Source organism: Saccharopolyspora karakumensis (genome assembly GCF_004349225.1).
In the GTDB taxonomy this organism is placed as follows: Bacteria; Actinomycetota; Actinomycetes; order Mycobacteriales; family Pseudonocardiaceae; genus Saccharopolyspora; species Saccharopolyspora endophytica.
The window spans coordinates 56,163-111,148 of the sequence record NZ_SMLA01000010.1; the positions used below are offsets into that span (position 1 = coordinate 56,163).

Consider the following 54,986-nt stretch of genomic DNA (forward strand, 5'->3'; position numbering starts at 1 on the left):
GCCACGGTGCTTCGCACTTGTTCCCGGCTCGTCAGACCGACGCGCACGCCGCCGGCTTCGCTCTTGTGCGCCAAGTCGGTTGACACTGCTTTGACCACCACGGGGAAACCAAGACCGGCGGCGGCCTCCGGTGCTTCGTGGGAGGTGGTCAGCACGCCCTCGGGGACGGTGAGTCCGGCGGCTGCCAGCTCGCGCTTGCCGACGTGCTCGTCAAGCTGGTGGTGCTCGTAGGTGCCTGCTGTTGGGGCCTCCAACGGGGTCAGTGATTCCACTCGCCTTTGCGCCGCACCGATTTGCACGGCGGCGGCGATCGCCTCTAGGCAGTCGCCGATGCCCTGCATGGGCGCGATGCCTGAGTCGAGCAGTCGTTCGCCGAGGTGCTCCGGGATTCCTTCGGGCAACGAGCTGACGGCGCACGCCGTTCCGCCCACCGCGCGGTGCGCTGCCAGGAAGGCGTCCGCGGTGGTCGTCCACGGACCGTCGACGCAGCGGTCATCGCGGGGGAAGTCGACCAGGAGCAGGTGGCAGTCGAGGCCGGTGGCGAGGAGCTCGGTGAAGCACGCGGTCTGCGCTGCGAGATCGCCCCAGATGTAGGTGTGGTAGTCGAGCGGGTTGGCCACGGCGACCCGCTCGCCGAGCAGTTGCCGCAGCCGCGTCTCGGTGTGGGCCGGCAGCGGCGGCAGCTCGAGCCCGCGCCGCTCGGCCAGGTCCGCTACCAACGCCGCTTCGCCGCCGGAACAGCTGGCGGAGGTGATGCGGCTGCCGGGCAGCGCGCCGTGCGCGTGGAGGAATTTCAGGGTCTCCACGAAGGTGTCCACGTTGTGCACGCGGGCCATGCCCAGTCGCCGGAACAGCGCGTCGCAGAGCACGTCGGAACCCGAGAGGGAGCTGGTGTGGCTGAGACTGGTCCGAGCTCCGAGCTCGGAGGTGCCCGATTTCAGCACCACCACGGGGACTCCTGCGCGCAGCGCTCGGAGTCCGATCCGGGACAGGCCTGCCACGTCGTCGATGCCTTCCAAGTGCAGACCGATCGCGGTGATGCGCGGGTCGGCGAGCACCGCCTCGACGAGGTCGGCGACGCCGGTCACCGCGCCGTTGCCGAGGGTGATCAGCTGAGCGAGCGGTAGCGAGCGGCGTTGCATGGTGAGGTTCTGGCCGATGTTGCCGCTTTGGGTGAGCACCGCGACTCCGCGGTCAACTCGCTGGCCGCCGTGCTGGTCCGGCCACAGTGCAGCGCCGTCGAGGTAGTTGAGGATGCCGATGCAGTTGGGGCCGACCAGCGCCATGTCAGCCGCAGCGTCCACCAAGGACTGCTGGAGGGAGGCACCGCCGCTGCCGTGCTCGGCGAAACCGGCGGCGTGGCAGACCACTCCGCCGGTTCCACGTGCCGCGAGATCGGCGACCACGTCGACGGTTGCCTCTCTCGGCACCGCGACGAATGCGGCGTCCGGTGCGTCGGGGAGCTCGGCGGCACTGCGATAGCACGGCAGGCCCTCGAGAGCGCTCCGGGTCGGATGCACTGGCCAGATGGGTCCGGCGAAGCCGACTCGACGACACTGCCGGATCGCTTCGGCCGCGGTGTCGCCGCCGAACACGGCGATGTGCCGGGGCGTCAGCATACGGCGCAGGTTTTCCTGTCGTGATGGTGAAATGGGCTTGGTATCAGCGCTCATGACACACCCTCGGGGTCGTTCGGTGCTCGTGATGGAGGGGGTTTTGCGGGCAAGTAGGAACTGGAACGACGGCTCACGAGGTTCGACGGATCACGCACCCAGCGGGCGGAGCAGAGCGCGTGAGATGATGTGCCGCTGGATTTCGCTGGTGCCGTCCCAGATGCGCTCCACACGAGCATCGCGCCAGAACCGTTCGATGGGCAGCTCGGACATCAGGCCCATGCCGCCGAAGATCTGCAGCGCTCGATCGGTGATCCGGCCCAGCGCCTCGGAGGCGAACAGCTTGGCCATAGCGGCTTCCTGGTCGGTCATGTCGCCGCTGTCGAGCTTCGCGGCGGCACGTAGGGTGAGCAGCTCCGCGGCGTCCAGCTCGGTGGCCATGTCGGCCAACTGGAACCCGACCCCCTGGAACTTGCCGATGGGCTGGCCGAACTGCTGTCTTTCCGCCGCCCATCGGGTGGCCGTTTCCAGCACCCGGTGCCCGCGGCCGACGCTGGTGGCCGCGACGCTCAGTCGGCTGGCTCCCAACCACTGGTTCATCAGGTCGAATCCTGCGCCGTCTTCGCCGAGCCGCTGCCCGGCTGGAATTCGGCAGTCGTCGAAGACGAGTTCGCACTGGTGGTAGCCGCGGTGAGAGACGCACGCCGACCCGCGTTGAACGGTCAGCCCGGGGGAGTCGAGGTCCACCAGGAACGCCGTGATGAGGTTCTTCGGCCCGCGCGGGGTCTGCTCGGTACCTGTGGCGGCGAAAAGCACGACGAAGTCGGAGGTGTCGGCGTGGCTGATGAAGTGCTTGGTCCCGTTGAGCACGTAGTCGTCACCGTCGCGGACGGCGCGGGTGGTCATGGACCGCACGTCCGAGCCCGCGCCGGGTTCGGTCATGGCCAGGCAGTCGTGGCGCTCGCCGCGGATCGCGGGCATCAGGTAGCGGTCGCGCTGTTCGCCTTCGCAGGCTTGCAGGATGTTGCTCGGGCGGGCGACGAGCATCTGCAGCGCGTAGCTGGTGCGACCGAGTTCCCGCTCCACTAGCGTGATCGCGGTGGCGTCCAAGCCGCCACCACCGAGATCAGCGGGCATGTTGGCAGCGTAGAGGCCGGCTTCGACCGCCCTGCGCTGGATGCGCTCGGCGATGTCGGGCGGCACTTCGTCCAGGTGCTCGACGGTGTCTTCGTGCGGTTGAAGCTCGGTGGTCACGAACTTGCGCACGGTGTCGACGATCATCCGTTGTTCGTCGGTCAGGTCGAAATCCACGGTGTGCTCCTTGAAGACTGTTCTCACGGCCCGGGAGAAGGCGCGGACGCTTCGGCAGCGAGTGACTGCTTCGCCGAAGGACGGGCGCCCGCTAGCGTCGGATGCCCATGGGCTTCCCGACGAGGTCGGGGAAAGGCATAGCGGCGTGCGACCGGTGGATCGCGGCCAGCCGGTGTTGCAGGTGCGGTGGCAGTTCGATCGACCTGCCGCGATCGATGTCGACGTGCACCAGCAGTTGCTCGGCCGTGGCCAGCAGCGCGTCGGTCTCCCCGTGCCGCATCTCGTGGAAGACGTGCACTCGCTTGGCGTCGTGGTCGAGCAACCGCAGGCTCAACGCCAGCGGCTCGGCCTCAGCTGCCTCGCGGCGGTTGTGGATGTGCGTCTCCACCGTGTACAGCGAGTGCCCGCCTTCCCGGTACTGCTCGTCGATGCCGAGGTAGCGGAAGAACGCGTCCGAGTTGTCGCCGAAAACCAGCAGGTAGCAGGACTCGCTCATGTGGCCGTTGTAGTCGACCCATCGCGAGCTGACCGGTGTCTGGTGCAGGCGCAGCGGCGCCGGGATTTCTGCGGTGTCGTCCCACGTGCGATGTCCGCTGCCTTCGTATGGGGTGACCACTCGATCCATTTCATCTCACATCATGCAGTGGAAGTTCGTAATGTGCGACGCTACGAGCCGATATGAGGGCAGTCAAGGCTTGACGACTGAGGGGCCCGCTCGGGCAGCGCCGCGCGCGGCGACGCGGAGTCAATCCCCTAGGGTGGGGTCATGAGTGTGGAAGTGGCCCACGACCAGGACGAACACAAGTCCTCGGCTGGCCGCGTGCAGTCGGTCGACCGCGCGGTGGCGCTGCTCAACGCGGTGTCGGCGAGTTCCCCGGGCGGGAGCCCGGCAGCCGAGCTCGCTGCGGACTGCGGTCTCAACCGGGCGACCGCGTGGCGGCTGCTTGCCACCTTGGAGCACCACGGCTTGGTCGAGCGCGACCCGGTGACCAACCGCTATGCGATCGGTTTCGCGATCAGCCGGATGGCCGCCACGGCGGGCGTGGACGTCCTCGTGCGCCGCGCTCACGATGTTCTGGAGCGGCTCAGTCGGCAGACCGGCGAGACGGCCAACCTTGCCGTCGTGCAGCGGCTCGGCTTGACCTACGTCGACGAAGTGGTGCCGCCCGTGGTGCTCAGCGCTCGCTGGCTAGGTCGGCAGGTGCCGATCCACGCGACGTCGGCCGGTAAGGCGTTCCTGGCCTGGCTGCCGGAGGGCGACGTCGAAGCCATGCTCGCCTCTCCGCTGCCGGAGTACACCGCGACCACGCGAACCGACCAGCGCGCGCTGCGCGCGGAACTCGCCGAGATCCGGGAGCAGGGTTACAGCGTCAGCGTCGGCGAGCTGGAGTCCCAGGTGTACGGTGTCGCGGCGCCCGTGTTGGATTCCGGCCGCCGTCCATTCGCCATCGTCAGCATCTGGGGACCACGAGATCGCGTGCCGGAGTCCCGCTTCGCCGAACTCGGTGCCCTGGCTGGCGAAGCCGCTGCCGAGGTAGCCGCCGCGATGGCGTGAAACAAGCGGTTGGTTGCCGCAGGGTGAACCCGCACCTGGAGCGGCGAGGGCTCCGGTGCGGGCCTCGTGCGTGGTCCTGCTCGTCCTCGGCGATGCTCTTCATCGCCCTGGTCTCGTCCTCGGGTGCTGCTTCCAGCAGCATCGGCAGCACCCTATCGGATATACCCCCCACCCGTATCCGAGGAGTCCGGTCGCGGTGATGGCATGGCGGAGACCTCGGGGCGTGGCCTCGCCGAGGAGTGCGGCCGGCGGAGGGTCGGATCGCGGACGAAGTGTTGGGCAGGCCCGGGGCGAGCCCGGCCAACACTCGTCACGGGATCAGTCGGCGGCGGCCGCCATCGGCGGCAGGCCAGAGCGTTCGTGGGCGAGCGCCCGGCCGCGGGTTTCCGCCAGTGCGGCGGTGCAGACCAGCGAGACCAGTCCGAGCACCGAGAGCATCACGCCGATCCCGATCCCGCCGAAGGTCGCGGCGAGGCCGGGAGCGAGGAGGGGCGGCACGGCGCCGCCCAGGACGCCGGCGATGTTGTAGCCCAGACCGGCGCCGGTGTAGCGGTGGCGCGGCTCGAACAGTTCGGGGAGGAATGAACCGGCCGGCCCGTAGGAGATGCCGACGACGCAGAGGCTCACGGTGAGTCCGATGGCGAACGCGGCGGCGGCGCCGGTGTCGAGCAACGGGAACAGCGCCAGTCCCCAGAGGATGCCCACGGCGCACGAACCCATGATCACCTTTCGGCGGCCGAACCTGTCCGAGAGCACCCCGGCGAGCACGGTGGCGATGCCGAAGACCACCGCCGCGGCGATCCCGATGCTGAGGACGACCGTGCGCGGGAGTCCAGCGCCCTGCGGGTTGGTGCCGTAGCTGGTCAGATACGCGGTGCCCATGTAGAAGAACGCGAAGAGCATGGTCAGCGAACCGGCCGACAGCAGGACTTCGCGAGGTTGCGCCCTGAAGACCTCGAGGAACGGCAGCCGTGTCGGCTGTTCGGTGGGTGCTGCGGACTGCGCCGCCTTGAACGCCGGGGTTTCGTCGATGCTGAGGCGGACGTAGAAACCGATGCCGACGAGCACGATCGAGACCAGGAACGGGATGCGCCAGCCGTAGGACAGGAACGCCTCATCCGTGTGCCCCATGACCAGCCCTGTGATGAGGAACGTGGCGCTCGAGAGCGCGAACGCGATCGCCGGGCCGAGCTGGGGGAACACGCCGTAGAGCCCGCGTTTGGCCTTGGGCGCGTATTCGGCCGCCAAGAGCGTCGCGCCGGCCCATTCACCTCCGACGGCGAAGCCCTGCGCGAAGCGGAGGGCCACGAGGATGATCGGAGCTGCGACGCCGATGGTTTCCGCACTGGGGAGCAGTCCGATGAGGACGGTGGCGACGCCCATGAGCAGCAATGTGGAGATCAGCGTGCGTTTCCGCCCGAGCCGGTCGCCGTAGTGGCCGAACAGGACGGCTCCGACCGGACGCGCGAAGAAGGCGACGGCGAACGTCGCGAACGATGCCACGGTGCCTGCGGCCGGACCGAGCGCGGGGAAGAACACCTTGGGGAAGACGAGCGCGGCTGCCGTTCCGTAGATGAAGAAGTCGTAGAACTCGATGGTCGTTCCCGCGCAGCTCGCGATCGCGACCCGGCGCAACGACACCTCGCGCGCTCGTGGTTCTTCGATGGCCATGGGTGATCTCCTCGTTGAGAACGATGGCGATTCGGTGCAGGAAGTATGGCGACGTGCTGCAGGGGCCACTACCCGCGAAAGGGGGCATTTCGGGCTTCCGGAAGAGGCGGCGTGACGGGCTCGTCGTTGCAGGTCAGAGCGCATGCCAAAGGGGTCGATGAGGGAGTGGCTCATCGGGGTGGGCGAGGCAGGAACGTGGTCAGAGGACGCGGTGCGCGCGAGCCGCGCGGATCACCGACCTTCGCTTGTGGACGCCGAATTTCCGCATCACCGAGTGCCGATCTTCGATTCCGCCGCCGAATTCATGGGCACCGTCGTCGACCGCCTTGCGGGTAGCAGCTTCCCCATCCTGATCCATCTGGCCATGGTGGATCGTGGATCGTTGCCTGATCCGAAGACGCGGCGTTGGTCGTCGAAGTCGCAACCGGGTCAGTCGTTCGCCGTGGCCCGATACACGAGGAGTTCGGTGCCGCCGGCCGCATCGCCGTCGTCGGGTGCGGCCCACAGGCGCAACGTTCCGGCGTCGTGCTCCAGGTGGACCGGGTTCCGGGTGGCGACGTGACCGGCCGCGGACCGCTGCTGCATCGGGATCTCGTGGCGGATCCGGTTGTCCCGGAGGTCGACGAGCGCCAGACCGCCGAGTTCGAACGCGCCGCCGTCTGCGGTGGGGAGTTCAGCGATGCCGCCGCAGATCATCGCCTGGCTCGCGGCGTAGTCGCAGTCCTGGTAGTCGATGAAGTGGCTTGCGTTGTCCTGCTGGGAGAGCTCGCGCCCCGCGGGCGTCCACCGGTAGAGCGTGCGCGACCCCCAACTCACTCCGTGCACGGTGCCGGTGACGCGGTCTCGAACCGTTCCGCCGACGTGGTCGGAGACCCTGAACGCCTCCTCGGCGCGCAGCGTTTCGGGGTTCAGGCGGTAGACGATCGAGCTGCTGTTGGGACGGTACTCGGCGACGGGCACCCACAGCGATTCGCCGTCGAAGTCGATCCCACCCGGGTGATACACGGTGCCCTCGCCGAGCACGACGTCGCGGATCAGGTTGCCCTGCCTGTCGAGCACGAGGACATGTCCCACACCCCGGCCTGGCGAGCGGTCGTACCCGTCGACGGGCTCCGGGTACTTCTGCGGCTTCTCGATGATTTCCACAGTGGACAGGAACAGGCGGTCGCCGACGGAGGCCAGTCCCTGCGGGTGGTGGGACGGGAAGCGCAGCGGAATCCGCTGCTCCAACTGCCAGTCGGTCGAGCGGCTCGTCTGCTGGAAGCCGTCCACGACGGCGTCATCGCGCGTTGTGGAATTAGGGGTCGCTGCGATTCCCAGCGCGTAAGGAGCGATCACCGCTCCGAGGAAGGCCGTCGCGAGGCCACCGACGACTGCGGTTCTCATCCATGTCCTCCGGCTCTTCGGGACCGGGAGACCTCGCGCGACGCGGTCGCGACACGCACTTCGCGATCAACCGGATGGGGGCTTCGCAGCAATTCGATGCAAAACCGGGGCGGAACTCCACGGCTCGCACGTGAACAGTTGCGGAACCTGTCCGGTACGAGGAGCGTCCGCCGCTTTCCCACGTGCGAGCCACGCAGGAATGAGGTCCCCGGCAAGCACCGGTGGACGATCACGCGGACGGCACAGCCGAGTGGGTCGGCTCGGCGACCTCGCCTCGTGCGTCCGCGTGATCGAACCCGCGTTGTCTCAGGCTGTGGCCGGCTCCTCGGCGGCTGGGGTGGACTCGGGGTCGTGCTTGCGCACTGCGACCAGGGCGAGTGCGCAGAGCGCGACGACTGCGGCGGCGCCGACGTAGAGCTGGGTCGCCGAGGCGCCTGCGTCCTTGAGCAGCCCTGCGATGGTCGGGGAGAGGATGGCGCCGATCCGGCCCATGCCGAGCGCCCAGCCCATGCCGACGCTGCGGAGGTGGGACGGGTACAGCGGTGGCCCGACGGTGTAGGCACCGGCGATGCAGCCGTTGATCAGCGCGCCGACGATGACGCCGATCCCGAAGCCCAGCCAGAGGATCGAGGTGCTCAGGATGAACACGACCATCATCGCGGCCGACAGCAGCGAGAACCCGATCAGCACGACCCGCGGCGGGCGGAGCCGTGCGGCCAGGCCGTAGAGCACGGAACCGACTGTGCCGCCGATCGAGATCGCCATTCCGGCGCTGACCGCGGCGCTCTTCGACAGCCCCTCCTCGGCGAGAAGGGTGGGGGTCCAGCTGTTGACGAAGTAGAAGCCGAACATGATGGTGATGAAGATGATCCAGAGCAGGATCGTGGGGGCGAGCAGCTGCTTCAGCCAGCCCGAACCGGCCTGCCCGGCGTTCTTCCGGGCGGAGCTCGCCTGGTCGAGTTCGGGCGAGCTGATGGAGTCCATCCCCATGCGCGCCAGGGTCCGGTTGATGCGCTCCAGGGCGGCGCGGGGACGGCGCTGCTCGAGGAACGCGATGGACTCGGGCAGCAGCACGGCGATGACGATCAGGGCGAGCAGGGTTCCGAAACCGCCTGCGTAGAAGACGATCCGCCAGTCACCGCCCACCGTGCTCTTGGCGACGAGGCTCGCGAGGGTCGCGCCGATGCCGTACCCGGCGGTGTAGATGCCGATGGCCAGCCCGCGGTTCTTCGCGTTCGAGAACTCGCTGGCGATCACGTTGGTGCTGGCCAGGATGCCGCCCACGCCGATGCCGGTCACGAGCCGGAACAGGCCCATCACCAGCACCGAGGGGGCCATCGCGGCGCCGAACATGCCGATCGTGCCCAAGGCGAGGCTGATCAGGATCAGCGGGCGACGCCCGATCAGGTCGGCGAAGGGGGCGAGCAGCATCGAACCCAGCGCCATGCCGATCAGGCCGACCGAGACCAGCAGCCCGAACTGGGAACCGTTGAGCCCGAACTCCTCGGTGACCGAGGGGCCGGTGAACGCGACCGCCATGACGTCGAAGCCGTCGAGGCAGTTCATGAAGGTGCAGAGCGCGACGATCAGCCATTGGTAGCCGGACATGGGCGCCGCGCCGATGCGTGCCGTGAGGGTCATGGATGTGTCCAGTGGTGAGGGATCCGTTGGCCCGGATCAGCTGAGGTGGAGGGTGAGGGAGGCGCGGTCGCCGGTGTTGCCGGCCACCGCGCGGGAGACGCAGAGGCACAGGTTGGTGCAGCGCTGCTTCTGCTCCTCGCTGAGGAAGACGTCGCGGTGGTCGATGGTGCCCTCGACGTCGACGATCTTGGCGAGGCAGAGTCCGCACTCGCCCTTGCGGCAGTCCGAGAGCGTGTCGATCCCGGCCGCGTTCAGCGCGTCCAGGAGCGAGGTGTCGGGTGCGACGGCGACCTCCCGGTCGAGCTGGGGGAGGCGGACCAGGAACTCCTCGGACTCGAATCGGCCGCTGGAGCCGAAGGTTTCGAACCGCAGGTTGGTCTGCGGGAGGGCGTGCTCGGTCCAGCTCGACCTGATCGCGTCCATCAGGCCGATCGGGCCGCACATGTAGAGCTCGGTGGTGTCCGCGTTCGGTGCTGCGGCGATCTCGCCGACAAGGTCGGGAACCGACAACGGCGTTGCTTCGTCGTCGACGTGCACCCGGAGCCGGTCGCCGTGCTCGGTGCTGAGCTCGTCGAGGTAGGCCATGACGCGACGGCTGCGGCCGACGAGCACGAGCTCGTAGTCGGCGCCGCGTCGGCGCAGAGCCGAGGTCATCGCGACCAGCGCGGTGACGCCGATGCCGCCGGCGACCAGGACGTAACGACCGGCGCCGACCGCGAGCGGGAAGCTCTGCACCGGCCCGGTGACGGTGAGCTCGTCACCGACGGCCAGCACGTGCATGGCCTGGGAACCACCTCGGGAGCTGGGGGAGAGCTGCACGCTGAGCGTGAGCCGACGGCCCCCGTCCTCGGACCGCACGACGGAGTAGGAGCGGATCTGCTGCCGGGGCAGGGCGACGTCGACGTGCGTGCCGGGCGCCGCGTGCTCGGGGTGTTCGACCTCCAGCACGATCCGGCGGACTCCGTCGGCGACGAGATCGGCTTCGACGACCTGCGCCCGCTGCCAGCGGGACTGGGAGTGGGCCGCCATCAGGCACCCCTGCCCGCAGCAGGAGCCGCCGAGGGCCGCCCTTCGGCCGCCAGCATCCGCTCCAGGATCTGGCGGACCCACATCCCGCCCGCGTCGATGTTGAGGCTGTAGAACTCGTGCTCCGGGTTGGCGTCGATCGCGCGTTGCTGGGCCCGCAGCATGTCCTCGTCCTCGCCGAAGACGCCGTGCACGCCCTGGCGCAGCTGGGTGGTGATCGTCTGGCTGTCGAGGCGGTAGTTGCGCATGAACGCCCAGAAGTAGTGGCAGCTGCGGTCGGTCTCGGGGGTGATCGTGTTCATGACGTACCCGTTCACGCCGTGGCTGCGGTCGCCCTCGGGCGCGCCGGTGCCGGCCTTGGCGACACCGACGTCGATGCAGATCGTGGCCGGGGCCTGGAACCTGATGATCTGCCAGCGGTCGACCTTGCCCTCGAAGCCGGGGAACTTGTCGCGCATGTTCTTCAGCCAGAACGGCGGGGCGTCGATGTCGCGCATCCAGCGGGTGACGGTGACCGTGTCGCCTTCGTGGGTCACGTCGAACTCGGACTCGGAGAGCTCCTCCTGGCCGATGCTCGAGGAGTGCACGAACTCCTCGTGGGTGAGGTCCATCAGGTTGTCGAGGACCAGCTGGTAGTTGCAGTCGGCGTGGATGGTCTCGCCGTCACCTGCCCAGGCCGGGTCGTCCACCTGGTGCATGTCGGGCACGGTGGCCGGATCGGCGAGGTCGGGGTCGCCGACCCACACCCAGACGTAGCGGTAGCGCTCGACGACGGGGTAGGAGGGCACGACCGCGCTCGGGTTGATCGTCTCCTGCGCGGGCATGGCGGTGCAGCGACCGGTCGAGTTGTAGCGCAGGCCGTGGTAGGGGCACTGCAGCTCGTTGCCGAGGATCTTGCCCTGCGACAGCGGTGCGAGCCGGTGCCAGCAGGCGTCGGCGAGCGCGACGGCGCGTCCTTCGGCGTTGCGCCACAGAGCGAGCGGAACACCGGCGACGGTGCGCGCCAGCGGCTGCTTCCCGGTGACCTCGTGGTCCCAGGCCGCCACGTACCAGGCGTTGCGGGGGTGGTTGAAGATCTTCGCCGCGGCCGTGGTCGGTGCTGCGGGTTCCACCGGTGCGGGGGTTGTGAGCGTCATTGGCCAACTCCCTATGAAGAGAGGTATCTGTTGCGTGAGCCACAAGCTATCTATGGATATAGTGAGTTGGCAAGGGTGGATAGCGTGGCTGATCAGGAGGGGAGGCAGTCTTGTCGCTGCGATATGCGCTGATCGCGCTGCTGACGGGTCGTCCGATGACCGGCTACGACATCTCGAAGAGCTTCAGCCGCTCGGTCGCGCACGTCTGGCACGCCCCGGACTCGCAGATCTACCCGGCGCTCAACCGGATGGAGCGCGACGGGCTGCTCTCCTCGGTCGAGATTCCCTGGGGCAAGAAGGGGACCAAGAAGGAGTACCACGTCACCGACGCGGGCCTCGCCGAGTTCCGGGAGTGGATGGAATCGCCCCTGGTGCCGCAGTGGCAGCGCGACCCCGCCTACCTGAAGGCCGCGTACTTCGACTTCGCCGACCCGGCGGCGGTGCGCGAGCAGCTGCGGCAGCAGCAGGCGTACTGGGAAGAGCACCTGGCCACGCTCGAGGACACCCGAGCGACCCTCGCCGACCGCAGCCATCCCACCCTGGCGGCGCGGATCGCCGAGCTGGAAGAGCGCGAGGCCGAGCTGACCGTCCGCTACAAGATCTACGCCTACGACGGACTGATCGCGCGCGCCCGAACCGAACTGGCGTGGATCCAGGACGGCTTCGCGCTCCTCGACGAGCTGCACGACACCTGAAGACCCCGCGGTCGTGAGCCGGTGCCCTCCGCGCACGTGGAGGAGTCCGGATGAACGCTCGTGGGAGCAGCGGCCCAGGAGTGCGGCGATGCCGCTCTGAATCGGCGCTTGCACCGCGTTCTGCCGCGGCTCCGGTCCACTGTGGCTGGTCGAGGACATCGCCGAGGGCCTTTGTGGCGCCGCGTCGATGACCTCGACCCTGCCCATGCCCAGACCAGGTAACGACGAGCACCTGATCTGCTGGGCCGCCCGCTCAGTCGCGGGTCTCGAGGAGGAATTGCCCGTTCGAGAGCTGGTACGTGCAGCGGTAGTCCGAGTAACCGTGGTTCAGGTAGATCTCGCCGCCGCCCTGGCACTGGCGCTTCGTGTCGTAGAAACCGGCGTACTCCCATTCGCTCATCGCCGTGGAGCTGCTGGATGAAGGCGCTGCGCCAGCGGGTGCGGCCAGGGCAACGCCCGTCAAGCCGAGAATCGAAACCGCACTCGCCGCGCCGACGGCCGCTGCCCGGAACATGTTTCGCATTGTCGTGATCCCCTCAGCGTGTCTTCCGATGCCGGGCCAGGAGGCCCGGCATGACCAAGCTAAGGGCACGGCCACGACCGGCGAATCAGCAGATCGCATATATCGCTCCATTCCTTCGTAGCGAGCACGCGATACTTTGGTTGCATCGACCCATCCTTCAGCAGCATTGCCGGATCCAGGTGTTGCGGATCGGTTCGCAGCGAGGATGAGTGCGCCGGATCGTGCGTTTCGCTGTGTGGATCAGCGGTGAGCGTGATTGCGGCTCAGCCGTTCATGGCTTGGGCCATGCGCCGGGACATCTCCTCTTCGGACACGTCCTCGACGTGCGTGGCGATGCTCCAGGAGTGCCCGAAGGGGTCTTCGAACTCGCCGCTCCGATCGCCGTAGAACCTGTTCTCCACCGAGTTGAGCACCGTCGCCCCGGACTGGACGGCCTCGTGGAACACCTGGTCGACGTCCTCGACGTACACGTAGAGCATCGTCGGTGTCCCGCCGATGGATTTCGGGCTGCGGGCGCCCATGTCAGGTGCTTCATCGGCGAGCATGATCACCGCGTCGCCGACGGCGATCTCGGCGTGCGCGATCTTGCCGCTCTGCATCGGCATCCGCATGCGCTCGGTGGCGCCGAGCACCCGGCAGTAGAAATCGATCGCGGCATTGGCGTCGTCGACGAACAGGTAAGGCGTGACCCGCGGGAAATCCTGCGGGATCGGTTGAACATTCGTCATGGTTCCCCCTCGTCTGAGCGGCGTGGCCCCGCGCTGGGCGCTTCGGGGGCGCCGAGTGCGAGGCTACGCCGCTCGTGCGGGGTTTGCTTTTCGACCGCGGTGCGGGCGATCGTCGGTTGAGCACCGGCGGAAATCCTGGTGCGCCTGCACTTCTCGATCTACTTCGGCGTGGACCGCGTGACGCCGGATCGCCCGGGTGCACAGTCGCGGGTGCGCAGAACGTCCGCTGTGGAGGGGTGTTCAGGTGCAGATCGCTCCGGTTGCCGCGGAGCCGACCAGCTTCGAGTACTTCCCCAGCACACCCGTGCGGTGCTCCCGAGCGGGCGGGGTCCAGGCGTTCCGCCGCTCGTCGAGCTCGTCCTGCGGGACGTCGAGGTCGAGGGTCTTGGTGGTCATGTTGAGCACGATCGGGTCGCCGTCCTGCACCAAAGCGATGGTGCCGCCGTCGGTCGCTTCCGGTGCGACGTGCCCGATGCACAAGCCCGTGGTCGCTCCGGAGAAGCGGCCGTCGGTGACCAGCAGCACTTCCTTGCCCAGCCCGGCTCCCTTGATCATCCCGGTCACGGCGAGCATCTCGCGCATCCCGGGGCCACCGCGCGGGCCCTCGTAGCGGATCACCACGACGTCGCCGGCGACGACGGTGCCGTCGCTGACGGCGTCGAGGGCGCCCTGCTCGCCGTCGAACACCCTGGCGCGCCCGCGGAATTCGGTGGTGTCGAAGCCCGCGGACTTGACCACGGCACCGTCCGGGGCCAGCGAGCCGCGCAGGATGGTGATGCCGCCCGTCGGGTGGATGGGGTCGCTCATCGCGTGGATCACCGTTCCGTCGAGGTCAGGCGGGTCGATCTCGGCGAGGTTCTCCGCGACGGTGCGGCCCGTGCAGGTGAGGGCGTCGCCGTGCAGGAGGTCGGCGTCGAGCAGGGCCTTCATGACCACGGGCACCCCGCCGACCTGGTCGACGGTGCTCATCACGTGAGCACCGAAGGGCTTGACGTCGGCCAGGTGCGGGACGCGCTCGCCGATGCGGTTGAAGTCGTCGAGCGTCAGCGGCACCTCCGCCTCGGCGGCGATGGCGAGCAGGTGCAGCACGGCATTGGTCGAGCCGCCGAACGCCAGGACGACGGCGATCGCGTTCTCGAACGCCTCCCGGGTCAGGATCTGCCGGGCGGTGATCCCCTTCTCCAGCATCCGGATCACCGCTTCGCCCGAGGCCCGCGCGATGCCGTCGCGCCGCCGGTCGACGGCGGGTGGGCTGGCCGAGCCCGGCAGGGCCATGCCCAACGCCTCGGCCGCGCTGGCCATCGTGTTCGCCGTGTACATGCCGGCGCACACGCCCTCGCCCGGGCAGATGGCGCGCTCGATCTCGGTGAGCTGCTCGCGGGTGATCAGCCCGCGGGCGCAGGCCCCGACGGCCTCGAACGCATCGGCGATGTTGACCTCGCGGCCGTCGACGTGCCCGGGCAGGATCGTCCCGGCATAAACGAAGGCTCCGGCCAGGTCGAGCCGGGCCGCGGCCATCAGCATGCCGGGCAAGGACTTGTCGCAGCCGGCCAGCAGGACGGTGCCGTCGAGCCTTTCGGCCTCGACGACCGTCTCCACCGAGTCGGCGATGATCTCGCGGCTGACCAGCGAGTAGTGCATGCCGACGTGGCCCATGGAGATGCCGTCGGAGACCGAGATCGTGCCGAACTCCATGGGATAGCCGCCCGCGTGGTGCACGCCCTCCTTCGCCGCCTGCGCCAAGCGCTGCAGGGACAGGTTGCAGGGGGTGATCTCGTTCCAGCTCGACGCGATGCCGATCTGCGGCTTGACCAGGTCGTCATCGCGCATCCCGACGGCGCGGAGCATGCCGCGCGCGGCCGTGCGCTCGATGCCCTGGGTGACCTGGCGGGAGCGGAGCTCGAGATCGGACATGATGCCTCCTCGGCAAACGGGACGACGAGGTCCACGATGGCAGCCCCCACGCGCGCGAGCACGCCTCCCACGCTGAGCACGCGCCGGAACGCCGTCCGGGTTCCTGGAACACGTCCCGGACCGCATGTCGAGCACCGGCCCCGCGCCAGCGGAAACGCCGGCGCGGGAACACCGGAGTCAGGGGCTCGCCGTCCCGACCTCACGTCTCGATCAGGAGAACTGGATGCCGCCGTCGATCATCACCGATTGCCCGGTCATGTAGTCCGAGTCGTTGGAGGCGAGGTAGGACACGAACGAGGCGACGTCTTCGGGCACGGAGACGCGGCCGAGGTGGATCAATTCCGAGTACTTGTCGATGGCCGCGCCCTTGCGGAGACCCTCGTGCTCGGCGAGCTTCTCGTCGATGTGGTCCCACATGGCGGTGCCGACGATGCCGGGGCAGTAGGCGTTGACGGTGATGCCGTACTGCGCCCACTCCATCGCGGCGGCCTGGGTGAGTCCGCGCACCGCCCACTTCGAGGCGGAGTAGTGCGCCAGCAGCGGGAACGGCCGGTAGCCGACGATCGAGGCGGCGCCGATGATCTTGCCGCCGCCGCCCTGCTTGATCATCTGCTTGGCTGCGGCGTTGTAGCAGAGGTAGACGCCGCGCAGGTTGATCGACATGAGCTCGTCGAACTCCTCCGGTGTGACCTCCAGGAGCGGTTTGACCTGGGCGATGCCGGCGTTGGCGATCATCACGTCGAGTCGCCCGAGGTCGGTGGCCACGGTGTCGACCATGTGCTGCACGGCGTCCGGGTCGGCGACGTCGGCGACCGCGACGGCCGAGCGCCTGCCCAGTCCGGTGATCTCGTCGGCGACGGCTTTGAGCTGGTCGCTGTTGGCGTCGATGTCGTTGACGGCGACGTCGTGGCCGTCGGCGGCGAGCCGCAGCGCGATCCCCTTGCCGATGCCCCGGGCGGCGCCGGTGACGAGCACGACGCGGGAGTTGTTGTGAGCAGCCATGGAGTTCTCCACTTCCTGGTGGCGGTTCTCATGCGCGAGCACCGGTGTGGGGCGGTGTCAGGGCGTGAGACTTGCCGGGGCCGATGCGCCGGCTCACGAGATCGTGACCCGACGTGTGGTCCCGTTCACATCACCAGCGAGCCTAGGAACGGCGCTGCACACGGGGCAGGCCTCGGCTGTCTCAGTTTGAGACAGCCAGACCTGAAGCGGATTTCGCTTCTCCGCTTCGGGCCTGGGCGTGCTGCTGCGGGGTTGAGGGGCGGATCCGGTCCGCGACCTTCGTCTCGCCTCGCGCTGTTGGCCGGGCTCAGTCCATTCCGGATTCGCGCAGCGTGATGTTGAGCCGCCCGGAGCTCATGCCCATCTCTGGATCGGCCGTCCCGGGCAGGGTTCTCGGCACGCCGTGGAAGGCCATGCGGGACGGTCCGCCGAAGCAGAACAGGTCGCCGGAGCGCAGTTCGACGTCGGTGTAGGGCTGCTTGCGGTTCTCGGTGTTGCCGAAGCGGAACACGCACTCATCGCCCAGGCTCAGCGAGATCACCGGGGCGCGGCTGAGCTCGTCGCGGTCCTGGTGCATGCCCATGCGAGCCCCGGCGTCGTAGAAGTTGACCAGCGCGATGTCCGGGTCGTAGGGGCCCGTGCCGGGGCAGGTCTCGGCGACCGCCTGCCTGCCGAGTTCGGCGAGCCAGCCGGGCAGCGGCTTCACCGGTGCACCGTCGCCGTCGTCGACGGTCTTCGAGTAGCGGTAGGGGTACCAGTGCCAGCCCAGGCACACCGTCTGCACCGACATCCGCGCGCCGTTGGGCAACCGTGCGGCCCGCAGTCCGGCGGGTGGTCGTGCCCATTCCCGGCAGGCGCTCACCAATCGCCGCTGCCACTGCGGCGACAGCCACCCGGGGACGTGCACCGCCCCGGGAGCGATTTCAGTGCGCGGACGCGGGAAGAGCTCCATCACCTGCGATTTTACTTTCGGTCTCGCACGTCGGAGCGGCGCGGGTCGCCTCTGCGGGCAAGGGCGGTGGCTCGCCTGCTGCCCGCTCCCGGGAGGTGGGTTTCGAGGCGGGGAAGGTCTGCTTCGGCCTCCCGCACCTGCGCACAGCGCTAGGATTCCGCCCGGATCTCCGGCAGGTCTTCACAGGTGGGCGGCCGGGACGAGTACGCTTGCGCGCGTATTGGCGGGGTCGGATGCGTTGACCTGGACATCCGTTTCCGTGCCCCAGCTCAGAGGGGGGCGGAAACCAATGGCCGTGGACCGGGGCAGTCTCGCGGACGGTCTTTTCGCCATCGTCGAGGACAGCTCCGACCTCGATGTGCTGCCGGAACGGTTGTGCCGTGCGTGTCTGGCCGCGTTGCCGGTTGACGGAGTTGGGTTGTCGCTGATGGGCGGGAATTACGTCGGGGAGCGTGCTCTGCTGGGTGCGAGCGACTCGACCGGGGCCCGCCTCGAAGAGCTGCAGTTCAACCTCGGCGAGGGTCCGTGCGCGTCCGCGTTCGCCGATGGACAACCGGTGCTGGTCCCCGACCTCGGTGATGGCGACGCCAAGGGGCGGTGGCCGATGTTCATCCACGAGGCGGAGACGACTCGGGCGCGGGCCCTGTTCGCCTTCCCGCTGCAGATCGGCGCGATCAGCATCGGCGCGATGGACTGCTATCGGACTCGGCCCGGCCCGTTGCACGAGGTGACCGAGGCGCTCGTCGTCGCCGAGGCGGTGACGCTGGCGCTGTTGCACGCGCAGGCGCACGGGGGCGGGCGCGGATTGGCCGACATGGCTGTCGGGCACCATGCGGCCGTGCACCAGGCCACTGGCATGGTTTCGGTGCAACTGGACATCAGCATCGAGGAGGCGTTCGTGCGGCTGCGTGCGTACGCCTATCGGCACGATCGGTCGCTGGACGAAGTCGGCGCAGATGTCGTCGCGCGCAGGCTGCGCTTCACCGACGTGCCGCAGTAGTTTCACCGACGTGCCGCAGTAAGAGCCGTGCTCACCACGTTCGCATCGCATCAAGGAGAGTGGCCATGAATACCCGCCCCCCGCGGCGCGAGCGGGCGCTGACCGAGGCGCTCGTGGAGATGGCAGACACGTTGGTGGCCGATTACGACGTCGTCGACCTCAGCCACAGGCTGGCTTCGCACTGCGTGGACCTGCTGCCGGTGGCTGCGGCAGGCCTGCTGCTCATCGACGAGCACGGCGATCTCCGCATGCTGGCCTCGTCCAACGAGCAGGCCCGGCTGTTGGAGCTGTTCCAGCTCGAAACCGATCAACGTGGGCCGTGCCTGGAGGCGTTCCACACGGGCCACCCCGTCCTGGTCGATGATCTGGAGAGCAACGGTCGGCGTTGGCCCGCGTTCGCCTTCGAGGCGCGGCGACAGGGAATCCGGGCGGTCCACGTGCTGCCGTTGCGGCTGAGGGCCGAGACCGTCGGGGCGCTGAGCCTGTTCAGCAACGACGTCACATCGCTGTCCGAGGACGACCGGAGGCTGGGGCAGGCGCTGGCCGATGTGGCCACCATCGGGATCCTGCAGCAGCGCGCGCTGGAACGCAGCGAAACCGTGATAGAGCAGCTTCAGGGTGCTCTCAACAGCCGGGTGACGATCGAGCAGGCCAAGGGCGTGCTGGCGGAGCGAGGTGGCATCGATGTCGATACCGCGTTCGCCCTGCTGCGCGACTACGCTCGCGAGCACCGGATGAGGCTCAGCGATCTCGCGCGCAGCGTGGGGGTGGACCGGGTTGTGGCGGCCGATGTCCTGCGACGCAGGTCTGGCTGAACGGACAACCGGCCCCTGGTGCGGCCGGCAAGCCGGAATGATCGACAGCGCTCACCGCTGCGCGCGCGGTGAGGCGCGGAACTCTCGCGGTGACATCCCCGCAGCGCGCCGAAAAGCGGTGCTGAACGCTCTCTCGGACTGGTTCCCGATGGCCTCCGCGATGGTCGTGAGGGAGTCCTCCGTGCGCAGCGCGGCGCGTACCAGCCGCCCAGCCGTGAGAAGCGCTCATCCAACGCTGCGGACGCCCATTCCTGATCGTGCGCTCTTCCTGCCAGCGCTGAGCGTCGAGTTCCCCTCAGGGGTCGTGGGGCCGGGACCGGGCATCGACGAGGGTGACCGTGGCGAGGCCGGCCAGCTGCCGTCGCCCGGATCACCGGACGACGGCAGCAGCGCGGCTTCAGGAAGCCAGCGAAGCCGAGAGGGAGATCGTCGTGCCCGCCAGCGCCTGGCTCACCGGGCAGTTGGCCTTGGCGTCCTCGGCGGCTTTGGCGAAGGCGCTCTCGTCGACCCCGGGCACCTCGCCCCGCACCGTCAGCTGGATGCCGGTGATGCCGTCGCCGGGCTTGAAGGTGACCTCCGCGTGCGTTTCGAGCTTGGTGGGCGGAGTGCCGGCCTGGCTGAGCCCGTTCGAGAGCGCCATCGAGAAGCAGCTGGAATGCGCGGCGGCGATCAGCTCCTCGGGGCTGGTCTTGCCGTTGGGGTCCTCCGCGCGGGACGGCCAGGACACCGGGTACTGCCCGACGCCGGATGAGTCCAGAGTTACCTCGCCGGTGCCCTCCAGCAGAGTGCCCTGCCAGACGGTGTGCGCGGTGCGTGTTGTGGCCATGCCGGTTCCTTCCTCGTCGAACGGTGAGGCGCTCCGTTCGGTGAGCGCCACCTGGCATCCGATCACACCTGACGCCCGCACGCCTCCAACGCGGGGGAGCGGTGGGTGCGGTCGAACGGGTGCGTGAACGCGGCGGGCCGCTGCTCGCAACCGGTTCCGGCACGGTGGTGGGTTCGTCGAATGCGGGCCGGCGCCCCACGGCCCACCATGGGTGGGCACCCGCCCGCGCCAGTGGTGCGCTCGATCTCGACGTGGTGAGCCCGGAGCGGTTGTCGATGAAGGAGATGCCATGCCACAGCAGGAAATGCTCGGACGTCGATTGGCGCGACGACTCGCCTGGCTGGACCCGGTCGAGGACAAGATCCAACCGATGGTGCGCGGCGCGCTTCGGAAGGCCATGCCGCTGCGGAACCTCCTCGATGGGACCTGGCTGGGCGCTCCGCTGCACCCCGCGTTGACCGACATCCCGGTGGGAGCGATGACGACGGCGCTCATCCTCGACTCCGCGGAGTCGCTGTCGGGATCGCAACGGTGCGGCGTGGCAGCGGACGGCGCGCTGGCGGTGGGGGTGCTGGCGACCCTGCCCGCGGCGCTGACCGGCACTTCCGACTGGCGAGACCTCATGGGTGAGTCCAGGCGGGTCGCCAGTGCGCACGCCTTGCTCAACGTGGGCGGCCTCGTGCTGAACATCACCTCCATCGTGGGGCGCGCGCGGGGCAGTCGCCGATGCGCCAAGGCGAGTTCCGGAGCGGCGTTCGCGCTGTCCTCGATCGCGGCCCACATCGGAGGCGAGTTGAGCTACGGCATGGGGGTCCGGGTCAACCAGGATTCGGCGCACGCCGGGCCTGCGGAGTTCACCGAGGTCCTCGCGGAGGCAGATCTCGCATCCGACGAGCTGAGGCGAGTGGAGGTCGCCGGCGAGTCCGTGCTGCTCGCGCGCTCGCGCACGGGTGCACCGATGGCGATCGCGGCGGTGTGCAGTCACGCCGGTGGCCCGCTCGAGGAGGGCGAGCGGGACGGTGATCGGGTGATGTGCCCGTGGCACGGCTCCTGCTTCGAGATGGAGACCGGCGACGTCGTCGACGGACCCGCCGTCTTCGCGCAGCCGCGGTACGAGACCCGCGTGCAAGCCGGGCGGATCTCGATCCGACGCGTAGAGCCCTGAGCACGTCAGCTCGCGAGCGCCTGCGGGGTGAGCGTTTTGATCATCGAGTCCAGCCACTGGCGTTGGCGCACCACCTCGGTTCGCGTGACCGCGGCGGTGTTGACGAGAGCGGCGTCCTCGATCGCCTGCGCGCGTTGACCCACCATCTCCCAGTACAGGTTGACCTCGGTGGCGTGCACGTACGCGCGACGCAGGTCGGCGACGAGCTTCACGCTCTCCGGGAGCCCACGATCCGACACGTCGGCAGCGAGTCGTGCGAGGTGGACCTGTGCTCTGGCCGTCAGCCCGGGGCCGCGGGCCAGGCGCAGCCCGTGCCGCCGGGCATCGGAGCTCAGGTCGTGGAGGTGCCGGCGCGACCACGGTGCGAGGTCCTTCGCCACGTGGTGGACCTCGGCCTCCGCTCGGTGCCGCTCGGCGAGCTGTTCGAGGGAGAGCGCGAACGCGGCCTCGGTTCGGTGCAGTCGTCGCATCGTGCGTGTGAGCGTCATGGGGACTCCCGGCCGATCTCCTCGTCGACCGCCGTGCTCGCGACCGGGGTGCGGGTGGCCCTGGTGGTTTCGGCATCGGTCCGGCGGACCAGCGCGATCCCGGTCTTGAACAGCGGTTGCTTCGAGACGGGGTCCCAGTCGGTCGGTGTCAGTTCGTTCGCCGACCGGGGGTCCTGACTGTCCCAGTTGCCGTAGTGGAAGGGCAGGAACACCACGCCGTCCCGAATCCCGCCGATCCGCGCCGTGGCGAGCACTCTGCCCCGGGGCGAGGTGATCTCGACCCCGTCGTCCTCGGAGATCCCGAGATCGGCGGCATCGGCCTCGGAGACCTGCACCCACACCTCGGGTGCGGCGTTCTGGAGCTGCGGTGCGCGAGCTGTCTTGGTCCGCGTGTGGAAGTGGACGAGGGTCCTGCCGGTGATCAACCACCACGGGTGCTCGCGACTCGGGAACTCGTGGGGCGGGAGGTAGGCCGCTGCTTTGATGAGCGCCTTCCCGTGGGGGTTCATGGCCTCGTACTGCTCCGGTTCGTTCGGGGCGCCGGTGAGCAGGTCCTTGCCGTAGCTCTCGCAGGTGTCCGGGTGGGCCCAGAACTTCCCGTCGGTGTAGAGCCGTTCGGTGCCGGTGGGGCTTTCGGCGGTGCACGGCCACTGGATCCCCCCGGACTCCCGCAGCAGCGCGTAGCTCATGCCGCTGTAGTCGCACGGGCGGCCGGCGCTGGCGCGCTTCCACGCTTCGAAGGCGGATTCGGCGTCGTTCCACGCGGGCAGTGGTTGATCGCTGAGGTCGCGGAAGTCCATGCGCCTGGCGAAGTCCAGGAAGATGTCGAGATCGGGCCTCGCGTCACCGGGTGGGTCGACCGCTTTCTCCGACAGGTGGACGGTGCGGTCGGCGTTGGTGAAGGTCCCGAGCTTCTCACCCCACGCGGCGGCGGGGAGCACGACGTCAGCGTGCTCGGTCGTCTCGGTGGGGAAGATGTCCTGCACGACGAGGAAGAGGTCCTGCTGGGACAGGATCGATCGGATTCGTGCGAGGTCGGGGAGGGACGCCGCGGGGTTCGTGGCGCTGACCCACAACATGCGCAGACTGCCTTGCTCGGCGTAGCGCATGATCTGCATGAGATGGGTCGGGGGTGCGTAGTGGGGGATGTGAGTCGGCGACACGTTCCACTGCGACGCCAGTTCTTCGATGTGCTCCTCGTTGGCCCAGTTGCGGAAACCGGTGAGATCGCCGTCGGCGCCGCATTCCCTGGTGTTCTCCGCCGTGGGCTGACCGTTCATCTGCAGGACTCCGGCCCCGGGCTCGCCGATCATGCCCCGCACGAGGTGGATGTTGTTCACCTGCACCGACGCGGCCGTGGCTTGGTGCGATTGGTAGAAGCCCTGCAGCACCGTCGAGACCAGCCGGCGGGAGCCGCCGATCAGTCGAGCCGCCTCCTCGATCTCCTCCCGGGGCACGTCGCAGATCTCTCCGGCCCAGGCCGGGGTGCAATCGCGCACCTGCTCCACGAGCTCGGAATAGCCCACCGTTCGCTCGCTGATCCACTGCTCGTCGACCCACCCGTTCTGGATGATCTCGTGCAGCAGGGAGTTGACCAGGGCGACGTTGGTCCCGGGTAGCGGTGCGAGGTGCACCGTCGCCGCTTCGGCGACGGGCGTTCGCCGGGGATCGACGCAGACGAGGGCGGGCGGGTCGGTGCCGGCGAGTCGGTCGAGGATCCGCGTCCAGAGCACCGGCTGCGTCTCGGCGACGTTGTGGCCGTACAACGCGATCACGTCCGCGTGATCGATGTCGGTGTAGGAGCCGGGCTGGCCGTCGCTGCCGAATGATTCCTTCAACGCCGTGGCGGCGGTGGACGTGCACAGCCGGGTGTTGCCGTCGAGGTGGTGCGTGCCGATCGCGCCGCGCGCGATCGTGGCCAGCGTGTAGTACTCCTCCAGGAACAACTGGCCGCTGGTGTAGAAGCCGAGCGCGCTGGGTCCGTGACGATCGAGCAGCTGCATGGCGTGCTCGACGATCCGGCCCATGGCCTCGTCCCAGGTCGTTTCGACGAGCTCCCCGCCTTCGCGGACCAGCGGCCGGGTGAGCCGGTCGGGGTGGTGGTTGGCCTGCCATCCGAAGAGATCCTTCGGGTCCAGCCTCCCGCGGTTGATGCGATCGTGCTCGCGCCCGCGCACGCCCACCATGCGTCCTCGGCGCACGGCGATGTCGAGGCCGTCACCGTTGGAGTGCAGGACCGATGCTGTCGGTACCCAGTCGTCGACGTCGTCCTCCGCCACGCCCGCCGCGAGGTGGGTGTCCACTCTGGACGGCCAAGCGCCGCCCGCGGCGTAGGGGGTTCGAGAGCCCCAGGGTTGCGATACACCATCTCGTGCGGCCATGCGGGTGCTCCTCGTGTGCGTGACCAGCTGCGCCCTCGGTGCCGCCGCGGGCGGGCGCTTCGCGATGCGATCGGCCGACGCGGTGGTCGGCCGATCGCGGTCCGCCCCACCGCCCGACACCGGGCCTCGGGTTTCCGAACCGGGTTGAGCATTCAGTCCGGGGAGACGACCTTGAAGAAGGTGCTGTCCCCGCCGTCGGACTTCTCGAGCTGGTAGAGCAGTTGCAGCCCCTCGGCGTCGAACTTCCGGAACCACGCGTCCCAACTGATGTGCTCCAACGAATCCTCGCCCGCACCACCCGGAAAGTCGAACCGGAGCACGCCTGCGGCGTCCTTGCCGTCGTGGGTTCCCCGCACTGTGGCCGGCACGCCGTCGTGCTCTTCGACCCACCGGCGGATCTCGTCGTGGTCCGAGGTCGTACGGGTTTCGGCGCCCATGGGAAATCCCTCCAGAAACGCGTCGATCGGCTCTCGACGAGAGGTACCCGTCCGCCGCGCCGTGGAAACGCTCCACGCCCGAAAGTCCGAGCCTCCGAGCTGAGACCGGCATCAAGCGGTCTTGCGCGTGGGAACGTCGAGCGTCATGCCCGGGACCACGCACCCCACGCCCGGAATTCCGCGGCGGGCGACTTCGACCTGGAACTCCGAGAGCGGCGAGGTGAACAACCCGTAATCATCGTGGTGGACCGGGAGCGCCTGCAGCGGGCGCAGCAGCTCCACGAGATCGGCGCCTTCCCGGCCGTCCATGCTGATCAAGTGGCCGAGGATCCGCGTTCCTCCGAGGTGCACGACGGCGAGGTCGATGTCCGGGCACCGACGCCGGATCTCGGCGAGGTCGTCGTGCAGGACCGTGTCCCCGCTCAGGTACAACCGGAGGCGGTGCCCGGCTCGCTCGTAGTCCAGCAACGTCCCCATGACCGGTGGCGCGACGGCTCCCACCAGCCCGCGCGCGTGCCGGGCCGGCAGCGAGGTGACCGTGAGGCGGGCACCGTCCTTGGTCGTCGACCGCTCGCTCCACCGCGGCATCGGCACCGACTCGGCAAAACCGCGCTTGCGCAGCCGTCCCGCTGCGTGGGGCGTGGTGAACAGGGGCAACGCACGGTCGAGCTCCCGCGCCGCAACGCGGTCGAAGTGGTCTCCGTGCAGGTGCGAGAGCACCACGGCGTCCAAATCGGGAAGTTCCCCGATCGTCATCGCCGGATCGGTGCGGCGCCGCGTGACGATCCCGTGCCCGATGTGGATCCACTGACCTCGCCGCACGAAGTTCGGGTCGGTGAGGAGCGTGAACGGCCCGAGCCGGAGCAGCGTGGTCGCCGTGCCCACGAACGTGACCGCGCATTCGCCAGGCATCCGAGCCCCCTCACCCCACCTGCGAGGGCATGCGGTCCTCGTCGGGGCCTTCGGGCGCGTCCGGGAGCTCCGGGGCGTCCGGTTGCTCCGGGTCGGGTGCCCGCGGTTCGTCCGGGCTCTCCGGCTTGTTCGGGAACTCGGGCTTGCTCGGTGCCGTCGGCTTGTCCGGGCTGGCGGGCTTTTCCGGTTGCTCAGGTTCTCCCGGGTCTCCCCGCCAACGGCCGAGCAGCGGCGTGCTGGACATGGTTCCTCCACCCTGGACTCTGGTCCTCACCGGTTACCCGCGCGCACGGGCCGGTCAATCCCGCTCGCGCGTGGTGAGTTCCCCGGCCGAGGTCGACCCCTCGACCCCGGTCCGCCGCGCGAACCTCCGCAGCACGCGCAAGCTCACGACCTGGCGCGGCGGGCAGGCCCACCGAGCATCAGCGCCTCGGTCCCGATCTGGACGTGCGAAGGTCGGATCGCCCCGTGGGGGCAGGTGTGGCCATCCTTGCACGAGCCGTGACGGGAGGCGTGGTGGACGAGCTCTGGAAGCTGAAGAACATGCGGACGCGGTCGGTCTCCCCGGAGAACCCGACCGGGGCGAAGGGCGGGGGAGCGCAGGCGGTCGAGGGCACCGGTGCCTCGGCGGCCCGCGAACTGGGCGCCGGGTGGAAGGTCTCGCCCTCGATCGAGCTGGCCGCGGGACGAACCGACACGCTGGCCGACGTCGCCGGTCCCGGCGTGATCCAGCACATCTGGCTGACCACCGACGTGGCCGGCGTGCGGCAGCTGGTGCTGCGGATGTACTGGGACGGCGAAGGAGACCCGTCCGTCGAGGTGCCGCTCGGCGACTTCTTCTGCAACGGGTGGGCGGAACTCGCGCTGGTCGACTCCGAGGTCGTGGTCGTCGCCGCCGCGGGAGGGTTCAACAGCTACTGGCCGATGCCGTTCCGCAGGCGCGCCACGATCACGCTGGAGAACACGACGAGCCGCAGCGTTCCCGTCTACTACCAGGTGACCTACCAGGAGACGGACCTGCCGGAGCAGGTCGGCTTCTTCCACGCGAGCTGGCGACGCAGCAACCCGCTCGGCGATCCCGCGGTGCACACGATCCTCGATGATGTCGGCGGCACCGGCCAGTACGTGGGGACGTACCTGGCCATCCGACCGGGTGCCCCGGGCTGGTGGGGCGAGGGCGAGGTCAAGTTCTTCCTCGACGGTGATCGGGAGCACCCGACGATCTGCGGGACCGGCACGGAGGACTACTTCGGCGGAGCCTGGAACTTCGACGTGGGCGGTCGCTACGGGACCTTCTCGACCGCGCAGCTGGGGTTGCACCAAGTGCTGCCGCCGAAGGAGGTCTACCGGCCGCACCAGCGGTTCGGCATGTACCGCTGGCACCTGCGCGACCCGATCTGCTTCGAGCGCGATCTGCGGGTCACCGTCCAGGCGCTCGGGTGGAAGGCGGGCCGGCGGTACCTGCCGCTGGTGGACGCCGACATCGCCACGACGGCGTTCTGGTACCAGACCGAACCGCACACCCCGTTCCCGCCGCTGCCCGCCCGGCAGCACGAGGGGCCCAGCCCTCGACGGCTCACCGCTCGGATCCGGGAACTCCTGGGCCGCCGCGCATAGGCGTCCCGCCGCGGCGAGGAAGCGTGGGCCGCTCTCCGCCGACCGGGGCGAACGCGCGGTGGTCTCGGAGCGCGTGTCCGAATCGGATCGTCCTGGCGTGAATAGTGTTCCACGGCACGGGGAACCCGGAGGGCATGTGCACGTGGCGGGTGCGCCGACATGCCGAGGGAACCTGGCAGGTCCTGACGCCGGGCGGTACTCAGGCGTGCGCGCGAAGCACCAGCCAGACCGCGGCGATCAGCAGCGCTCGAGCGCTCATGGAGTACGAAGGCGCGCACCGCCTGCGGGTCGAGGGGAGTGCCGGCGTCCACGAGGCCGATCGCGGTTCGCCCACCGGCGACGGGAGCGCTCCGGGTTTGGTCTCCACTTGATGCGCTCGCGATCCCTTCCGGCTCCGGTCGCGTGGCCGACGCGCTCGGTGCGGGTGTCGCGTGTTGACGCGACGCGATCACGTCGCGGGTGTGCCGACGTGCGCGGTGTGGGTGGCGATCGCACGAGCGGACCGGGTGCAAGGAGCCGTGTCGCTCAGGACGGCGCCGACCGCGAGGTGGCCGTTCTCGGCGACCAGGACGTCGAACCAGATCGAGGCCAGCACCGGGTTCGCGCCGGGGCGACTGCGGTCGGCAAACCAGACGCCGGCCACGAGAGCGTCCCAGAAGTCCTCAGCCATGGTGTCACCGTCCTGCCCCGGCGCTGTGGGTGTGCAGTGATATCGGCACATCGCCGCACGAGCTTGAGACCGGGACGCGCGGTACCCGGGAGGTGACCGCTTCGGGGACGTGCGGCGAGAACCTGCAACCCGCGCACGGTGCTGCGGGACGAACCACCCCGCAGCACCGGCAGCGCAGCATTCCACTTCTCACACGGTTCGCCGGTCCTGGACCTGACCGGACAGGCCGTGGATGATCACCGCTCCCCCTCCGTTGTGGCGGAGCTGCGAGCACGCCTCATCGATCGCGTCGCATTGCCGCGGCACGTTGAACTCAGCACCGTCACCGGTGACCTTCCAGCCACCTCCGCGCTGATCCGGAATCACGTGACGTTCACCCGTTTCGCGTTGACCTGCAGGCACGACTTTCGCTCCCCGACATCGCGTCAGCTTCCACCGCCGTGTTTCCCGGTCGTGGCGCGTCACAAACCCACCGCCGCGGAACCGGCGGCGGTGCCGGTGAGCTGCTGCTGTTTCGAGACGGCGCGTTCGGGGTAACAACCGTGCTGCGCAAGACCGACGGCCTGGGAGGAAACGTGTTCGTACGCGACCTGGACGACGTCACCGGCACCGAGGACGATGTCGAAACACCGAACTGGCGCAGCAAGCGCCTCCTGCTCGCCAAGCACGGCGCGGGTTTCTCGGTGCACGAGACGACCCTCCAGGCCAACACCGTCAACGACTTCTGGTACGCCCACCACGTGGAGGCCGTGTTCATCACCCACGGGGAGGGTGAGCTCACCGACCAGGAGACAGGGAAGACGTACCTGCTCCGGCCCGGGAGCGTTTACCTGCTCGACGGCCACGAGCACCACCAACTGCGACCGACGACGGAGATGCGGGCGGTGTGCGTGTTCAACCCGCCGCTCACGGGCAGGGAGGTCCACGACGAGGACGGCGTGTACCCGCTGATCACCGACCGCTGAGCGCGGCCCGTCAGCCGACGGCTTCCGCCGCGATGCGCAGATCGTTCCGGAAGTCGAGGTACGCGGCCTCGCGGTCCGAGGCGCGCAGGACGGAGGAGGGGTGCACCGTCGCGAGGACGGAGTCCGGACCGCGCTCGCCGAGCTCGAAGCTCTCGGGGAAGTCGAGCAGGACTCCGCGCTGCTGGGTGACGCGGAAGGACTCACCCAACAGCGCTTTGGCAGCGGTCGCGCCCAGGCAGACGACGAGCTCGGGTCGCACCAGACGCAGTTCGGCGGTCAACCAGGGCGTGCACGCGCGCACCTCGGCCGCGCTCGGCTTCTTGTGGATGCGCCGCTTGCCCCTCTCGGCGGGCACGAACTTGAAGTGCTTCACCACGTTGGTCAAGTACACCTCGTCGCGGCGCAGACCGGCTTCCCGGAAGGCCCGGTCGAGCGTGCGGCCGGCCGGGCCGACGAAGGGGTGGCCCTCCACGTCCTCGGAATCACCTGGCTGCTCACCGACGAGCAGGACGCGAGCCCGGGGCGAGCCCTCTCCGAACACGGCTTGCGTGGCGTTCTCGTGGAGGGCGCACCCACGGCAGGTCTGCACCGCGCCGGCCATCGCGGACAGTCCCCCTGTCGCGGGCACGAACGCCTCGGCGCCGACTTCTCCTCGTGGCATGGCCCCTCCCGTTCGTCCCGGTTCTCCCTCGCGCGGTCGGTCCCATTCGGGTACCCGACAGCGGCGGCGCACGAACAGCACGTCACGGCGGCGTGAGCGGGGACCGCCGTCGAGGCGTGGGGCCGGCCCCGTGGAGCGTGGTACGAATGGCGATGCCGACGTGCTCGCGCGCAGTCGGTTCACCCGAGTCCTTCCACCGAGAGGAACGAGATGAGCGAGCAGACGCCGGAGCCCGACATCGAGCAGCTGACGATCTGGCGCAACGTGCTGGACGCCCTGGGGCAGCTCGACGCGGCTTGGGGGAACGTTGCGGCTTCCTCGGAGGACAGCGAGGGCGGCGCGGGTTCGCTTCCGCGGTTTCCCGACGGGCTGGTGCTGGCCCTCACCAACGCGGGCATGAAGGGCTCCCAGGCGCTGGCCGGTATCGCCGATGCGCTCAACGAGCGCTCGGGACAGGACTTCTCGGAGGTCACCGAGGCCCAGGCGGACGTGGCCGCCCGCTGGAACGCGGTCCAAGCCCGAGTCAGCGGGGACCCCGAATCGGCCCAGGGCTGAACCGGCCGCCGCGAAGCGCCGTTCAGACGTCCGGCCCGTCCTGGTCCCTGCGCTGATCGCGGGCGGTCTTGCGCGCCTCGGCGTCGGTGGTGGCGCTGGGACTCGAACCTGGCAGTGCCCGGCGAGCTGACTCACGTGCGAACAGCACCGCGACGATACCGACCGCACCGGCCACCACGAGCACGAACGCCGGGGCGATCCTGCTTCCGGTCGCTCCGATCAGGGCCTCGGAGATCAGCGGCGCTGTGCCGCCGAACAGGGCCACCGACAGGTTGTAGCCGATCGAGACACCGCCGTAGCGAACCGATGTGCGGAACAGAGCCGGAATGGTCGACGGCAGCGTGCTGCTGAAGCAGACCAGGACCAGGCCCAGCACCAGGACGCCCAGGAGCACGGCCCACCAGGTGCCGGTGCTCATCAGCAGGAAGGCCGGTACGGCGAGCACGATGAGCGCGCCGCTGCCGAACCCGATGACGGGGAGCCGACCCACCCGGTCGGAATGCCTGCCGAGCGCCACGACCAAGCCGATCACCAGGATCATCACGGTCATGATCAGCACCAGCGACTGCGGGTGGCTGAAACCGAGCACGACCGTCAGGTAGGTGGGCATGTAGGCGGTGAGCGTGTAGTTGGTGACGTTGAAGACCAGCACCAGCCCGACGCAGACCAGCAGCGGCCGCCAGCACGTCACGAAGATCTCGCGGTAGCTGTTGCGCCGGCCGGTCCTGCGGTCGTCTTCAGCGCGGGAGCCCTCCTGCTCGAAGGCGGGCGTTTCCTCCAGTCGGAACCGCAGGTAGAGACCGATGAGCCCGAGCGGCCCACCGAGCAGGAAGGGGATGCGCCAGCCCCAGCTCACCATGTCGGCTTGGGAGAGGCTGATCGTCAGGACGGTCACGACCGCCGCGCCCAGCGAGTACCCGGTCAGAGTTCCGAACTCCAGCCAGCTCGCCATGAAGCCGCGCCGCCTGTCCGGGGCGTACTCGGACACGAAGGTGGTCGCGCCGCCGTACTCGCCGCCGGTGGAGAACCCCTGGACGAGGCGGGCGACGAGCAGCAGGACGGGTGCGCCGATCCCGATGCTGGCGTAGCTGGGGATCAGGCCGATGGCGAAGGTTCCGACCGCCATGGTGATCATGGTGATGGCGAGCACCTTGCGGCGGCCGATGCGGTCTCCGAGCGGCCCGAAGAAGAATCCGCCCAGCGGTCGTACCAGGAAGGCGACGGCGAAGGTGGCGAAAGTGGACAGCAGTTGTGCGGTCGGGCTGTTCGAGGGGAAGAAGACCTGGCTGATCACGACGGTGAGGTAGCTGAAGACGCCGAAGTCGAACCATTCCATCGTGTTGCCGATGGCCGCGGCCGCGACCGCCTTGCGGACTTTCGACTCCTCGACCATCGTGACGTCTTCGGGCGTCGGCCGGGTCGGTTTTCGTCCGCGAGAACGCCGCCCGCGGCCCGATGCTGTGCCAGCCATGCCGCACCTCTCAGCTGTCGGCGGTCGATCCGCAGGCGAGCGTGAGAACGGTTGGGGAAATGCCTTCGTTTCGTCGTTCCTCGGGTTTCCCGCCGCGGTCTCCTCTCAATCGATGGCTGCGCGGGTGAACCGATGAGCGCCGGTTCCGGCTGCAGGAGTTCCGGCGCCGGGGTCAGTGCCCCGAGCGCGGACCGAGCAGGTCGTAGGTCGCGGCGGTGACGACGCCGAAGACGAAGTGCGGGATCAGATCGCTCGCCCACGAGGAGGCGGGCCACGACCGCGGCTGGGTGACGCCCAACGCGGTCATCGGCACCACGCTGATCGCGTTGGCGGCTGCGGCGGTGGCCAGCGCGAGCAGCGGTCCGGGGGCGTGAGGCAGCCGGTGGCGCAGGAGCGCGTGCAGCAGCCCGGCACCGAGGCCGCTGCCGATCCCCAGCAGCGCGCCGACCCCGGTGCGGCGGTTCTCGCCTGCGCTCTCCGCGGCTTCGGAGCCGAGGCTGGTGTTCGCGATGCGCTCAGCGCTGCGCACGGTCTCCTCCGGAGTGCTGCTGGCAGGTCGTCCCCGCAGCACCATGTCGAGGTAGGTGGCGGTGTTGAGCGCGGTCGTTCCCGCCGCTCCCGCGGCCAGTCCGCGCAGCAGGTGTGTCATGGCTCCTCCACAACGTCTCGGGCGGTACCCGATCTTCGACGGCGACCGGGGTTCACACGAGCAGGGCGATGGCGAGGTAGGTGAACAAGCCCGCGACGAGGAGCGCCACGACGGCCAGCAGAGTCATCCACGCCCATTTCGTCGCGTGCGCACCGGCCCGTTGCTCGTGGGACAGGGCGCTGGTCGCCTGGGCCGACTCCGGCGGTGTCTCGCCGGGCGGGACGGACCCGCCGGGCAGCAGCCCGGGAGTGCGGCGCGGCTCCGGGTCGGGCTCGGACGGCTGTGACGACATGCCTGACGGGTAACCGGGGTGTCCGCAGGTGAAACGGGGCTCCTCCGCCGAACGCGGCGAGGACGTCGGTTCACCTCACCGGAACACGCTTTCGAGGAGCTGCGCGGGACCTTCCCGGGCACCACCCGGATGCGGCGCGGGCGGGTCAGCTCCGGCTTCGTTCCGGCTCGCAGGGAGGTTCGGGGCTTGGCGGTGTGTGCGCGGACGTCGAAGTCCGGATCGATCCCCGGTCGCGAGACCAGTCGGCCAGGCGGGCTCGCAGGGGACGGCCATCGGGGTCGATCATCAGCCGGCCCAGGGGGACCGCCCACAACCGCGTCACCGCGGACTTCGCGCGACGGGGGTGCCTGCGCAACTGCCCGCGAGGCCGAGGCGCCGTCCGCCCGGATTCGTGCCACGCGTCGAGTTCGGCGGCGGCGTTGCGCAACAGCTCGACGCCGTCCCGCGGATCGGCCAGTCCCGAGTCGTCCCCGCGATCCCGTCCCAGGTGCTCTCGCCACAGCCGGAGGCGCAAGTCGCGCGCGAAGCCGGTCGTCGGTTGCCGTTCGTCGAGCACCGCTGCGGTCAGTTCGGAATCGTAGGTCCAGGACCGGCGGTTGAGGTTTGCCGAGCCCACGGCTGCCCAGCTGTCGTCCATGACGCACACCTTCGAGTGCAGGTAGGTCGGGAGACCCCTGTCGTTCTCCAGCTCGAAGACGTCGACGCGATCGCCGCCGGCGGCGTACAGCAGGCTCAGCGCCTTGTCCTGCGCGGCGTCGCAGGTGGCGACCTCCACGGCTCCGCCCTTCTCGGGGTGAGCGGGCACCACGGCCACCAAGCGGAGCTCGGGTTCGCGGCGCAGCGCCTCGGCGAAGACTTCGGCCACCACGGGTGACCAGAGGAACTGGTCCTCGACGTAGGCGAGTTGCCGGGCGCGCTGGAGGGCTTTGGCGTAGCCCCTCGCGACGCTGCGCTCCCCGCGCCTGGCGAACAGGTACGGAGGGTGCTTGGTCGGGTAGGTGCGCAGCAGCTGCACCGAGTGCGAGCCGCCGCGAGGTGGCGGGGGCAGCTGTGCGGGGAGTTCCGCGGCCTCGGGTTCGCCGCGACCGAAGCGGCGTCGGAGCCGGGAGAGCGGACCGCGCAGGCGGATCGCGGCGTCCTGCCAGCGTTCGCGGAAGCAGTGCTCCACGTCGGCCACGGCGGGACCGCGCACCTGCAGGTGCGCGTCGTGCCAGGCCGGCCGCCGGCCGTAGCGCTTCCGGTCGATGGAGAGCTGAACATCGCCGTCCCCGTGATGTTCGTGCCGATCCAGTCGGCTCGGGCACGGGTCGATCCCGCCCAGGAAGGCGACGTCGGTCTCGGGACGTCCCGGGCGGCGGATCACCAGGAACTTCTGGTGGTGACAGCCCGCTGGACGAACTCGCTGGTCCAGCACCGCGCTGCCGCCCATATCCCGCAACGAGGAGGCGAATGCCCGGTTCGCGGAGACGAGTTCGTGGTCGAGGTCCAGGTACGGCCACCACAGCAGCGCGTGGACCGAGGCCCCGTCTCGCAGCACCCGGGCGAACTGCTCCCTCATCGACGTTCCGGTCCCGTCGAGCTGCTTGTCCTGATCGACGATCCACGCCGAGAGGTAGACCTGGTCACCGGCGTGGACGTCGTCCAGCTCGGCGACGAGCCGGGGGAAGTGCTCCGCGCCGTCGATCAAGGGTTGCGCGACGTTGCCCTCGGACCACGCGGTGCTTCCCGGGTCGCGACCGTCGAGCCTCGACCACGGGTTGCCGCGCTCGGCGTGCGTCAAGAACCACTCGGCCGGGGCGGTCCTGGTCGTTCCGGTCATGTCCCTGCCAGAAGCGGTCGGTGTGCCGCGGGTGCTGCCTACTGCTTCCGCAGACACCAGCGGGTGGGCTGTGAGGCGCTGTTGGTCGTTCAGAACCAGTGCGATCGGCCACCGATCGCGTGGCCGGTGCTGCCGGCGATGGCGAACACGGCGCCCAGGACGACGGCGACGACGCCGAGGATCCAGATGATCTGGACTCCGGTGAGGTAGCCGACGATGAGGAGCACGATTCCGAGCGTGATCATGGCTGGTCGTCCTTTCGGTCGGTTGCCCGTCGCCCAGTCCTACCCGCCGCGATCAAGTTCTACGCATGGCGGAGCGCGGACGAGTCCCTCGCGCCTGCTCGCGCAACCCCAGATCAGGCCTGGTCGGTCAGGTCGCGCAGGAACAGGCCGGAGGCGGGTTTGGGCGCGAACCACGTCGATTTCGGTGGCATCACGAGGCCCGCGTCGGAGACCGCCATGATCTGCTCGACGCTGGGCGGGTGGGCTGCGAACAGCACCGCCCCGTCGGCGGCGTACCGGCAGTGCTCGGGCGGGCCGTTGCCGCAGGACGTCGGCGTGATCCCGAGCGCGGGCAGCAGCTCCTCGTCGAGCGCGACGATGTCCAGCGAGGCTCGCACGTGCGCGTCCGGGTCGTGCGGCCGCAGCTTCAGCCGGTGGTGCTCGTCGGCGTAGCGCACCACCGCGACGCCTGGCTCCGCGATCGCCGCCGAGGGTTCCTCCCACCTCTCCATCACCGCCAGGGAACCCAGCTTCTCGAGCACCGCGGCAGCGGATTCGCGGGACACCGGCAGGCATCGGTGGTAGCCGAAGACGCGCATCTCGTCGGCGGGGAACAGCGCGGCGAGCGTGAACGCGGCCGGGTGGTCCGGGCTGCGGTGGTGGCGCGCGGCGGAGCGCTGGGCCGCGGCCAGCCGGTGGTGCCCGTCGGCGATGTAGAGCGCATCGATCGCGCGCAGGTCCAGCTCGGTGGCCCGGGCGACATCCGGGTCCTGCCGGAACCACGCGGTGTGCCGCGTCCCGTCTCCGGCGGTGAGGTCCACGTCGGGCTCGGTCGCGGTGATCCTCTCGGTCATCGACCGCACGGCTCGGTCGGGGGAGTGGGCGAGCGTCACCGGCGTCCGCTCGATTCCGGACTCCTCGGTGAACTCCTCCAGCAGGCGTTCGCGGTCGGGCTGCGTGGCCTCGTGCGGCCGGATCCGGCCGGCCCGGTAGTGCTCGACCGAGACCTCCACGACGACACCGGTCTGCTGGTGGTCCCCGTTCGCGATGCGGTACACGACCACGGCCGGGCCGGGCAGGCGCGGGCACCGACCGGAGACGAGCGCTTCGCGGGTCCGCTCGGCCCCGGTCGGGTTCTCGCCGCAACGGGGGTCCACGCGGAGGCCGTGCGGCAGCCGCGCGATGACACCTGCGCCGGTGGTCTCGGTGCGCGGGGTGCTCATGTGCGGTCGCTCGCGGGCAGGGACGGGGCGAACTCACGGGACGGCTGCGGGTTCACGCAGTGCAAGACGGTTCCCGCGGCGTACTCCTCGATCACGCGCACGGTCTCGGCGGCCACCGCCTCCTGGGCTTGCTCGGTCGACGCTCCGATGTGGTGGGTGCCGCAGACGTGGGGGTGCGCGGCGAGCCGGGATGCGAAGGCGCCCGTGCCGGTGGTGGGTTCGTCGGCGAAGACGTCGATGCCGGCCCGCACTCCCTTGGCCTCCATCGCCTCGATCAGCGCGTCCTCGTCGATCAGGTCGCCGCGCGCGGTGTTGAGGATGATCGTGCCGGGCCGCACCTGCGCCAGCAGGTCCCGGTCGACGAGCCGCCTGGTGGTGTCGGTCGCGGGCACGTGCAGCGACAGCACGTCGCATGTGCGCGCGAGCGCGGGGAGGTCGTCGACGAAGGTGATCCCGATGTCCTGGGCGCGCTCCAGGGTCTGCCGGTCGCGGCCGGGCTTGGCCACGGCGTGCACGCGCGTGCCGAACGCGGCGGCTCGTTCGGCGAACGCGAGGCCGACCTGACCGAGCCCGACGACGCCGACGTCGCGACCGAAGATCCCGCGCGCCTGCGAGTGGCGCTTCTTGTCCCACCTGCCCGCGCGCAGATCGGCCACGTTGTCGGCGATGTTGCGGTCGATGGCCAGCAGCAGCGCGCAGGCCAGCTCCGCGACCGCGATGGCGTTGCGCCCGGGCACGTTGCACACGCGGATCCCGAGGCGGGAAGCGGCGTCGGTGTCGATCGTGTTGGTTCCCGAGCCGGCTCGGATCACCAGCCGCAGCGCGTCGGCGGAGTCCAGGGCCTGAGCCGTGACGCGGGTGCTGCGCACGACCAGCGAGTCGTACCCGGAGAGCTCCGCGGGCAGCTGCTCCGCGGTCGTGTCGGGTGCGTAGTCGCAGTCGTGCGCTGCGGCGAGCCGGTTCCGGTGTTCCTCGGGGAAGGCGTCGGCGATCAGGATCCTCATCGGGCCCTCCAGACGATCAGCGCACCCCGCGGCGCGGTGGAGACGCGGACATCCGTGTTGCTCATAGCGCACCTCGGTGCTGATGACGCAATGGTGCGGCCGGCTTTCCGGACGCGTCAACACCCCGTTCGGGGCACTGTTCGAATAGACCTGCGGCATCAGTGATGACTGAAAGCGAGTCTGGTGCCGCCACCCGGCCCGTGGGCCGCCGCCGGCGAACGTTTGTCGACCGGGCAGGAGGGGGAACTCCCGTGAGCGATCGGCGGGACGAGGGGAGTGGTCGCGGTGTCGTGGGCGTTCGAACGCGCTGTGGTGACCGGTGGCGCAGGATTCCTGGGAGCGCCGGTGTGCGCGGAGCTCCTCCGCCGCGGCGCGGTGGTGCACTGCCTGGACAACTTCAGCAGCAGCGGCGTCGAGAACGTTCGGGAGCTGCAGTCGGACCCCCGGTTCGAACTGGTCGAACACGACATCTCCCGCGAACCCTGGTCCGCGGAGGACGTCGATCTCGTCCTGCACCTGGCCTCTCCCGCATCACCGGTGGACTACCTGCGGATGCCGGTGGAGACCTTGCAGGCGGGCAGCCACGGCACCGCGCACGCGCTGGATTTGGCCGAGCGCACCGGCGCGCGGTTCCTGCTGGCCTCCACCAGCGAGGTCTACGGCGACCCGCTGCAGCACCCGCAGCGCGAGGACTACTGGGGCAACGTCAACCCGGTCGGCCCGCGCGCGGTCTACGACGAGGCCAAGCGCTACGCCGAGGCGTTGACGTCCTGCTACCGCGCGCACCGGCAGGTCGACACCCGCATCGTGCGGCTGTTCAACAGCTACGGACCCGGGATGCGGCCGACCGATGGGCGTTTGGTCTCCACCTTCGTCTCGCAAGCGCTGGCGGGCGACCCCATCACCGTCAACGGTGATGGGAGCCAGACGCGGTCACTGTGCTATGTGGACGACACGGTGCGCGGGCTCCTGGCCGCGGCGGCAGGTGACCACATCGAACCGGTCAACATCGGCCGCCCGGACGAGATGACGGTGCTGGAGATCGCCGAGCTCGTGCGGTCGCTGACCGGGACTTCCTCGCCGATCAGCCATTCGGCTGCCGTCGCCGACGAACCGAGCCGCCGATGCCCGGACATCAGCATCGCGACGCAGCGGCTCGGCTGGCGGCCCCAGGTCGACGTCGTCGAGGGGCTGCGCCGCACGATCGACTGGTTCGCCGCCCGTCCCGCTGCCGCGTGATCACCGAAGCCCCGGCGAATTCCTCTTGCGCACCAGGAGGAAGTCCTCCAGCTGTGTTTACGAGTCGCTGCACAGGGTAGCGGTATAGGCAGGACGGACCAGGGCCTGCGCTCGGGTGGACACCGCTCACGACGGGAGGACGACCGTGCGAATCCTCGGGATCAACGCCGTTTTCCACGACCCGGCCGCCGCACTGGTGGTCGACGGCCGCACCGTGGCCGCGGCAGAGGAGGAGCGCTTCTCCCGCCGCAAGCACGGCAAGACGCCCGTCCCGTTCTCGGCGTGGGAACAGCCCGAGCAGGCCGCGGCGTGGTGCTTGCGCCAGGGTGGGGTCGAGGCGTCCGATTTGGACGCGGTGGCCTTCTCATACGACCCGGCGCTGGTGGACGAGACCGTGGAGGGCCTGGATCCCGGGTGGGAGTGGTTGCGCACGACCTTCGCCGAACGGGCGCCGCACTTCCTGGCCACCGCGCTGCCCGGGCTCGATCCCGATGCGGTGGTGTTCGTGCCGCACCACGTGGCGCACGCCGCTTCCGCCGCGCTCGCCGCACCCTTCGGCGACTGCGCCGTGCTCACCGCCGACGGCCGCGGTGAGAGCACCTCAGGACTTGCCGGACGGTGCACCGGCGGCCGGCTGACCACGTTGACCGAGCAGCGACTGCCGCACTCGCTCGGCCTGATGTACGAGGAGCTGACCGAGCACCTGGGCTTCCGCCGCTCCAGCGACGAGTACAAGGTGATGGCGCTGGCCTCCTACGCCGAACCCGTGTTCCTGCCGGATCTCAGGGACTTGGTCCGCAGCACCGGGGGCGGGCACTACGAGATCGAGCCCATCGATTGGCAGCGCTGGGCTCCCCGTCGCAGCGCTCAAGAACGGTTGGGGGACAAGCACGCTCAGCTCGCCGCGAGCGTGCAGGCCCGGGTGGAGGAAGTGCTGCTCGATCTCGCGCGGTGGCTGCACGAGGCGACCGGGGAACGTCGGTTGGCGATGGCCGGGGGAGTGGCGTTGAACTGCGTGGCCAACACCCGGATCGCTCGCGAAGGACCGTTCGACGAGGTGTGGGTGCAACCCGCGGCGGGTGACTCGGGCACCGCGCTCGGCGCCGCGTTGCAGGTCGCGGCGCAGCACGACGAGCCCATCAGGCCGATGCCCGGCGCCGACCTCGGGCGCGGGTGGAGCGACGAGGAGATCGAGAACGCCCTCCGCACCGCGAAACTCGCCTACGAACGCCCGAGCGACGTCGCCGAGGTCGCCGCCGAAGCGCTGGCGCGCGACGCGTCGGTGGGTTGGTTCCAGGGGCGCAGCGAGTTCGGCCCGCGTGCGCTCGGACACCGATCCCTGCTCGCCCATCCCGGCAACGCCGACAACGTCGAGCGCCTCAACGACATCAAGGGCCGCGAGCAGTTCCGCCCGGTCGCACCGATGGTCTTGGCAGAACGCGCCGGCGAGCTGTTCACCCGGGGGCCGGAGAGCAGCCCGCACATGCTGTTCGTGCACGACGTGACGCCGGAGTGGCAGGACCGCATACCCGCCGCCGTGCACATCGACGGCACCGCGCGGCCGCAGACCGTCGACCGGGCCGCCGAACCGCTGGTGGCCAGGCTGCTCGACTCCTTCGCGGCTCGCACCGGCGTGCCGGCGCTGATCAACACCAGCTTCAACACCGCGGGACGCCCCATGGTCGACAGCCCGGTCGACGCCTTGGAGTGCTTCGGAGCGTCGCCGATCGACCTGCTCGTGATCGGGCCGTTCGTGGTCCACCGCGGGAGTGAGCGCTCATGACCTCCCGCGGCGACTACGCGGTGGTCATCCCGACGATGGGCCGGGACAGCCTCGCCGGAACCCTGGCCGCCCTCGACACCGGGCGCGGCCCCGGACCCCGCGAGGTCGTGCTGGTCGACGACCGGCCCGACCCGCGCGAGCCGCTTCCGCTGCCGCGCAGCGAGCTGCCGATTCGCGTCGTGCGTTCCGGCGGACGCGGTCCTGCAGCAGCGCGCAACATCGGTTGGCGCGAAGCGGACGCCGAGTGGGTCGTGTTCCTGGACGACGACGTCGTGCCCGCCGCGGACTGGCGCGAGCAGATCGAGGACGACCTCGACGTCGGTCCGGACGTGGGGGCCTGCCAGGCCGACATCGTCGTCCCGCTGCCGACCGAGCGGCGGCCCACCGATGGCGAACGCGACACCGCCGCGCTCGCCGACGCGCTGTGGATCACCGCCGACATGGCCTACCGGCGCGAGGTGCTGTCGGCCTGCGGGGGCTTCGACGAGGAGTTCCGGCGCGCCTTCCGGGAGGATGCCGACCTGGCGCTGCGGGTGCAGGCCGCGGGGTGGCGGTTGGTCAACGGCGCGCGTGTGACCAGCCACCCCGCGCGCCCCGCGGGCTTCTTCGCCAGCGTGCGCGCGCAACGGGGCAACGCCGACAACGCCATCATGCGCCGCAAGTACGGAAAGCGGTGGCGCATGCGGATCGGTGAAGGCCGGGGCAGGATCCGCCGTCACCTGGCGATCACGGTGGCCGGCGGGATCGCGCTCGTGGCGTCGGCGCTCGGCGCGCGCCGAGCCGCCGCCTGCGGTGCTGCCGTGTGGCTCGGTTTGACCGCTGAGTTCGCAGCCCGCCGGATCGCTCCGGGAGCGGGCACGCCGGACGAGGTGGCTCGAATGCTGCTCACCAGCGTCTTGATCCCGCCCGCAGCGTGCCTGCACCGACTGCGCGGCGAGGTGGAAGTGCGCGCGGGCGCGAGGGAAATGCCTGCTGCGGTGCTGTTCGACCGGGACGACACGCTCGTCCACGACGTCCCCTACAACGGTGACCCTGCCCGCGTGCGTCCGGTCAGCGGAGCGCGGGAAGCGCTGGACCGGCTCCGGGTGGCCGGAATCCCGATCGGTGTGGTGAGCAACCAGTCCGGAGTGGCGCGCGGACTCCTCCGCGACGAGGACGTCGCCGCCGTCAACGGAGCGGTGCAGCGGCTTTTGGGTCCGTTCGACATCTGGCAGTGGTGCCCGCACGACGAGGATGACGGATGCGGTTGCCGCAAGCCGAAACCCGGGCTCATCGAACGAGCCGCCGCCCGGTTGCGCGTGCTGCCGCGGAGTTGCGTGGTCATCGGCGACACCGGAGCGGACGTCGCGGCAGCGCTGGCCGCGGGGGCCAGGGCGATCCTGGTGCCCACCGAGCGGACCAGGACGGAGGAGACGACCAGGGCGCTGGTCGAAGCCGAGGTGGCACCGACCCTCGAGGCGGCCGTGGCCCGCGTGTTGCGGGACGGCCGGGTGCGCGCGGCGACGCGGCGTCCTGTCCGGCAGGAGGTGCCGCGATGAGGATCGACATGGTTTCCGAGCACGCCAGCCCGCTGGCGGCTCTCGGAGGAGCCGACGCCGGCGGGCAGAACGTGCAGGTGGCCGAACTGGCGACCGGGCTCGCCCGGCGCGGCCACGACGTCGTCGTGCACACCCGCCGCGACTCGCCGACGCTCCCGGAGCGGGTGCGCACGGACGAGGGCTTCACGGTCCGGCACGTGGCGGCCGGTCCGTCCGCGCCGGTGCCCAAGGACGAACTGCTGCCCCACATGGACGCCTTCGCCGCGCGGCTCGCCGAGGACTGGGGGCGTCGACCGCCGGACCTGGTGCACGCGCACTTCTGGATGAGCGGGCTCGCCGCGCAGCGCGGCGCCGCGGGGCTCGGCGTGCCGGTGCTGCAGACCTTCCACGCGTTGGGCCGCGTCAAGCGCCGCGAGCAGGGGGCGAAGGACACCAGCCCGCCGCGCCGCGCCGAGCTGGAAGCGCAGATCGCCTGCGCGGCCGACCTCGTCATCGCCACCTGCACCGACGAGGTCGGTGAGCTCGCCGAGATGGGCGTGGCACCGGAACGCACCGCGGTGCTGCCGTGCGGCATCGACGTCGACCGGTTCTTCCCGGCCGCGCCGCGCGAGCCGAAGCGGGGCGCCCCGCGAATCCTGAGCATCGGCAGGCTGGTCGAGCGCAAGGGCGTGGACGTGATGATCCGGGCGATGCGCGATCTCCCCGACGCTCGGCTGCTCATCGCAGGCGGGCCGCGGGAGCGGGAGTGGCCTGACGATCCGGAGGTCAACCGGTTGCAGGCGGTGGCGCGTCAATCCGGTGTCGCCGACCGCACCGAGTTCCTCGGCCCAGTGCCCCACGACGACGCGCCCGACCTCTACCGGTCGGTCGACGTCGTCGTCAGCGTGCCGTGGTACGAGCCGTTCGGCACCGTGCCACCGGAGGCGATGGCCTGCGGAGTTCCGGTCGTCGTCAGCGCGGTCGGGGGGCACCTCGACACCGTCGTCGACCGCAGGACGGGACTGCACGTGCCACCGCACGATCCGACGGCGACCGCCCGTGCCGTGCGGGAGCTGCTGGATCGGCCGGGCCTGCGCGCGGAACTGGGAACCGCAGGCGCGCACCGCGTTCGGGCTCGCTACGGGTGGGATCGGCTCGTCGGCCAAGCCGAGGACATCTACCAGCAGGTGCGTTCGGCGCGGTCCAGGCGGGCCGCGGTCGCCGCCGCGCCGGGAGGGGGAGCACCGTGATCGAGCAGCACTTCCAAGACCTGGGCGCAGCCGCGTGGCAGATCAGCTCCACAGCGCCGAAGCTGCGGAGCTGGGCGGGAACGCTCGCGGACCGCCTCACTGCCGGAGCGCGCTTGCTGACCTGCGGGAACGGCGGCAGTGCCGCGGAAGCGCAGCACCTGTCGGGTGAGCTGACCGGGCGGTTCCTCCGCGATCGCAGGCCGTACTCGGCCATCGCGCTGCACGCCGACACCTCGGCGTTCACCGCCACGCTCAACGACTACGGCGAGCAGGAGGTCTTCGCTCGGGCCGTGCGCGCGCACGGCCGTCCCGGTGATGTGCTGGTCGCGTTGTCCACCAGCGGTCGCAGCCAGAACGTGCTCGCCGCGGCCAAGACCGCGCGGGAGCTGGGTGTGCTGACCTGGGCGTTGACCGGGCCTGCTCCCAACGATCTCGCCGCGGTCTGCGATGACGTGATCGCCGTGGAAGCGCCCGGCGTGGCCACGGTGCAGGAGATCCACCTGGCGCTGATCCACGCGCTGTGCGGTGAGTTCGACGCGCTGACGATCGATCGGGTACCGGAACGTCGGTGATCGACACCGTTCTCGTGCTCCGCGCCCTCGGGCTGGGAGACCTGCTCACCGCGGTGCCCGCGTTGCGCGGCCTGCGGCGCGCTTTCCCCGACCACGTGGTGCTGCTGGCCGCACCCGAACCGCTGGCGGAGCTGCTGCCCCTGCTGCCCGAGGTGGACGAGTGGGTGCCCACCGCCGGGCTGGCGGACTTCCGCTGGCAGCGATCCGGTCCGGACGTCGCGGTGAACCTGCACGGCAGCGGGCCGGAGTCGGTGCGCGCGGTGTGTTCGACGGGAGCGCGCCGGGTCCTGTCCCACCGGCACCCGGCGGCTCCCCCCGTCGCCGGCCCGGACTGGGAGGCCGAGCAGCACGAGCGGCAGCGCTGGTGCCGGCTGCTGCGGCACTACGACATCGACGCCGACCCGGACGACCTGCTGCTGCCGACGCCGCTGGACCGCCCCCGAACCGGCGTGGCGATCGTTCACCCGGGCGCCAGCCACGGCGCTCGGCTGTGGCCGGTGGAGCGCTACGCCGAGGTGGCGCGCTGGGCCGCGGACGCGGATTTCGACGTGGTGCTCACCGGTTCCGGATCCGAGCACGAGCGCGCTGCGCGGGTGGCCGAGCTCGCGGGACTGCCGGCGAACTCCGTGCTTGCCGGACGCACCGGGTTGCGCGAGCTGGCCGCTCTGGTCGCCCACGCCCGCCTGCTGATCTGCGGCGACACCGGCATCGCGCACCTGGCCAGCGCTTTCCGGACGCCGTCGGTGGTGCTGTTCGGACCGGTCGCGCCCCGCTGCTGGGGGCCGCCTGCCGACACCCGGCACGTCGCGCTGTGGCACGGGCGCAGCGGCGACACCTTCGCCCCCGACCCGGATCCCGGACTGCTGGCCATCACGACCGGGCAGGTGATCGACGCTGCGCGCAGAGCGGTGCGGCTGGCGTGAGCCGAGCTCGCTCGTCGGCCGTTGCGGGTTTCGCCGCTCCCTGAGGTGGAAATGCCCCGTCGTGGCCGATGTGACGGGAGCGAGATTCGATGGGTTCGCAAGTGGACAGGCGGGTCACCGTCGGCATCGTCGCCGACCCCGGTGTTCCGACCGAGATCGCCGAGCGGCTCGCGGAGGAGGTCCCGGACCAACTCCGCTCCCGGGTCTCCGAGGACGTCGACTGGCGCGTGCTGGCGAGTTCGGAGGAACTGCCGCTGGGCGACGACGGCACGATCGACATCGCCGAGAAGGCCGAGGAGAAGGGACGCAGCGAGCACTGGGACCTGCTGGTCTGCCTGACCGACCTCCCGAGGATCGAACCCGCGGGAGCGGTGGTCGCCGACGCGGACACCAGCAGCGGAGCGGCGCTGGCGTCGGTGCCGGCGATCGGCTGGATCCGGCTGCTGCCCTACGCCCGCCGCGTCGTGGTGCACCTGGTCGGCCTGCTCGCCAGGGGAACGCTGGGGATCGCATCGGACCGCGAGCGCGACGGGTACCACTCCGGCGCCTGGGGCGTGTTCGGCGTTCGAATCCGGCAGGTGCGCTCCAGCGAGGAGAACATCGACTCGAACCTGGTGCTGCCTGGCCGGGTCGGCAGGATGCGCCTGCTGTTCGGCATGGTCCGCGACAACCGGCCCTGGTGGCTGGTGCCGGGGCTGTCCCGCGCGGTGGCGGCGGCTGCCGGGACGGCCGCCTTCGGCGTGTTCTTCCCCAGCATCTGGAGCCTGGCCGACAGCCTCGCACCGGTGCGCCTGGTCCTGATCAACCTCTTCGCCGTGGCGGTGATGGTCGGCTGGTTGATCGTGCACAACAGCCTGTGGGAGCGTCCCGGCGGCGGCGCGGCCGTGCACAAGACCCGGATGTACAACGCCGCGACGTTGCTGACGGTGTCCATCGGTGTGCTGTGCATGTACGTGCTGCTGTTCGGGCTGACCGCACTGGGGTCGGCGACGGTCATCAGCCCTGAATACCTCAGCGGCCGGCTCGGGCACCCGGCGACCCCTCTGGATTACCTGGGTCTGTCCTGGTTGGCGAGCTCGATGGGCACCATCGCGGGGGCCCTGGGGTCGAGCCTGGAGACCGAGTCAGCGGTGCGGCGGGCCACCTACAGCAAGCGCGAGCGGGAACGCCGTGCCAGGCGCCGCCGCGAGCAGCGCGAGTCCGGGCAGGCGTGATCCATCGAACGTCGTCGACCCGTGGTGGATCTCAAGCGGCGTCGAAAGCACGTCCCATCGCAGACGTCGCGCACCCGGACCACCGCGCGCTTCATCCGGCTGTTTTCACCTCGGCCGCCGGTGGAAACCCCCGGGGTGGCCACGCACGACCGCGTTCGGGAGGTGCGTCGTGAAGTACGACGAGTTCATCGCGACCGTCCGTCGGCTCGGTGAGTACGAGTCGAGGGAGCGCGCCGAGCACGTCACGCGCTGCGTGCTGGGTGTGCTCGGCGCCCGCATCACCGCTCAGGAGGCCGAGGACCTCGCCGCGCAGCTGCCCGGCGACCTGGCCGGGGCTCTGCGCGCGGAGGAGCGGCCGATGCCGGGCCTGTCCCCGGACGGGTTCGCAGGAGCTGTCGCCGCCCGCTTGGAAGGCGCGAGCACGGAGACGGCCCGCTGGGACGTCAGCGCCGTGCTCACCACGGTGACCGAGAGCATCGACGGCGGCGAGCTCAACCACGTGCTCAGCCAGCTGCCGAGCGGGTTCGCGACGTTCTTCGGCCATCCGGAACTGGCCTGACGCGCGCGCCTGTCGTCACTCCAGCGCGGCGGCGTGCAGATGGCGTGCCAGCGCGTCCAGCGGGCTCGAATCGGTGCCTGCCGAGCGGCGGGCCGCAGCGGCTCGGCAGGTTCCCTCGTCGGACCTGCACCACCGCCACCAGCGATCCAGCTCGGTTTCCGAGAGCTCGTCGGCGCCGATGACCGCGGGCCAGTCCTGCGCGCGCGCCTGCGCGGTGACCTTGCCCCCGCTGGAGATGGGATCGACGGCGAGCGCGGGAACGCCTGCGGACAGCGCGACAACGAGTCCGTGCAGACGTGAGGTGACCAGGACGTCGGTGCGCTCGACGAGGGCGGCGAACGCTTCGGGAGTCGAGCACAACCGCCAGTCGCCGCGAGCCAGCCGGGTGTCCAGCGGGATTCGCGCTGCGTCCAGTCCGGCCAACCAGCGCTGCAGGACGTCGTGCGTCTCGTCGTGCCTGGTGCGGTCGCCGTACTCCGGCTGCGCCGGTGCGAGCACGGCTCCCACCACCGGGGTACCGCGAGGGTCCAGACCGGCGGCGAGGTCCGGTGACGCGCGCAGGCCCGGCCCGTCTCGCGGCAGGAGCGTGTGAAAGCCCTTGGTGGCGGGCGATTCCGGGTCGATCACGGAGACGCCCACGGCGATCCGAGTGCATCCCGAGTACCGGTGGTGGAGCTCTTCTACCTGCCAGCCGTGCGCGGGCCCGCAGCAGAAGATGACGTGGGTGTAGGCGTTCGGATCAGCGTCGTCGAAGTGCGTTGCGCCTGGGGCGAATGCGGGGCTGAGCACGATGTCGTGGGCGATGCCGTCGGTGGCCAGCCGTGCGGCTACCCGGTGCAGACTCGCGACATCACCGGCGGTGGCTTCCCCGTGCAGGAAGCTCGCCCACCCCGTCACCAGCGCTCGCATCGGGCCCCCATCGTGAAAGAGGTGGTGCCCCGGTCCTCCGGGGCACCACCCATCAGCGCTTCTCGTGGGGTCCCGACTCCGGCGGGACGCGCGGACCGGTTTCGAGCAGCGAGTTCGCCCTGCCGGATCGATGCTTCTCCTGATCGGAGGAAGCGTTCTCGTCCTTGGACTTCGCGGGCGTGCGCTGCGCGAGCCCGTTGCGCACTCGCTCGGTCAACTGCCGGATCCGGTCACCGGGCATGGTGCTGATCCCTCTCAACCGTTCTCCTGCTGCAGTCGCTTCAGCAGCATCTGCTTGCCCTGTTCACCGGCCTTCAGGTTGTTGTCCTGAATCCGGTGCAGCCACTTGGCGAGTTCGTCATCGCCTTGCGACTCGGCATCCTTGACGTACTGGTCCAGCATCCACGCGTGGTGCAAGGACAACTGCAACACGGTGATGAGGTTGTAGTTCTTGTCCTTCACCGGGCTTTCGGGTTCGCCGGCCATGGGGATTCCTCCTCGTCGCGGATTTCCGCTCGCACCTCTGGGGTTGGCAGCGGCGGAAGTGGTCAAACCCGGCGCGGGGGCGTTTCACCCTCGGTGAGGGCTCAATCGGCCAGTCATTGACTCTTCGTGCGCAGTCATTCGGCAATGCGTGGGAATCATTTCGAATTTCCCCGCAATCGCTGAGAGCCCGGGCACAAAACGTGTCGATCTCGGCGAATCGGGTGGCACCTTCGTGTCGGTTTCCGAGCAGAAATGCCCCGGAAATCGACCATTCGCCTTCCGGAAAGGAATTCCACGTGCGCGCAGCCGTGGCCCCGATGTTCCGCGCGCTCCGACATCCCAACTACCGCCGTTGGGCGGTCGCCGATCTCGTCTCCGTCACCGGTGCGTGGATGCAGAACCTCGCGTTGAACTGGTTCGTGCTCGTCAAGACCGGTTCGCCCGGACTGCTCGGACTCTCCCTGCTGTTCCAACTGCTGCCCGGCGTGCTGCTGGGCTCGGTGGCCGGCTCCGTCGCCGACCGGTGGCCGACCAAGCGCGTGCTGCTGGTCACCCAATCACTCCACGGCGTGCTCGCGCTGGTGCTGGCGGGGGTGGCGTGGGTCGACGGCCCGCTGTCGGCCGTCTACGCGCTGGCGCTGGCCGGCGGGGTGGTGACGGTCTTCGACGGCCCCGCCCTCGGCCGCTTCGGCTCGCAGCTGGTGCCGCGCGAGGACTTGAGCAACGCGTTGGGCCTGGGGTCGATCCTGAGCTCGGGTGGCCGGATCCTCGGCATGGGGTTGGCCGGCGCACTGGTGGCCGTCACCGGCGTCCCGCTGCTGTTCGTGATCAACGCGGTGAGCTTCGGCGCTGTGCTGCTGGCGATCGGCAAGGTCCGTCAGGAGGGGATGTTCCACCTCGCCACGAGCACGGCGGAGCGGACCGGCATCAAGGCGGGCATCCGGTACGTGCTCGGCCACCGGCCGCTGGTGCTGATGTTCCTGCTCGGTTTCGTGCTGTCCTGCCTGGGGCGCAACTACCAGGTCACGATGGCGGCGATGAGCGAAGGCCCGCTCGCGGCCGGGCCCGAGGGCTACGGGATGCTGTCGGTGATCTTCTCCGCCGGGACGGTTCTCGGCGGCTTCGTCGCGGCGGCCTGCAAGAACTTGACGCTGCGGTTGGTGCTGTGGAGCGCGCTGGGCACCAGCGTCCTGCAGTTCTTCAGCGGCGTCACGCCCACCCTGTGGAGCTTCGCGACGCTGCTGGTGCCGATCGCGATCGGTGCGGTGGTCCTCGACACCGCGACCAGCACCCGCATCCAGCTCGACACCGACGAGGACATGCGCGGTCGAGTCCTGGCGGCCAAGGGGATCGTGACCGCGGCCTCGGGTGCCATCGGCGGCCCGCTGCTGGGCTGGCTGTCGGAGTTCGCCGGGCCCGGACTGGCGTTGGAGATCGCAGGCGCCGCCACCGTCGTGGCCACCGCCGTGGCCTGGTTGCTGTTCGCCCGTTCCCCGCAGCGCCGCGCCATGCCCGCCGAGCAGCGCTGGGCGCGGCTGGCCGGGGTGCACCCCACGCCACCGCAGCCCGTGCACCCACCGCTGCCCGGCAGAGCGACTGCGCGACCCGGTGGCGGGCCGCGGTGGACGCGACCGGGGCAGCGGATCACCGGCGGACGTCGTCGCGCCGCCCGCGCGCGTGCGCATCAGCCCACGTAGCGGCGCGCGGCGGAATGGTGCTGCGGCTCCTCCAGCAGGCGCAGACCGCGTTCGACCTCGGCGGGGACCACGTGGCGTTCCCGCAGCACCCACCGGCACGACCGCAGCGCTTCCAGCACTGCGGAGGCCGTGCACCGGTCCTTCGGAGCCGAACGGAGGACCTGGGCGCTGCGCCGCAGGGCGCTACCAGCCGGTCGGCGCAGCCACGCGGTCAGCAGCGTGTTGCGGATGCCGAGGCCCCTGCGCCGTCGGGGGTCCCGCGCGCGGGAAGGCGCGTGGTGGATCAACACGTCCGGCGACCAGCACAACCACCAGCCACGCGCTGCCAGGTCCAGGGCCAGCAGCTCCTCCTCGCCGCCGAGCCACAGCCGCTCGGAGAACCCCCCGGCTTCGCGGAAGGCGCTGGTGCGGAAGGTGGTGAGCCCGGCCATCACGCTCAGCAACGCCGGCCCGGGCAGCCAGTGCGGCGCGGGCACCGGTGAGGAGCGCAGCTCCGGGGTCAGCGGGTCCTCGACGAGATCGGGTTCGACCAGGCAGCGGCCCATGACCGCGCCGATCTCGGGGTGGCGGTCCAGCAGCTCGGTGGCCCGCCGCAGCGAGCCCGGTTGCCAGCGGGTGTCGTCGTCGCAGAAGGTCACGTGCTGGGTGCGGACCCGGTCGACGGCGACGTTGCGGGCGCACGCGCCGAGGTTGCGGTCCTGCGCCAGAAGCTCGACCTCGGGGAAGTGGCGTCGCACCGCGGAAGCCGTCCCGTCGCGGGAGGCGTTGTCGACCACGATGATCGGCGCCGCGTCGGGCAGCGCGGTCATGTGGTCGAGGGTGCGCAGGAGCTCCTCGCGGCGTTCGTGCGTCGCGATGACCACCGTGGTCCCGAACATGCTCACCTCCGCACCAGGTCGGGCAGGGATCGGCGCACCACGTCCTCGTCGTGGTCGTCGAACGCGTGCGAGCGGTGCGCGTAGAGGCTCAGCGCACCGGCGGGGAAGACGGGTTCCAGCGGCACGATGAGCAGGCTGTGCAACCGCAGCTCGCGGGCGCGGCGGGCGAAGTCCGGCCAGTAGGTCCTGATCTGGTTGAGATCGGCGAGAACCGCGCGCTGCGAGGTGGCGACCTCCACGCTCGGCCCCTTGCCGGTGCGCAGCTGTTCGACTTCCAGGGACCGAGCACGCCCGTCGGTGTGGGCGAGGACCGCCGGCTCCGGGGCGGTCGTGCCGAGCACGGCCATGTCGGCGTGCGGGACGTACCGCAGCAGTTCGGAGAGCTGGGGGGTGTGGGACGGGATCTCGTAGGTCGTCATGACGTCTGGGACTCCACGGCGGTCAGCTCGCGTTCCACTCGCCTGGGGAGCCGCCGTCTGCGGCGCATCGCCATCGGGAACCGCCGCAGCGCACCGGCGACGGCAGGCCGGGAGCGGCGCAGGGCGCGCAGCGTCTCGGACGCCGCCGCCGACGGGGATCTGCGCATCCAGGAGATCAGCAGGTTGTTGCGCAGTTCCAGGGCTTCCCGCTCGGAACGGCTCAACCGGGCGTCGGACGGGTGGTGGTGAGCGACGACGTCCTCGGCGTAGACCAGTTCCCATCCCGCAGCAGCGAGATCGCACGCGAGCAGCTTCTCCTCGGCGCCGAAGAAGAGCATCGGGTCGAAGCCGCCGACCTCTTGGAAAGCTCGTCTCCGGACGACGGCTGCGCACGCCGTGAAACCCAGCACTCGCGGGCCTGGCAGCTCCGCCGAGCTCTGCAGTGGTGAGCGCGCCATGAGGTCGTTGACCGGATCGGTGCGCTCGAGCTCGCCGACCAGGGTCTTGCCCGCGATCAAACCGACGTTGGGGTGCGCGGCGAAGAGGTGTTCGGCGCGCGGCAGCGCGTCGTGCTCCCACCACGAGTCGTCATCGCTGAAGGCGACGTGCTCGGCCCGGCAGCTCAGCACACCGAGGTTGCGCGCCGCTGCCCCGAGGTTGTGCGGCGCGCGGATCAACTCCACGCGCGGGTGAAGCTCCGCGACCGCTTCGGCGGTGCCGTCGGTCGAGGCGTTGTCGACCACGACGATCCGCGGGGGCGGACGCAGGTCGAGGAGGTTGCGCACGGTGCGGAGCAGTTCGTCGCGCCGGTTGCGCGTCGCGATCACCACGTCGGTGTTGATTCGTCGATCCATTCTGCACTCCCGGAGAACCGCGGCGGAGAGCCACCTTCTCGCGGTTACCCGCACCGGGCGCGAAAAACCCGCAGTCGCTCGCACAGCGTGCTCGAACGCCCCGGATCGCCTCCTGCTGAGGCGAAACTCGTGCGCACATGTGTAGGTGAGTCGCTTCGCTGGGTAGCGGTATGGACGGGCGTCGCCGATGCGGACGCCGATCGCACCGAGCAGGACGACACGCGGGAGGTGCAGCTGTGCTCGTTCCGGTTCCGCACGCAGCACCCGCTCTTCCCCGCCTGCGGCACCACGCCGAGGTGGGACGGTGAAGGGCCGGGTGCTGGTCGCGCGCCAGGACAACCTCGGCGACGTGCTGCTCGCGGGTCCGGCGGTGCGGGCCGTGGCGGCGCACGCCGACTCCGTGGTCATGCTCGCCGGACCGCGCGGTGCGGCGGCGGCGGAGATGCTGCCCGGCGTGGACGAGGTCGTGACCTGGTGCGCGCCGTGGATCGACCCGGAACCGCCGCCGGTCACCGAATCGGCGATCCACGAGTTCTCCGAGGTGCTGCGCAAGATCGACGCCGACTCGGCGGTGGTGTTCACCTCGTTCCACCAGACCGCGCTGCCGCTGGCGCTGCTGCTGCGGATGGCCGGTGTGGAGCAGATCGCGGCGATCAGCGAGGACTACCCGGGCTCGCTGCTGGACGTGCGGCACCGGGTCGAGGGTGATCCGCCCGAGCCCGAACGCGCGCTGTCCCTGGCGCGCGCCGCCGGATTCGAACTGCCGGACGGAGACGACGGGGGGTTGGCGGTGCGCCGCCCGCTCCCCGACGTCGGTCACCTCGTCGGCCGGCGGCGTTACGTCGTGGTGCACCCCGCCGCTTCGGTCCCCGCGCGGGAGTGGCCGATGTTCCGCTGCCGAGCGGCGGTGCGCGAACTGGCCGCGGCCGGATGGGCGGTGGTCGTCACGGGCGCACCGGCCGACCGGGAACTCACCGCGCACGTGGCCGGGCACTCCGGCGTCGACCTCGGCGGCCGCACGGACCTTCCGGAGCTGGCGGCGGTTCTCGACGGCGCGGACGCCGTCGTCGCGCCCAACACAGGGCCTGCGCACCTGGCCGCGGCGGTGGGAACACCCGTGGTCTCGTTGTTCGCACCCGTGGTCAGCGCGGCCCGCTGGGCTCCCTACGGCGTTCCGCGGGTCGTGCTCGGCGAGCAGTTCGCCCCGTGCCGCAACACCCGCGCGCGGTACTGCCCGGTGCCCGGCCACCCGTGCCTGACGCTGGTGACCCCGGAGGAGGTCGCCGCCGCGGTCGTGGAGGTGACGTCATGACGAGCTTCCGAACACCCGCCACCGCGCCGATTTCGCAGGGAGGACTGCGAATCCTGGTGTGGCACCGGCACGGGTCGTGGACGACGTCGTTCGTGCACGGGCCGCACACGTACCTGGTGCCCGCCACCGCCGATCGCGGGCCCGACGGGAGAGGGCGCTCGCAGACCGTCACGTGGCCGGACAACGCCGTGGAGGTCGAACCCGGCCGGCTGCACGACGAGCGCATCGACGTCGTGGTGCTCCAACGCCCCGACGAGCTCGAGCTCACCCGGCTGTGGACCGGCCGCCGACCGGGCGTCGACCTCCCGGCCGTCTACGTGGAGCACGACACGCCGCGCGGTCCCGCGCGCCCCGACCGGCATCCCGTGGCCGACCGCGACGACATCCCGATCGCGCACGTCACCCACTTCAACCAGATGTGGTGGGACAACGGGCGAGCGCCGAACACCGTCATCGAGCACGGCATCGTCGATCCCGGCCACCGCTGGACCGGAACCGTGCCGCACGCCGGGGTGGTGGTCAACGAACCGGTGCGGCGCAGTCACATCGCCGGAACCGACCTGCTGCCCCGATTGAGCAGAGGGGCGCCGCTGGACGTGTTCGGCATGCAGGTGCGGGACCTCCCGCAGGTGCTGGGCTGCGATCGCATCACGCCCCACGAAGACCTGCCGCAGCCGAAGATGCACGCCGAACTGGCCGCCCGCCGCGTGTACCTGCACCCCTACCGGTGGACTTCGCTCGGGCTGGCGCTGCTGGAGGCCATGCACCTGGGCATGCCGGTCGTGGCCGTCGCGGCCACCGAGGTCTCCGAAGCCGTGCCACCCGAAGCGGGTGTCGTCTCCACGCGGATGGACGCGCTGATCGACGCGGTCGCCGCCTTCAGCGCTGATCCGGATCGCGCCCGGGAAGCCGGTGAGGCGGCCCGCCGAGCGGTGCTGAGCCGGTACTCGCTGGAGAGGTTCTTGACCGACTGGACGGCGCTCCTGCACGAAGTGCGCCGGTGACCCGAGGAGGTCGACGTGAAGCTCGTCATCGTGGGCGACGCCCTGCTGGACCTGGACCTGACCGGGAGCGCCTCCCGCCTGTGCCCCGACGCGCCCGTGCCGGTGGTCGACGTCGAGTCGCGACGCGGGAGGCCCGGCGGAGCCGCGCTCGCCGCGGCGCTGGCCGCGGACCAGGGCATCGAGGTGACCTTGATCGGCGGCCGCGGTGCCGATCCCGCCGGGTACGAGATCGACCGCCTGCTGCCGACCGGCGTCCGCTTGGTGGACCTGCCGTTCACCGGTGGGACGCCCAGCAAGACCCGGGTGCGGGCCGGCGGCCAATCGGTCGTGCGGCTGGACTCCGGCGCGGGAGTCGTGCCGGACGTGGTCCCGGGGCCGGCGGTCGTGCGGGAACTCCGCAGCGCCGATGCCGTGCTCGTCGCCGACTACGGTCGCGGAGCCGCGAGCAACTCCCGGCTGCGCCACGAGCTCTCCCGCCTGCCGCCCGGCACACCGATGATCTGGGACCCGCACCCGCGAGGGGCCGCGCCGGTGGCCCGGGCGGACCTCGTGGTGCCCAACGAAGCCGAAGCGATGCGGTTCAGCGGCATGACCGCGCAACCGGCGGGCGCGATGGCGCTGTGGCGTGAGTGGGAGTGCGGAGCGGTTGCGGTGACCATGGGCGATCGCGGCGCTGCGCTGGCACCGAGCTGCGAGCTCGTCGCAGCGCCGGAGCTGGACACCACGACCGACACCTGCGGCGCCGGGGACGCTTTCGCCGTCGCCGTCGCCCTCGCGCTGGCCTGCGGCGAGACCGCATCGGACGCCGTCGCCGACGCGGTGCTGGCGGCCAGCCGGTTCGTGGCTTCCGGTGGCGCCGGTGCCTGGACCGCGGGCGACCGACCGGTGTCCGAGAACGGTCTGGACGTGGTCGAGCGGGTCCGGGAGCGCGGCGGCAGGCTCGTCGCGGCAGGTGGCTGCTTCGACCTTCTCCACCCGGGCCACGTCGACCTGCTCAACCAGGCCAGGCGGCTCGGCGACGCCCTCGTCGTCTGCCTGAACTCCGACGCCTCGGTGCGCAGGCTCAAGGGCGCTCCTCGCCCGCTGGTGGGGGTGGAGGACCGCAAGTGCCTGCTGGAGGCGCTCGAATCCGTCGACGCAGTCGCGGTCTTCGAGGAGACGACCCCGTGCGAGCTGCTGGCCACCATCAGACCGGACGTGTGGGTCAAGGGCGGCGACTACGAACCGTCTCGGCTGCCCGAGGCGAAGGTGGTCGAGCAGTACGGCGGCGAAATCGTCCGGGTCCCGCTCGTCGGCGGGTACTCGACCACGCGGATGTTGCGGAACCTGCTGGAACTCGACGTCAATCGGGAGGAACTCCATGAACGGGCCGGGTAATGTCGTGATCACCGGAGGCGCTTCGGGCCTCGGTGCGGCGGTCGTCGATGCGGTGATCGCAGCCGGTGGCACCCCGCTGGTCCTCGACCGCGAGGTGCCCTCGGCTCCGGTGAAGCACGCCCAGGTCGACCTGGCCGACAGACGCGCGGCCGAGCGAGCGGTGCGCGAGATGGCCGACACAGCCGGTGGTCTCGACGGTGTGTTCACCGCCGCGGGCACCGATGCCTGCGGTTCGCTGCAGTCGGTTCCCGCCGAGGACTGGGAACGCGTGGTGGAGGTCAACCTGCTGGGGACGGCCGCCGTCGTGCGAGCCGCCTTGCCGTACCTCGAGGAGAGCCGGGGCACGGTGGTCACCTGCTCGTCCACTCTCGGGCTCAAGGGCTTGCCCGACGCATCCGCCTACTGCGCCTCGAAGTTCGGCGTCGTCGGCCTGTCCCGGGCGCTGGCCGCCGAGCTCAGCGGCCGGGTCGGGGTGACGATGCTGGTGCCGGGCGGCATGCGCACCGCGTTCTTCGACGGCAGGCCCGAGCAGTACAAGCCACCGCAGGACGCCAAGCTCAACCGTCCCGAGCACGTGGCCGAAGCGGTGCTGTTCGCACTGCGGCAGCCGGCCGGCTGCGAGGTCCGCGAGCTCGTCGTGTGCCACTCGGAGGAGTCGTCATGGCC

60 protein-coding genes (3 of these 60 running past the window's edge) are annotated in these 54,986 nt (G+C 70.3%); 23 read left to right on the plus strand and 37 right to left on the minus strand.

Going from position 1 to position 54,986, the window contains the following annotated elements:
- The 3 genes from E1202_RS09610 to E1202_RS09620 form a co-directional block, all read right to left on the minus strand.
- Positions 1–1,619, minus strand: the 5' portion of a protein-coding gene (locus E1202_RS09610; protein WP_235877956.1) for an acetate--CoA ligase family protein. The gene continues 430 nt to the left of window position 1, outside the view; the window shows 1,619 of its 2,049 coding nt (coding positions 1–1,619); it begins with the start codon at positions 1,617–1,619; its stop codon lies off the left edge, out of view.
- A 144-nt stretch (positions 1,620–1,763) separates the two neighbouring features.
- Entirely contained in the window at positions 1,764–2,924 is a 1,161-nt protein-coding gene (locus E1202_RS09615; RefSeq protein WP_132682324.1) for an acyl-CoA dehydrogenase family protein, read from the minus strand.
- A 91-nt stretch (positions 2,925–3,015) separates the two neighbouring features.
- On the minus strand, positions 3,016–3,549 hold the full coding sequence (locus E1202_RS09620; protein ID WP_132682326.1) for a thioesterase family protein: 534 nt from the start codon (positions 3,547–3,549) through the stop codon (positions 3,016–3,018).
- Positions 3,550–3,690: 141 nt separating this feature from the next.
- On the opposite strand from E1202_RS09620, the gene E1202_RS09625 reads away from it, so the two are divergent.
- Positions 3,691–4,479, plus strand: a complete 789-nt coding sequence (locus E1202_RS09625) for an IclR family transcriptional regulator (RefSeq protein WP_132682327.1) — start codon at positions 3,691–3,693, stop codon at positions 4,477–4,479.
- 318 nt (positions 4,480–4,797) lie between these two features.
- Here E1202_RS09625 and E1202_RS09630 read toward each other — a convergent pair whose 3' ends face one another.
- The 6 genes from E1202_RS09630 to E1202_RS09650 form a co-directional block, all read right to left on the minus strand.
- On the minus strand, positions 4,798–6,150 hold the full coding sequence (locus E1202_RS09630; protein ID WP_132682329.1) for an MFS transporter: 1,353 nt from the start codon (positions 6,148–6,150) through the stop codon (positions 4,798–4,800).
- A 199-nt stretch (positions 6,151–6,349) separates the two neighbouring features.
- Positions 6,350–6,508 carry a hypothetical protein gene (locus E1202_RS31350; RefSeq protein WP_165943804.1) on the minus strand — a complete coding sequence of 53 codons (159 nt, stop codon included), beginning with the start codon at positions 6,506–6,508 and terminating at the stop codon, positions 6,350–6,352.
- A gap of 71 nt (positions 6,509–6,579) precedes the next feature.
- Positions 6,580–7,536, minus strand: coding sequence for a DUF6454 family protein (locus tag E1202_RS09635; protein WP_132682331.1), 957 nt, complete (start codon positions 7,534–7,536; stop codon positions 6,580–6,582).
- A 306-nt stretch (positions 7,537–7,842) separates the two neighbouring features.
- Positions 7,843–9,177 (minus strand): MFS transporter, encoded by a 1,335-nt coding sequence (locus E1202_RS09640; protein WP_132682333.1) that lies wholly within the window; start codon positions 9,175–9,177, stop codon positions 7,843–7,845.
- A gap of 36 nt (positions 9,178–9,213) precedes the next feature.
- Positions 9,214–10,206, minus strand: coding sequence for a PDR/VanB family oxidoreductase (locus E1202_RS09645; RefSeq protein WP_132682335.1), 993 nt, complete (start codon positions 10,204–10,206; stop codon positions 9,214–9,216).
- The gene (locus E1202_RS09650; protein ID WP_132682337.1) at positions 10,206–11,339 is read right to left on the minus strand and encodes an aromatic ring-hydroxylating dioxygenase subunit alpha; all 1,134 of its coding nucleotides are present in this window, start codon (positions 11,337–11,339) and stop codon (positions 10,206–10,208) included. Before E1202_RS09650 ends, E1202_RS09645 begins: the two co-directional genes overlap by 1 nt.
- A 110-nt stretch (positions 11,340–11,449) precedes the next feature.
- On the opposite strand from E1202_RS09650, the gene E1202_RS09655 reads away from it, so the two are divergent.
- Positions 11,450–12,034, plus strand: coding sequence for a PadR family transcriptional regulator (locus tag E1202_RS09655; RefSeq protein WP_132682338.1), 585 nt, complete (start codon positions 11,450–11,452; stop codon positions 12,032–12,034).
- A 253-nt stretch (positions 12,035–12,287) separates the two neighbouring features.
- Here E1202_RS09655 and E1202_RS09660 read toward each other — a convergent pair whose 3' ends face one another.
- The 5 genes from E1202_RS09660 to E1202_RS09680 all read right to left on the minus strand — a co-directional run bounded on the left by E1202_RS09660 (position 12,288) and on the right by E1202_RS09680 (position 17,153).
- The gene (locus E1202_RS09660) at positions 12,288–12,548 is read right to left on the minus strand and encodes a hypothetical protein (protein ID WP_132682339.1); all 261 of its coding nucleotides are present in this window, start codon (positions 12,546–12,548) and stop codon (positions 12,288–12,290) included.
- Between the two features lie 272 nt (positions 12,549–12,820).
- Entirely contained in the window at positions 12,821–13,285 is a 465-nt protein-coding gene (locus tag E1202_RS09665) for a VOC family protein (RefSeq protein WP_132682341.1), read from the minus strand.
- A gap of 240 nt (positions 13,286–13,525) precedes the next feature.
- The gene (ilvD, locus tag E1202_RS09670; protein WP_132682343.1) at positions 13,526–15,199 is read right to left on the minus strand and encodes a dihydroxy-acid dehydratase; all 1,674 of its coding nucleotides are present in this window, start codon (positions 15,197–15,199) and stop codon (positions 13,526–13,528) included.
- Positions 15,200–15,409: 210 nt separating this feature from the next.
- Complete coding sequence (locus tag E1202_RS09675) at positions 15,410–16,201, minus strand: acetoin reductase (protein ID WP_132682345.1); 792 nt, start codon at positions 16,199–16,201, stop codon at positions 15,410–15,412.
- A 307-nt stretch (positions 16,202–16,508) separates the two neighbouring features.
- On the minus strand, positions 16,509–17,153 hold the full coding sequence (locus tag E1202_RS09680; protein WP_132682347.1) for an alpha-ketoglutarate-dependent dioxygenase AlkB family protein: 645 nt from the start codon (positions 17,151–17,153) through the stop codon (positions 16,509–16,511).
- A gap of 289 nt (positions 17,154–17,442) precedes the next feature.
- On the opposite strand from E1202_RS09680, the gene E1202_RS09685 reads away from it, so the two are divergent.
- Together E1202_RS09685 and E1202_RS09690 are read left to right on the plus strand one after the other, a co-directional pair.
- On the plus strand, positions 17,443–18,153 hold the full coding sequence (locus E1202_RS09685; RefSeq protein ID WP_132682349.1) for a GAF and ANTAR domain-containing protein: 711 nt from the start codon (positions 17,443–17,445) through the stop codon (positions 18,151–18,153).
- A gap of 65 nt (positions 18,154–18,218) precedes the next feature.
- Positions 18,219–18,968, plus strand: coding sequence for a GAF and ANTAR domain-containing protein (locus E1202_RS09690; protein ID WP_132682351.1), 750 nt, complete (start codon positions 18,219–18,221; stop codon positions 18,966–18,968).
- Between the two features lie 51 nt (positions 18,969–19,019).
- Here E1202_RS09690 and E1202_RS32965 read toward each other — a convergent pair whose 3' ends face one another.
- Together E1202_RS32965 and E1202_RS09700 are read right to left on the minus strand one after the other, a co-directional pair.
- Complete coding sequence (locus tag E1202_RS32965) at positions 19,020–19,172, minus strand: helix-turn-helix domain-containing protein (RefSeq protein WP_132682486.1); 153 nt, start codon at positions 19,170–19,172, stop codon at positions 19,020–19,022.
- Between the two features lie 193 nt (positions 19,173–19,365).
- Entirely contained in the window at positions 19,366–19,794 is a 429-nt protein-coding gene (locus E1202_RS09700) for an OsmC family protein (protein WP_132682352.1), read from the minus strand.
- A 289-nt stretch (positions 19,795–20,083) separates the two neighbouring features.
- Here E1202_RS09700 and E1202_RS09705 point away from each other — a divergent pair, with 289 nt between their 5' ends.
- Positions 20,084–20,959: a Rieske 2Fe-2S domain-containing protein gene (locus tag E1202_RS09705; protein ID WP_132682354.1), complete on the plus strand. Its 876-nt coding sequence runs from the start codon at positions 20,084–20,086 to the stop codon at positions 20,957–20,959.
- Positions 20,960–20,964: 5 nt separating this feature from the next.
- On the opposite strand, the gene E1202_RS09710 is transcribed toward E1202_RS09705, so the two are convergent.
- The 5 genes from E1202_RS09710 to E1202_RS32115 all read right to left on the minus strand — a co-directional run bounded on the left by E1202_RS09710 (position 20,965) and on the right by E1202_RS32115 (position 25,421).
- A complete protein-coding gene (locus E1202_RS09710) occupies positions 20,965–21,447 on the minus strand; it encodes a hypothetical protein (RefSeq protein ID WP_132682356.1) in 483 nt (160 codons plus the stop codon).
- The gene (locus E1202_RS09715) at positions 21,444–23,828 is read right to left on the minus strand and encodes a molybdopterin oxidoreductase family protein (protein WP_132682358.1); all 2,385 of its coding nucleotides are present in this window, start codon (positions 23,826–23,828) and stop codon (positions 21,444–21,446) included. Before E1202_RS09715 ends, E1202_RS09710 begins: the two co-directional genes overlap by 4 nt.
- A gap of 152 nt (positions 23,829–23,980) precedes the next feature.
- Positions 23,981–24,265 carry a hypothetical protein gene (locus E1202_RS09720; protein WP_132673550.1) on the minus strand — a complete coding sequence of 95 codons (285 nt, stop codon included), beginning with the start codon at positions 24,263–24,265 and terminating at the stop codon, positions 23,981–23,983.
- Positions 24,266–24,376: 111 nt separating this feature from the next.
- A complete protein-coding gene (locus E1202_RS09725) occupies positions 24,377–25,177 on the minus strand; it encodes an MBL fold metallo-hydrolase (RefSeq protein ID WP_132682360.1) in 801 nt (266 codons plus the stop codon).
- Positions 25,178–25,187: 10 nt separating this feature from the next.
- Positions 25,188–25,421, minus strand: coding sequence for a hypothetical protein (locus tag E1202_RS32115; RefSeq protein WP_132682362.1), 234 nt, complete (start codon positions 25,419–25,421; stop codon positions 25,188–25,190).
- 272 nt (positions 25,422–25,693) lie between these two features.
- Between E1202_RS32115 and E1202_RS09735 the strand changes: the two genes are divergently transcribed.
- On the plus strand, positions 25,694–26,794 hold the full coding sequence (locus E1202_RS09735; protein WP_207918531.1) for a glycoside hydrolase family 172 protein: 1,101 nt from the start codon (positions 25,694–25,696) through the stop codon (positions 26,792–26,794).
- A 134-nt stretch (positions 26,795–26,928) separates the two neighbouring features.
- A complete protein-coding gene (locus E1202_RS09740) occupies positions 26,929–27,165 on the plus strand; it encodes a DUF2188 domain-containing protein (RefSeq protein WP_132682364.1) in 237 nt (78 codons plus the stop codon).
- Between the two features lie 77 nt (positions 27,166–27,242).
- On the opposite strand, the gene E1202_RS09745 is transcribed toward E1202_RS09740, so the two are convergent.
- A complete protein-coding gene (locus E1202_RS09745) occupies positions 27,243–27,464 on the minus strand; it encodes a hypothetical protein (protein ID WP_132682365.1) in 222 nt (73 codons plus the stop codon).
- Positions 27,465–27,653: 189 nt separating this feature from the next.
- Complete coding sequence (locus E1202_RS09750) at positions 27,654–27,830, minus strand: DUF2188 domain-containing protein (RefSeq protein WP_207918532.1); 177 nt, start codon at positions 27,828–27,830, stop codon at positions 27,654–27,656.
- A gap of 209 nt (positions 27,831–28,039) precedes the next feature.
- On the opposite strand from E1202_RS09750, the gene E1202_RS09755 reads away from it, so the two are divergent.
- Entirely contained in the window at positions 28,040–28,429 is a 390-nt protein-coding gene (locus tag E1202_RS09755; protein ID WP_132682367.1) for an ectoine synthase, read from the plus strand.
- A 10-nt stretch (positions 28,430–28,439) separates the two neighbouring features.
- Here the strand turns inward: E1202_RS09755 and E1202_RS09760 are convergent, their stop codons facing one another.
- Positions 28,440–29,090 carry a UdgX family uracil-DNA binding protein gene (locus tag E1202_RS09760; RefSeq protein WP_132682368.1) on the minus strand — a complete coding sequence of 217 codons (651 nt, stop codon included), beginning with the start codon at positions 29,088–29,090 and terminating at the stop codon, positions 28,440–28,442.
- Between the two features lie 210 nt (positions 29,091–29,300).
- On the opposite strand from E1202_RS09760, the gene E1202_RS09765 reads away from it, so the two are divergent.
- On the plus strand, positions 29,301–29,645 hold the full coding sequence (locus E1202_RS09765; protein ID WP_132682370.1) for a hypothetical protein: 345 nt from the start codon (positions 29,301–29,303) through the stop codon (positions 29,643–29,645).
- A gap of 22 nt (positions 29,646–29,667) precedes the next feature.
- On the opposite strand, the gene E1202_RS09770 is transcribed toward E1202_RS09765, so the two are convergent.
- The 7 genes from E1202_RS09770 to E1202_RS09795 form a co-directional block, all read right to left on the minus strand.
- Entirely contained in the window at positions 29,668–31,116 is a 1,449-nt protein-coding gene (locus E1202_RS09770) for an MFS transporter (protein ID WP_132682372.1), read from the minus strand.
- 172 nt (positions 31,117–31,288) lie between these two features.
- Positions 31,289–31,765, minus strand: coding sequence for a hypothetical protein (locus E1202_RS09775; RefSeq protein WP_132682374.1), 477 nt, complete (start codon positions 31,763–31,765; stop codon positions 31,289–31,291).
- Between the two features lie 52 nt (positions 31,766–31,817).
- Positions 31,818–32,057, minus strand: coding sequence for a DUF6480 family protein (locus E1202_RS09780; protein ID WP_132682376.1), 240 nt, complete (start codon positions 32,055–32,057; stop codon positions 31,818–31,820).
- 145 nt (positions 32,058–32,202) lie between these two features.
- Positions 32,203–33,876 carry a phospholipase D family protein gene (locus tag E1202_RS09785; protein ID WP_132682377.1) on the minus strand — a complete coding sequence of 558 codons (1,674 nt, stop codon included), beginning with the start codon at positions 33,874–33,876 and terminating at the stop codon, positions 32,203–32,205.
- Between the two features lie 89 nt (positions 33,877–33,965).
- The gene (locus tag E1202_RS31360; protein ID WP_165943805.1) at positions 33,966–34,121 is read right to left on the minus strand and encodes a DUF6131 family protein; all 156 of its coding nucleotides are present in this window, start codon (positions 34,119–34,121) and stop codon (positions 33,966–33,968) included.
- Positions 34,122–34,234: 113 nt separating this feature from the next.
- Positions 34,235–35,323: a DUF1015 family protein gene (locus E1202_RS09790; RefSeq protein WP_132682379.1), complete on the minus strand. Its 1,089-nt coding sequence runs from the start codon at positions 35,321–35,323 to the stop codon at positions 34,235–34,237.
- Positions 35,320–36,327 (minus strand): NAD(P)-dependent oxidoreductase, encoded by a 1,008-nt coding sequence (locus tag E1202_RS09795; protein WP_132682381.1) that lies wholly within the window; start codon positions 36,325–36,327, stop codon positions 35,320–35,322. Before E1202_RS09795 ends, E1202_RS09790 begins: the two co-directional genes overlap by 4 nt.
- 285 nt (positions 36,328–36,612) lie before the next feature.
- Here E1202_RS09795 and E1202_RS09800 point away from each other — a divergent pair, with 285 nt between their 5' ends.
- The 8 genes from E1202_RS09800 to E1202_RS09835 all read left to right on the plus strand — a co-directional run bounded on the left by E1202_RS09800 (position 36,613) and on the right by E1202_RS09835 (position 45,384).
- On the plus strand, positions 36,613–37,566 hold the full coding sequence (locus tag E1202_RS09800; protein ID WP_132682383.1) for an NAD-dependent epimerase/dehydratase family protein: 954 nt from the start codon (positions 36,613–36,615) through the stop codon (positions 37,564–37,566).
- 145 nt (positions 37,567–37,711) lie between these two features.
- The gene (locus E1202_RS09805) at positions 37,712–39,349 is read left to right on the plus strand and encodes a carbamoyltransferase family protein (RefSeq protein WP_132682385.1); all 1,638 of its coding nucleotides are present in this window, start codon (positions 37,712–37,714) and stop codon (positions 39,347–39,349) included.
- Positions 39,346–40,887 carry an HAD-IIIA family hydrolase gene (locus E1202_RS09810; RefSeq protein WP_132682387.1) on the plus strand — a complete coding sequence of 514 codons (1,542 nt, stop codon included), beginning with the start codon at positions 39,346–39,348 and terminating at the stop codon, positions 40,885–40,887. The genes E1202_RS09805 and E1202_RS09810 overlap by 4 nt, the downstream gene beginning before the upstream one ends.
- The gene (locus tag E1202_RS09815; RefSeq protein ID WP_132682389.1) at positions 40,884–42,116 is read left to right on the plus strand and encodes a glycosyltransferase; all 1,233 of its coding nucleotides are present in this window, start codon (positions 40,884–40,886) and stop codon (positions 42,114–42,116) included. Before E1202_RS09810 ends, E1202_RS09815 begins: the two co-directional genes overlap by 4 nt.
- Positions 42,113–42,688 (plus strand): D-sedoheptulose-7-phosphate isomerase, encoded by a 576-nt coding sequence (locus E1202_RS09820; RefSeq protein ID WP_132682391.1) that lies wholly within the window; start codon positions 42,113–42,115, stop codon positions 42,686–42,688. Before E1202_RS09815 ends, E1202_RS09820 begins: the two co-directional genes overlap by 4 nt.
- Positions 42,685–43,611 (plus strand): glycosyltransferase family 9 protein, encoded by a 927-nt coding sequence (locus E1202_RS09825; protein WP_132682392.1) that lies wholly within the window; start codon positions 42,685–42,687, stop codon positions 43,609–43,611. Before E1202_RS09820 ends, E1202_RS09825 begins: the two co-directional genes overlap by 4 nt.
- Before the next feature lie 89 nt (positions 43,612–43,700).
- On the plus strand, positions 43,701–44,825 hold the full coding sequence (locus tag E1202_RS09830; RefSeq protein WP_132682394.1) for a DUF2267 domain-containing protein: 1,125 nt from the start codon (positions 43,701–43,703) through the stop codon (positions 44,823–44,825).
- A 169-nt stretch (positions 44,826–44,994) separates the two neighbouring features.
- Entirely contained in the window at positions 44,995–45,384 is a 390-nt protein-coding gene (locus tag E1202_RS09835) for a DUF2267 domain-containing protein (RefSeq protein ID WP_132682395.1), read from the plus strand.
- A 15-nt stretch (positions 45,385–45,399) separates the two neighbouring features.
- Here E1202_RS09835 and E1202_RS09840 read toward each other — a convergent pair whose 3' ends face one another.
- From E1202_RS09840 to E1202_RS09850, 3 genes are read right to left on the minus strand one after another with little or no spacing between them, the layout of a single operon-like run.
- A complete protein-coding gene (locus E1202_RS09840) occupies positions 45,400–46,293 on the minus strand; it encodes a polysaccharide pyruvyl transferase family protein (protein WP_132682397.1) in 894 nt (297 codons plus the stop codon).
- Between the two features lie 52 nt (positions 46,294–46,345).
- Positions 46,346–46,552 (minus strand): hypothetical protein, encoded by a 207-nt coding sequence (locus tag E1202_RS09845; protein ID WP_132682398.1) that lies wholly within the window; start codon positions 46,550–46,552, stop codon positions 46,346–46,348.
- Positions 46,549–46,779, minus strand: coding sequence for a hypothetical protein (locus E1202_RS09850; RefSeq protein WP_132682400.1), 231 nt, complete (start codon positions 46,777–46,779; stop codon positions 46,549–46,551). Before E1202_RS09850 ends, E1202_RS09845 begins: the two co-directional genes overlap by 4 nt.
- Positions 46,780–47,075: 296 nt before the next feature.
- Between E1202_RS09850 and E1202_RS09855 the strand changes: the two genes are divergently transcribed.
- Positions 47,076–48,476 (plus strand): MFS transporter, encoded by a 1,401-nt coding sequence (locus E1202_RS09855; RefSeq protein WP_235877959.1) that lies wholly within the window; start codon positions 47,076–47,078, stop codon positions 48,474–48,476.
- Here the strand turns inward: E1202_RS09855 and E1202_RS09860 are convergent.
- The 3 genes from E1202_RS09860 to E1202_RS09870 are packed head-to-tail and all read right to left on the minus strand — an operon-like array spanning position 48,464 to position 50,627.
- Positions 48,464–49,354, minus strand: coding sequence for a glycosyltransferase (locus E1202_RS09860; RefSeq protein WP_132682401.1), 891 nt, complete (start codon positions 49,352–49,354; stop codon positions 48,464–48,466). The two genes, E1202_RS09855 and E1202_RS09860, sit on opposite strands and share 13 nt — an antisense overlap.
- Before the next feature lie 2 nt (positions 49,355–49,356).
- On the minus strand, positions 49,357–49,773 hold the full coding sequence (locus E1202_RS09865; protein ID WP_132682403.1) for a GAF domain-containing protein: 417 nt from the start codon (positions 49,771–49,773) through the stop codon (positions 49,357–49,359).
- Entirely contained in the window at positions 49,770–50,627 is an 858-nt protein-coding gene (locus tag E1202_RS09870) for a glycosyltransferase family 2 protein (RefSeq protein WP_207918533.1), read from the minus strand. Before E1202_RS09870 ends, E1202_RS09865 begins: the two co-directional genes overlap by 4 nt.
- Before the next feature lie 304 nt (positions 50,628–50,931).
- Here E1202_RS09870 and E1202_RS09875 point away from each other — a divergent pair, with 304 nt between their 5' ends.
- On the plus strand, positions 50,932–51,939 hold the full coding sequence (locus E1202_RS09875) for a glycosyltransferase family 9 protein (protein WP_165943806.1): 1,008 nt from the start codon (positions 50,932–50,934) through the stop codon (positions 51,937–51,939).
- The gene (locus E1202_RS09880; RefSeq protein WP_235877961.1) at positions 51,936–52,943 is read left to right on the plus strand and encodes a glycosyltransferase; all 1,008 of its coding nucleotides are present in this window, start codon (positions 51,936–51,938) and stop codon (positions 52,941–52,943) included. The genes E1202_RS09875 and E1202_RS09880 overlap by 4 nt, the downstream gene beginning before the upstream one ends.
- Before the next feature lie 15 nt (positions 52,944–52,958).
- Positions 52,959–54,320, plus strand: a complete 1,362-nt coding sequence (locus tag E1202_RS09885) for a PfkB family carbohydrate kinase (protein WP_132682406.1) — start codon at positions 52,959–52,961, stop codon at positions 54,318–54,320.
- Positions 54,304–54,986, plus strand: the 5' portion of a protein-coding gene (locus tag E1202_RS09890) for an SDR family oxidoreductase (RefSeq protein ID WP_132682407.1). It continues 4 nt past the right edge of the window; the window shows 683 of its 687 coding nt (coding positions 1–683); it begins with the start codon at positions 54,304–54,306; its stop codon lies beyond the right edge, outside the window. The genes E1202_RS09885 and E1202_RS09890 overlap by 17 nt, the downstream gene beginning before the upstream one ends.
- Positions 54,981–54,986, plus strand: partial view of a hypothetical protein gene (locus tag E1202_RS09895; RefSeq protein WP_132682409.1) — the 5' end (the start) only. Its footprint extends 723 nt past the window's final position; the window shows 6 of its 729 coding nt (coding positions 1–6); the start codon lies at positions 54,981–54,983; its stop codon lies off the right edge, out of view. Before E1202_RS09890 ends, E1202_RS09895 begins: the two co-directional genes overlap by 10 nt.

Coding starts and splice junctions, on each gene's coding strand:
- E1202_RS09770 (WP_132682372.1), bottom strand. CDS start 31,116: ATGGCTGGCACAGCATCGGGCCGCGGGCGGCGTTCTCGCGGACGAAAA.
- E1202_RS09745 (WP_132682365.1), bottom strand. CDS start 27,464: ATGGCTGAGGACTTCTGGGACGCTCTCGTGGCCGGCGTCTGGTTTGCC.
- E1202_RS09705 (WP_132682354.1), top strand. CDS start 20,084: ATGCCACAGCAGGAAATGCTCGGACGTCGATTGGCGCGACGACTCGCC.
- E1202_RS09870 (WP_207918533.1), bottom strand. CDS start 50,627: ATGGATCGACGAATCAACACCGACGTGGTGATCGCGACGCGCAACCGG.
- E1202_RS09650 (WP_132682337.1), bottom strand. CDS start 11,339: ATGACGCTCACAACCCCCGCACCGGTGGAACCCGCAGCACCGACCACG.
- E1202_RS09740 (WP_132682364.1), top strand. CDS start 26,929: ATGTGCACGTGGCGGGTGCGCCGACATGCCGAGGGAACCTGGCAGGTC.
- E1202_RS09780 (WP_132682376.1), bottom strand. CDS start 32,057: ATGTCGTCACAGCCGTCCGAGCCCGACCCGGAGCCGCGCCGCACTCCC.
- E1202_RS09850 (WP_132682400.1), bottom strand. CDS start 46,779: ATGGCCGGCGAACCCGAAAGCCCGGTGAAGGACAAGAACTACAACCTC.
- E1202_RS09640 (WP_132682333.1), bottom strand. CDS start 9,177: ATGACCCTCACGGCACGCATCGGCGCGGCGCCCATGTCCGGCTACCAA.
- E1202_RS31350 (WP_165943804.1), bottom strand. CDS start 6,508: ATGGATCAGGATGGGGAAGCTGCTACCCGCAAGGCGGTCGACGACGGT.
- E1202_RS09775 (WP_132682374.1), bottom strand. CDS start 31,765: ATGACACACCTGCTGCGCGGACTGGCCGCGGGAGCGGCGGGAACGACC.
- E1202_RS09700 (WP_132682352.1), bottom strand. CDS start 19,794: ATGGCCACAACACGCACCGCGCACACCGTCTGGCAGGGCACTCTGCTG.
- E1202_RS09880 (WP_235877961.1), top strand. CDS start 51,936: ATGACGAGCTTCCGAACACCCGCCACCGCGCCGATTTCGCAGGGAGGA.
- E1202_RS09675 (WP_132682345.1), bottom strand. CDS start 16,201: ATGGCTGCTCACAACAACTCCCGCGTCGTGCTCGTCACCGGCGCCGCC.
- E1202_RS09790 (WP_132682379.1), bottom strand. CDS start 35,323: ATGAGCACCCCGCGCACCGAGACCACCGGCGCAGGTGTCATCGCGCGG.
- E1202_RS32115 (WP_132682362.1), bottom strand. CDS start 25,421: ATGTCCAGCACGCCGCTGCTCGGCCGTTGGCGGGGAGACCCGGGAGAA.
- E1202_RS09620 (WP_132682326.1), bottom strand. CDS start 3,549: ATGGATCGAGTGGTCACCCCATACGAAGGCAGCGGACATCGCACGTGG.
- E1202_RS09645 (WP_132682335.1), bottom strand. CDS start 10,206: ATGGCGGCCCACTCCCAGTCCCGCTGGCAGCGGGCGCAGGTCGTCGAA.
- E1202_RS09665 (WP_132682341.1), bottom strand. CDS start 13,285: ATGACGAATGTTCAACCGATCCCGCAGGATTTCCCGCGGGTCACGCCT.
- E1202_RS09690 (WP_132682351.1), top strand. CDS start 18,219: ATGAATACCCGCCCCCCGCGGCGCGAGCGGGCGCTGACCGAGGCGCTC.
- E1202_RS09785 (WP_132682377.1), bottom strand. CDS start 33,876: ATGACCGGAACGACCAGGACCGCCCCGGCCGAGTGGTTCTTGACGCAC.
- E1202_RS09815 (WP_132682389.1), top strand. CDS start 40,884: ATGAGGATCGACATGGTTTCCGAGCACGCCAGCCCGCTGGCGGCTCTC.
- ilvD (WP_132682343.1), bottom strand. CDS start 15,199: ATGTCCGATCTCGAGCTCCGCTCCCGCCAGGTCACCCAGGGCATCGAG.
- E1202_RS09685 (WP_132682349.1), top strand. CDS start 17,443: ATGGCCGTGGACCGGGGCAGTCTCGCGGACGGTCTTTTCGCCATCGTC.
- E1202_RS09710 (WP_132682356.1), bottom strand. CDS start 21,447: ATGACGCTCACACGCACGATGCGACGACTGCACCGAACCGAGGCCGCG.
- E1202_RS09765 (WP_132682370.1), top strand. CDS start 29,301: ATGAGCGAGCAGACGCCGGAGCCCGACATCGAGCAGCTGACGATCTGG.
- E1202_RS31360 (WP_165943805.1), bottom strand. CDS start 34,121: ATGATCACGCTCGGAATCGTGCTCCTCATCGTCGGCTACCTCACCGGA.
- E1202_RS09715 (WP_132682358.1), bottom strand. CDS start 23,828: ATGGCCGCACGAGATGGTGTATCGCAACCCTGGGGCTCTCGAACCCCC.
- E1202_RS09635 (WP_132682331.1), bottom strand. CDS start 7,536: ATGAGAACCGCAGTCGTCGGTGGCCTCGCGACGGCCTTCCTCGGAGCG.
- E1202_RS09660 (WP_132682339.1), bottom strand. CDS start 12,548: ATGTTCCGGGCAGCGGCCGTCGGCGCGGCGAGTGCGGTTTCGATTCTC.
- E1202_RS09680 (WP_132682347.1), bottom strand. CDS start 17,153: ATGGAGCTCTTCCCGCGTCCGCGCACTGAAATCGCTCCCGGGGCGGTG.
- E1202_RS09625 (WP_132682327.1), top strand. CDS start 3,691: ATGAGTGTGGAAGTGGCCCACGACCAGGACGAACACAAGTCCTCGGCT.
- E1202_RS09830 (WP_132682394.1), top strand. CDS start 43,701: ATGGGTTCGCAAGTGGACAGGCGGGTCACCGTCGGCATCGTCGCCGAC.
- E1202_RS09720 (WP_132673550.1), bottom strand. CDS start 24,265: ATGGGCGCCGAAACCCGTACGACCTCGGACCACGACGAGATCCGCCGG.
- E1202_RS09860 (WP_132682401.1), bottom strand. CDS start 49,354: ATGTTCGGGACCACGGTGGTCATCGCGACGCACGAACGCCGCGAGGAG.
- E1202_RS09840 (WP_132682397.1), bottom strand. CDS start 46,293: ATGCGAGCGCTGGTGACGGGGTGGGCGAGCTTCCTGCACGGGGAAGCC.
- E1202_RS09810 (WP_132682387.1), top strand. CDS start 39,346: ATGACCTCCCGCGGCGACTACGCGGTGGTCATCCCGACGATGGGCCGG.
- E1202_RS09760 (WP_132682368.1), bottom strand. CDS start 29,090: ATGCCACGAGGAGAAGTCGGCGCCGAGGCGTTCGTGCCCGCGACAGGG.
- E1202_RS09630 (WP_132682329.1), bottom strand. CDS start 6,150: ATGGCCATCGAAGAACCACGAGCGCGCGAGGTGTCGTTGCGCCGGGTC.
- E1202_RS09865 (WP_132682403.1), bottom strand. CDS start 49,773: ATGACGACCTACGAGATCCCGTCCCACACCCCCCAGCTCTCCGAACTG.
- E1202_RS09795 (WP_132682381.1), bottom strand. CDS start 36,327: ATGAGGATCCTGATCGCCGACGCCTTCCCCGAGGAACACCGGAACCGG.
- E1202_RS09725 (WP_132682360.1), bottom strand. CDS start 25,177: ATGCCTGGCGAATGCGCGGTCACGTTCGTGGGCACGGCGACCACGCTG.